At 67.8% G+C, this 56944-nt stretch carries 47 protein-coding genes (2 of these 47 only partly in view); 24 read left to right on the top strand and 23 right to left on the bottom strand.

The window, feature by feature from the left end:
* Window positions 1-1612, top strand: the 3' end of a protein-coding gene (locus ACJ4V0_RS13945) for a translocation/assembly module TamB domain-containing protein (protein WP_448300191.1). 2684 nt of this gene lie to the left of the window's left edge; 1612 of the gene's 4296 nt are visible here — the last part of the coding sequence; its start codon lies off the left edge, out of view; its stop codon occupies window positions 1610-1612.
* A gap of 81 nt (window positions 1613-1693) precedes the next feature.
* Here the strand turns inward: ACJ4V0_RS13945 and groL are convergent, their stop codons facing one another.
* Window positions 1694-3322: a chaperonin GroEL gene (gene groL / locus ACJ4V0_RS13940; protein WP_448300190.1), complete on the bottom strand. Its 1629-nt coding sequence runs from the start codon at window positions 3320-3322 to the stop codon at window positions 1694-1696.
* A 58-nt stretch (window positions 3323-3380) separates the two neighbouring features.
* Complete coding sequence (groES, locus tag ACJ4V0_RS13935) at window positions 3381-3695, bottom strand: co-chaperone GroES (protein ID WP_448300189.1); 315 nt, start codon at window positions 3693-3695, stop codon at window positions 3381-3383.
* Window positions 3696-3958: 263 nt separating this feature from the next.
* Between groES and ACJ4V0_RS13930 the strand changes: the two genes are divergently transcribed.
* The 4 genes from ACJ4V0_RS13930 (at window position 3959) to ACJ4V0_RS13915 (ending at window position 10077) form a co-directional block, all read left to right on the top strand.
* Complete coding sequence (locus ACJ4V0_RS13930) at window positions 3959-4228, top strand: usg protein (RefSeq protein ID WP_448300188.1); 270 nt, start codon at window positions 3959-3961, stop codon at window positions 4226-4228.
* Window positions 4229-4444: 216 nt separating this feature from the next.
* Window positions 4445-5266, top strand: a complete 822-nt coding sequence (locus ACJ4V0_RS13925; RefSeq protein ID WP_448300187.1) for an ImuA family protein — start codon at window positions 4445-4447, stop codon at window positions 5264-5266.
* Entirely contained in the window at window positions 5175-6716 is a 1542-nt protein-coding gene (locus tag ACJ4V0_RS13920; protein WP_448300242.1) for a Y-family DNA polymerase, read from the top strand. Before ACJ4V0_RS13925 ends, ACJ4V0_RS13920 begins: the two co-directional genes overlap by 92 nt.
* Window positions 6717-6723: 7 nt before the next feature.
* Window positions 6724-10077, top strand: coding sequence for an error-prone DNA polymerase (locus ACJ4V0_RS13915; RefSeq protein ID WP_448300186.1), 3354 nt, complete (start codon window positions 6724-6726; stop codon window positions 10075-10077).
* Here the strand turns inward: ACJ4V0_RS13915 and ACJ4V0_RS13910 are convergent.
* The 4 genes from ACJ4V0_RS13910 to ACJ4V0_RS13895 all read right to left on the bottom strand — a co-directional run bounded on the left by ACJ4V0_RS13910 (window position 10060) and on the right by ACJ4V0_RS13895 (window position 16391).
* Entirely contained in the window at window positions 10060-12411 is a 2352-nt protein-coding gene (locus ACJ4V0_RS13910) for an O-linked N-acetylglucosamine transferase family protein (RefSeq protein WP_448300185.1), read from the bottom strand. The genes ACJ4V0_RS13915 and ACJ4V0_RS13910 overlap by 18 nt on opposite strands.
* Window positions 12412-12566: 155 nt before the next feature.
* Window positions 12567-13670: a flagellin N-terminal helical domain-containing protein gene (locus tag ACJ4V0_RS13905; protein WP_448300184.1), complete on the bottom strand. Its 1104-nt coding sequence runs from the start codon at window positions 13668-13670 to the stop codon at window positions 12567-12569.
* A gap of 273 nt (window positions 13671-13943) precedes the next feature.
* Window positions 13944-15047 (bottom strand): flagellin N-terminal helical domain-containing protein, encoded by a 1104-nt coding sequence (locus ACJ4V0_RS13900; RefSeq protein WP_448300183.1) that lies wholly within the window; start codon window positions 15045-15047, stop codon window positions 13944-13946.
* Window positions 15048-15287: 240 nt separating this feature from the next.
* Window positions 15288-16391: a flagellin N-terminal helical domain-containing protein gene (locus ACJ4V0_RS13895; protein WP_448300182.1), complete on the bottom strand. Its 1104-nt coding sequence runs from the start codon at window positions 16389-16391 to the stop codon at window positions 15288-15290.
* A gap of 243 nt (window positions 16392-16634) precedes the next feature.
* Here ACJ4V0_RS13895 and ACJ4V0_RS13890 point away from each other — a divergent pair, with 243 nt between their 5' ends.
* The 5 genes from ACJ4V0_RS13890 (at window position 16635) to ACJ4V0_RS13870 (ending at window position 22144) form a co-directional block, all read left to right on the top strand.
* A complete protein-coding gene (locus ACJ4V0_RS13890; RefSeq protein ID WP_448300181.1) occupies window positions 16635-16997 on the top strand; it encodes a hypothetical protein in 363 nt (120 codons plus the stop codon).
* 91 nt (window positions 16998-17088) lie between these two features.
* The gene (gene rfbF, locus ACJ4V0_RS13885; protein WP_448300180.1) at window positions 17089-17895 is read left to right on the top strand and encodes a glucose-1-phosphate cytidylyltransferase; all 807 of its coding nucleotides are present in this window, start codon (window positions 17089-17091) and stop codon (window positions 17893-17895) included.
* 7 nt (window positions 17896-17902) lie between these two features.
* Window positions 17903-20104, top strand: a complete 2202-nt coding sequence (locus tag ACJ4V0_RS13880) for a DegT/DnrJ/EryC1/StrS family aminotransferase (RefSeq protein ID WP_448300179.1) — start codon at window positions 17903-17905, stop codon at window positions 20102-20104.
* 14 nt (window positions 20105-20118) lie between these two features.
* Entirely contained in the window at window positions 20119-21372 is a 1254-nt protein-coding gene (locus ACJ4V0_RS13875) for a glycosyltransferase family 2 protein (RefSeq protein WP_448300178.1), read from the top strand.
* A gap of 1 nt (window position 21373) precedes the next feature.
* The gene (locus tag ACJ4V0_RS13870; RefSeq protein WP_448300177.1) at window positions 21374-22144 is read left to right on the top strand and encodes a GNAT family N-acetyltransferase; all 771 of its coding nucleotides are present in this window, start codon (window positions 21374-21376) and stop codon (window positions 22142-22144) included.
* A 54-nt stretch (window positions 22145-22198) separates the two neighbouring features.
* On the opposite strand, the gene ACJ4V0_RS13865 is transcribed toward ACJ4V0_RS13870, so the two are convergent.
* The 6 genes from ACJ4V0_RS13865 to ACJ4V0_RS13840 form a co-directional block, all read right to left on the bottom strand.
* Complete coding sequence (locus ACJ4V0_RS13865) at window positions 22199-24508, bottom strand: OmpA family protein (protein ID WP_448300176.1); 2310 nt, start codon at window positions 24506-24508, stop codon at window positions 22199-22201.
* Between the two features lie 186 nt (window positions 24509-24694).
* Window positions 24695-25684 (bottom strand): branched-chain amino acid ABC transporter permease, encoded by a 990-nt coding sequence (locus ACJ4V0_RS13860; protein ID WP_448300175.1) that lies wholly within the window; start codon window positions 25682-25684, stop codon window positions 24695-24697.
* Window positions 25684-26571, bottom strand: coding sequence for a branched-chain amino acid ABC transporter permease (locus tag ACJ4V0_RS13855; RefSeq protein WP_448300174.1), 888 nt, complete (start codon window positions 26569-26571; stop codon window positions 25684-25686). Before ACJ4V0_RS13855 ends, ACJ4V0_RS13860 begins: the two co-directional genes overlap by 1 nt.
* A gap of 60 nt (window positions 26572-26631) precedes the next feature.
* Window positions 26632-27858: an ABC transporter substrate-binding protein gene (locus tag ACJ4V0_RS13850; protein WP_448300173.1), complete on the bottom strand. Its 1227-nt coding sequence runs from the start codon at window positions 27856-27858 to the stop codon at window positions 26632-26634.
* A 55-nt stretch (window positions 27859-27913) separates the two neighbouring features.
* Window positions 27914-28654: an ABC transporter ATP-binding protein gene (locus ACJ4V0_RS13845; protein ID WP_448300172.1), complete on the bottom strand. Its 741-nt coding sequence runs from the start codon at window positions 28652-28654 to the stop codon at window positions 27914-27916.
* Entirely contained in the window at window positions 28647-29411 is a 765-nt protein-coding gene (locus tag ACJ4V0_RS13840) for an ABC transporter ATP-binding protein (protein WP_448300171.1), read from the bottom strand. Before ACJ4V0_RS13840 ends, ACJ4V0_RS13845 begins: the two co-directional genes overlap by 8 nt.
* Window positions 29412-29652: 241 nt before the next feature.
* On the opposite strand from ACJ4V0_RS13840, the gene ACJ4V0_RS13835 reads away from it, so the two are divergent.
* Both ACJ4V0_RS13835 and ACJ4V0_RS13830 read left to right on the top strand, forming a co-directional pair.
* Window positions 29653-30078: a DUF1236 domain-containing protein gene (locus tag ACJ4V0_RS13835; protein ID WP_448300170.1), complete on the top strand. Its 426-nt coding sequence runs from the start codon at window positions 29653-29655 to the stop codon at window positions 30076-30078.
* A 151-nt stretch (window positions 30079-30229) separates the two neighbouring features.
* Window positions 30230-31174 (top strand): SMP-30/gluconolactonase/LRE family protein, encoded by a 945-nt coding sequence (locus tag ACJ4V0_RS13830; protein WP_448300169.1) that lies wholly within the window; start codon window positions 30230-30232, stop codon window positions 31172-31174.
* A gap of 87 nt (window positions 31175-31261) precedes the next feature.
* Here the strand turns inward: ACJ4V0_RS13830 and ACJ4V0_RS13825 are convergent, their stop codons facing one another.
* The 7 genes from ACJ4V0_RS13825 to pimC all read right to left on the bottom strand — a co-directional run bounded on the left by ACJ4V0_RS13825 (window position 31262) and on the right by pimC (window position 40336).
* A complete protein-coding gene (locus tag ACJ4V0_RS13825) occupies window positions 31262-32212 on the bottom strand; it encodes an ABC transporter permease (RefSeq protein WP_448300168.1) in 951 nt (316 codons plus the stop codon).
* Window positions 32178-33137, bottom strand: coding sequence for an ABC transporter permease (locus ACJ4V0_RS13820; RefSeq protein ID WP_448300167.1), 960 nt, complete (start codon window positions 33135-33137; stop codon window positions 32178-32180). Before ACJ4V0_RS13820 ends, ACJ4V0_RS13825 begins: the two co-directional genes overlap by 35 nt.
* Window positions 33138-33185: 48 nt before the next feature.
* Window positions 33186-34973: a peptide ABC transporter substrate-binding protein gene (locus ACJ4V0_RS13815; protein ID WP_448300166.1), complete on the bottom strand. Its 1788-nt coding sequence runs from the start codon at window positions 34971-34973 to the stop codon at window positions 33186-33188.
* A gap of 280 nt (window positions 34974-35253) precedes the next feature.
* Window positions 35254-37101 (bottom strand): ABC transporter ATP-binding protein, encoded by a 1848-nt coding sequence (locus tag ACJ4V0_RS13810; protein ID WP_448300165.1) that lies wholly within the window; start codon window positions 37099-37101, stop codon window positions 35254-35256.
* 244 nt (window positions 37102-37345) lie between these two features.
* Window positions 37346-37615 (bottom strand): hypothetical protein, encoded by a 270-nt coding sequence (locus tag ACJ4V0_RS13805; protein ID WP_448300164.1) that lies wholly within the window; start codon window positions 37613-37615, stop codon window positions 37346-37348.
* 135 nt (window positions 37616-37750) lie between these two features.
* The gene (locus ACJ4V0_RS13800) at window positions 37751-38902 is read right to left on the bottom strand and encodes an acyl-CoA dehydrogenase family protein (protein ID WP_448300163.1); all 1152 of its coding nucleotides are present in this window, start codon (window positions 38900-38902) and stop codon (window positions 37751-37753) included.
* A 237-nt stretch (window positions 38903-39139) separates the two neighbouring features.
* Window positions 39140-40336 carry a pimeloyl-CoA dehydrogenase large subunit gene (gene pimC, locus ACJ4V0_RS13795; RefSeq protein WP_448300162.1) on the bottom strand — a complete coding sequence of 399 codons (1197 nt, stop codon included), beginning with the start codon at window positions 40334-40336 and terminating at the stop codon, window positions 39140-39142.
* A gap of 257 nt (window positions 40337-40593) precedes the next feature.
* Here pimC and ACJ4V0_RS13790 point away from each other — a divergent pair, with 257 nt between their 5' ends.
* A complete protein-coding gene (locus ACJ4V0_RS13790; RefSeq protein ID WP_448300161.1) occupies window positions 40594-41346 on the top strand; it encodes an SDR family NAD(P)-dependent oxidoreductase in 753 nt (250 codons plus the stop codon).
* Window positions 41347-41397: 51 nt separating this feature from the next.
* Here the strand turns inward: ACJ4V0_RS13790 and ACJ4V0_RS13785 are convergent, their stop codons facing one another.
* The 3 genes from ACJ4V0_RS13785 to ACJ4V0_RS13775 form a co-directional block, all read right to left on the bottom strand.
* Window positions 41398-42843 carry an aldehyde dehydrogenase family protein gene (locus ACJ4V0_RS13785; RefSeq protein WP_448300160.1) on the bottom strand — a complete coding sequence of 482 codons (1446 nt, stop codon included), beginning with the start codon at window positions 42841-42843 and terminating at the stop codon, window positions 41398-41400.
* 149 nt (window positions 42844-42992) lie between these two features.
* Entirely contained in the window at window positions 42993-43580 is a 588-nt protein-coding gene (locus ACJ4V0_RS13780) for an NAD(P)H-dependent oxidoreductase (protein ID WP_448300159.1), read from the bottom strand.
* Between the two features lie 4 nt (window positions 43581-43584).
* Window positions 43585-43902, bottom strand: a complete 318-nt coding sequence (locus ACJ4V0_RS13775; RefSeq protein ID WP_448300158.1) for a hypothetical protein — start codon at window positions 43900-43902, stop codon at window positions 43585-43587.
* Between the two features lie 162 nt (window positions 43903-44064).
* Here ACJ4V0_RS13775 and ACJ4V0_RS13770 point away from each other — a divergent pair, with 162 nt between their 5' ends.
* From ACJ4V0_RS13770 to ACJ4V0_RS13720, 11 genes are all read left to right on the top strand, one after another.
* Complete coding sequence (locus tag ACJ4V0_RS13770; protein ID WP_448300157.1) at window positions 44065-44871, top strand: LOG family protein; 807 nt, start codon at window positions 44065-44067, stop codon at window positions 44869-44871.
* Window positions 44871-46460, top strand: coding sequence for an MBL fold metallo-hydrolase (locus tag ACJ4V0_RS13765; RefSeq protein ID WP_448300156.1), 1590 nt, complete (start codon window positions 44871-44873; stop codon window positions 46458-46460). Before ACJ4V0_RS13770 ends, ACJ4V0_RS13765 begins: the two co-directional genes overlap by 1 nt.
* Before the next feature lie 103 nt (window positions 46461-46563).
* The gene (locus ACJ4V0_RS13760) at window positions 46564-47757 is read left to right on the top strand and encodes a CaiB/BaiF CoA transferase family protein (RefSeq protein ID WP_448300155.1); all 1194 of its coding nucleotides are present in this window, start codon (window positions 46564-46566) and stop codon (window positions 47755-47757) included.
* 23 nt (window positions 47758-47780) lie between these two features.
* A complete protein-coding gene (locus tag ACJ4V0_RS13755) occupies window positions 47781-48584 on the top strand; it encodes an enoyl-CoA hydratase (protein WP_448300154.1) in 804 nt (267 codons plus the stop codon).
* Between the two features lie 16 nt (window positions 48585-48600).
* On the top strand, window positions 48601-49374 hold the full coding sequence (locus ACJ4V0_RS13750; protein WP_448300153.1) for a short-chain dehydrogenase/reductase: 774 nt from the start codon (window positions 48601-48603) through the stop codon (window positions 49372-49374).
* Between the two features lie 103 nt (window positions 49375-49477).
* Window positions 49478-51280, top strand: a complete 1803-nt coding sequence (locus ACJ4V0_RS13745) for a gamma-glutamyltransferase family protein (RefSeq protein ID WP_448300152.1) — start codon at window positions 49478-49480, stop codon at window positions 51278-51280.
* Between the two features lie 10 nt (window positions 51281-51290).
* Window positions 51291-52010 carry a DUF1028 domain-containing protein gene (locus ACJ4V0_RS13740; RefSeq protein ID WP_448300151.1) on the top strand — a complete coding sequence of 240 codons (720 nt, stop codon included), beginning with the start codon at window positions 51291-51293 and terminating at the stop codon, window positions 52008-52010.
* 60 nt (window positions 52011-52070) lie between these two features.
* Entirely contained in the window at window positions 52071-53606 is a 1536-nt protein-coding gene (locus ACJ4V0_RS13735; protein ID WP_448300150.1) for an ABC transporter substrate-binding protein, read from the top strand.
* A gap of 9 nt (window positions 53607-53615) precedes the next feature.
* Complete coding sequence (locus ACJ4V0_RS13730; protein ID WP_448300149.1) at window positions 53616-54557, top strand: ABC transporter permease; 942 nt, start codon at window positions 53616-53618, stop codon at window positions 54555-54557.
* A 3-nt stretch (window positions 54558-54560) separates the two neighbouring features.
* Window positions 54561-55442, top strand: a complete 882-nt coding sequence (locus ACJ4V0_RS13725) for an ABC transporter permease (RefSeq protein WP_448300148.1) — start codon at window positions 54561-54563, stop codon at window positions 55440-55442.
* Window positions 55443-55505: 63 nt separating this feature from the next.
* Window positions 55506-56096, top strand: coding sequence for a GNAT family N-acetyltransferase (locus ACJ4V0_RS13720; RefSeq protein WP_448300147.1), 591 nt, complete (start codon window positions 55506-55508; stop codon window positions 56094-56096).
* A gap of 21 nt (window positions 56097-56117) precedes the next feature.
* Here ACJ4V0_RS13720 and epmA read toward each other — a convergent pair whose 3' ends face one another.
* Window positions 56118-56944: the 3' portion of an EF-P lysine aminoacylase EpmA gene (gene epmA / locus ACJ4V0_RS13715; protein WP_448300146.1), read on the bottom strand. 232 nt of this gene lie beyond the right edge of the window; the window shows 827 of its 1059 coding nt (coding positions 233-1059); its start codon lies beyond the right edge, outside the window; its stop codon occupies window positions 56118-56120.

Raw genomic sequence — 56944 nt, 5'->3', positions numbered from 1 at the left:
CGCAGCGCGGCGCGTGCCGCTGGCGACCCTCGACATCCTGGCCCCCGGCACGGGCCTCAATGGCACGCTCGATGCGCGCGCCACGCTGCGCGGACCGGCCGCCACCCCGCGCGGCCCGTTCGAGGCGACGGTGCGCGGCTTCAGCGCGCCCGCCAGCCGCAGTGCCGGCGTTCCGGCGCTCGACATCACCGCGCGCGGTGAGGCGCGCGGCGAGCGGGCCACGCTCGATGCCCGCATCAACGGCGGCCGCACCATCGCGCTGACCGTGGACGGCTCGCTGCCCCTGACCCCGGCCGGCGCCCTGGATGTGAAGGTGCGCGGCACGCTGGATGCCGCCCTCGCCAATGCCCAGCTCGCCGGCTCCGGTCAGCGTGTCGCCGGCCGCCTCGCCATCGACGGGGCGCTGCGCGGCACACGGACGAGCCCCGACATCCAGGGCACGGCGACGCTGACCGGCGGCTCCTTCTCCGACCCGCTCAACGGCATCGCCTTCACCGCCATCGAGGGGCGGGTGACCGGGCGCGGCGCCGACATCGCCATCGAGCGCCTCACCGCACGGGCGAAGAATGGCGGCACGCTGTCGGTTTCCGGCCGCGTCAATGCCGATCCCCTGCGCGGCTTCCCGGCGGACCTGCGCATCGCCGCACGCAACGCCGAGGTCGTCTCCAGCGACGTCATGCAGATGACCACCAGCCTCGACCTCGCCGTCACCGGGCCGCTGGCCACGACGCCGCGCCTGTCCGGCCGCATGGACGTGACGACCATCGAGGTACGCGTGCCGGACCGCCTGCCCTCAACCGCCGAACCGCTGCGCGACGCCCGCCATGTCGGCGCTCCCGCGCAGACGCGCGTGCGCCTCGCCCAGATCGCCCGCCAGCGCGCCGCCGCGGCCAGCCGGCGCACGGCCCCCTTCAACGCGACGCTCGATGTCGTCGTCGACGCGCCGAGCCGCGTCTTCGTGCGCGGGCGCGGCATCGACGCCGAACTCGGCGGCCAGTTGCGGCTTACCGGCACCACCCGCGACATGCGCGCCAACGGCGCCTTCGAGATGCGGCGCGGCAGGCTCTCGCTGCTCACCCAGCGGCTCGACTTCACCCGGGGGCGCATGACGTTCGGCGGCGGCGATCTCGTCCCCGACCTCGATTTCGTCGCCGAGACACGCGCCACCGGCATCACCGCCTCGGTCGGCATCACCGGACGGGCGAGCGAACCGGAATTCGCACTGACCTCGACCCCCACCCTGCCGCAGGACGAGGTGCTCTCGCGCCTCCTGTTCCAGCGCGCCGCCGGGGGTCTCTCGCCCTTCCAGGCCCTGCAACTCGCCCAGGCCGTCGCCACCCTGTCGGGCAGCGGCGGGCCGGACGCCTTCGAGGCGACGAGAAGGGCGCTCGGCGTCGACAATCTCGACGTGACGACGGGCGCCACGGGTCCGGCCGTCGGCGTCTCGCGGGCCATCAATGATCGCGTGCGGATCGGGGTTCGCACGGGCGCCAAGCCGGAGAACAGCGCGGTCGGTGTCGACATCGACCTGACCCGCCGCATCCGCATCCAGACTGAGATCGGCGCCGACGGCCGCGCCGCCGCCGGCATCGGCGCCGAGATCGAGTACTGATGCGGAAAGGGCGTCGCGGTCTCCCGCGCCGCCCCCTTGTTTCCGGCTCGACTGTCTCAGACGTCGCGACGATGGCCTTCGTCAGAAGTCCATGCCGCCGCCCGGCATGGCCGGGGCCGCCGCTTCCTTCTTCGGCTTTTCGGCGACCATGGCCTCCGTGGTGATCAGCAGGCCGGCAACGGAAGCCGCATCCTGGATCGCCGTGCGCACGACCTTGGTCGGGTCGATGATGCCGAGCTTGAACATGTCGCCATAGGCGTCGCCCTGGGCATCGTAGCCATAGGCGTAGTCACCCTTGTCGGTGACCTTGCCGACAACGATCGAGCCCTCGACGCCGGCGTTCTCGGCGATCTGGCGGATCGGAGCCTCCAGCGCCTTGCGGACGATGTCCACGCCGGTGCGCTGGTCGTCATTGGCGCCCTTCAGCCCCTCCAGCACCTTGGCGGCCCGGAGAAGCGCGACGCCGCCGCCGGGCAGGATGCCTTCCAGCACCGCCGCGCGGGTGGCGTTGAGGGCGTCGTCAACGCGGTCCTTCTTCTCCTTCACCTCGACTTCCGTTGCGCCTCCGACGCGAATGACCGCCACGCCGCCGGCGAGCTTGGCGAGGCGCTCCTGCAGCTTCTCACGGTCGTAGTCGGAGGTGGTCTCCTCGATCTGCGCTCTGATCTGCGCCACGCGGGCCTCGATGTCCTTCTTCGAGCCGGCGCCGTCGACGATGGTGGTGGCCTCCTTCTCGATACGGATCTTCTTCGCCCGGCCGAGCATGTTGAGCGTGACGTTCTCCAGCTTGATGCCGAGGTCTTCCGAGATCGCCGTGCCGCCGGTGAGGATGGCGATGTCCTCGAGCATGGCCTTGCGCCGGTCGCCGAAGCCCGGCGCCTTCACAGCCGCGATCTTCAGGCCGCCGCGCAGCTTGTTGACGACCAGGGTGGCAAGCGCCTCGCCCTCGACATCCTCCGCGACAATCAGCAGCGGCTTGCCGGTCTGCACCACGGCTTCCAGCACCGGCAGCATGGCCTGCAGGCCGGTCAGCTTCTTCTCGTGGATGAGGACGTAGGGGTCCTCCAGCTCGGCCACCATCTTGTCGGCGTTGGTGATGAAGTAGGGCGACAGGTAGCCGCGGTCGAACTGCATGCCCTCGACCACGTCGAGCTCGGTCTCGAGGCTCTTGGCCTCCTCGACCGTGATGACGCCCTCGTTGCCGACCTTCTGCATCGCCTCGGCGATCATCCGGCCGATGGAGGCATCGCCATTGGCGGAAATCGTGCCGACCTGGGCGACCTCGTCGGACTTCGTGACCTTGCGGGAGTTCTTCTCAAGCTCCTTGGTGACCGTATCAACGGCCAGATCGATGCCGCGCTTCAGGTCCATCGGGTTCATGCCGGCGGCCACCGACTTGGCGCCCTCGCGGACGATGGCCTGGGCGAGCACGGTCGCTGTGGTCGTGCCGTCACCGGCGGCATCGTTCTGCTTGGACGCCACCTCGCGGACCATCTGGGCGCCCATGTTCTCGAACTTGTCGGAGAGCTCGATCTCCTTGGCGACGGTGACGCCGTCCTTGGTGATGCGCGGGGCACCGAAGCTCTTCTCGATCACGACGTTGCGGCCCTTCGGGCCCAGCGTCACCTTCACGGCATTGGCCAGTATGTCGACGCCGCGGATCATCTTCTCGCGCGCGTCCTGCGAAAACTTCACGTCTTTCGCAGCCATGGTTCCTCACTCCTTGGATTGAGATGTTGAGGGATGTTGGACGTCGGAAAGGCCCCGCTCAGGCGGCCTTCTTCAGGCTCGCCGAGGTCTCGACGATGCCCATGATGTCGCTCTCCTTCATGATCAGGTAGTCGACACCGTCGATCTTCACCTCGGTGCCCGACCACTTGCCGAAGAGCACGGTGTCGCCGGCCCTCACGTCCAGCGGGACGAGCTCGCCGCGCTCGTTGCGCCCGCCCGGACCGACGGCGATCACCTCGCCTTCCTGCGGCTTCTCCTTGGCGGTATCGGGGATGATGATGCCTCCCCGGGTCTTCTCCTCGGCGTCAATGCGCCTGACGACGACACGGTCATGCAGTGGCCGAAACTTCATGAGTTCCTCCAGATATGGATCATCGCGATTGATGTGGCCGGGACCCGCTGCGAGGGCCGTGGCGAGCGCATCGCCGGGCGCCTACGGCGTCCCGTCCGGGCGATGAGTTAGGAAGCCTTTTTTGGGCTCGCAAGACCCTGTCAGCACTTTTTTCTATCGAGTGCTAACAAGCTGATTTCAATAATGAAATGGAACTTTTGGCTTGCATCGACGCTGATGTTGCGCTGCGATTGCTTGTGTCATCCGGCAAAGGAGGTTCACGCATGGCATCGGCAGATTTCGCCCGCCAGATGGAGGGCTACGGGCTGACCACGGCAGGCATTCTCTACCGTCTGCCCGACCACCCCGCCATCCTCCAGGAATATGTCTGGCAGGCCTATGATCTCGCCCCCCGCTTTCCCGAGTTGAAGCGCTTCCTCGCCTTCTGGCAGGCAAAGCTGGAGGGCAAGCTTTACCGGGTCACGGTGGCGCACAAGGACCTGATCGGGCCGACCGAGATGCGGGCGGTGGGGGCCGAGTTCCGCCTGCACTGAAGCGCGAGAACATCTGCCGTCTGCGTCTTGCCTGCGTCGGCCGACGGAAGCCCGCGAATATGCGGGCGGCGCGCGATATCGCGCAGCCGACAGGATTCCGGGCCGGAATCCTGCCGTTTCCCTGGCCTCTGCCCATGGGTTCGCCGCACGGTTGAGTCGGGGCGCCTTGACTCGCGTGGCTGCTCATCCTTTGATAAGAACATAACAGGAACATACATGACCATGCGACGCGACACTCTCGCGGCGCTGAAGGGGACCCTTGCGCGTATGGAGCGGGGGGTCATGCCCTCGGCGCTGCCGCATTTTTCCCTCGGCCTGCCGGAGTTGGATGGCGCGCTCGGCGGCGGGCTCAGCCGCGCCAGCCTGCATGAGATCTTTGCCGCGAGCCCCGCCCATGGCCCTGCCGCCACCGGCTTCGCCCTGGCGCTCGCCATTTGCGCCACTCCGTCGGCGCCGGTGGTGTGGGTGCGCCAGCGGATGTTCGATCAGGAGTTCGGGCGGCCCTATGGCCATGGCATCGCCGCCCTCGGGCTCGATCCTGGCCGTCTGGTGCTGGTGCGGGCGCGCACTGCGGAGGACGTGCTGAAGGCAGCCCACGAGGCGGCCCAGTGCGCGACCGTCGGCACCGTCCTCGCCGAGATCTGGGGGGCGCCGAAGGTCCTCGACCTGACCGCAAGCCGGCGCCTGTCGCTCGCGGCGGCGGCCAGCGGCGTCACCGTGCTCGTGACACGGGCCGATGCGGTGCCGGCCGCCTCCGCCGCCACCTCGCGCTGGCAGGTCCGCGCCGCCCTTTCGCAGGACAAGCAAGCCGGCCTGCCCGGACTTCCCGCCTTTTCCGTCACCCTGCTGCGCCACAGGGCCGGCATTCCTCCCCGCGACTGGCCCATGGAGTGGGATCGTGAACACCGTCGCTTCCGCGAACGGACGGCGCTACCTGGCCGTCTGGATGCCCTTCCTGCCGACCGAGCGGTTGCGCCGGCTACAGAAGCCCTCCCATGGCCCGTCCAGCCGCCCCTGCCCTTCCGGCGTGCCGGATGACGTCCCGCTCGTGCTCACGGAGAAGGTGGCGGGCGCCCTGCGCATCGCAGCGGTCGACGCACGCGCCCGTAGCCTCGGCCTCCACCCCGGCCAGAAGCTCGCCGATGCCCGCGCCTGCGTACCGGACATCACGGCTCTGGAGCACGATGCCGCGGCAGACCGGCGGTTTCTCGAACGGCTGGCGGACGCGGCCGACCGCTACACGCCGCTCGTCGCCCTGGAGCCCCCCGAGGGGTTCATCCTCGACATTACCGGCTGCGCCCATCTCTTCGGCGGCGAGGCCCTGCTGCGCGAGGATCTCCTGCGCCGCCTCGCCAGCGCCGGCCTGACGGCGCGGGCGACCATCGCCGGAACGCCCGAGGCGGCCTCCGCCCTCGCCCGCCACGGCGCCCGCGCCATCGTCCCGCCGGGCGGCGAGGCGCAGGCCGTCGCGCCCCTGCCCGTCGCGGCGCTCGGCGGCGATCCGGCCATCGTGCTGGCGCTCACCCGCGCCGGGCTGAAAACCATCGGCGACCTTGCCGCCCGGCCGAGCGAGATTCTGGTGGCCCGCTTCGGCGCGGCCCTGGCGACGCGGCTGCGTCGTCTCACCGGCTGGGAGGACGCCCGCCTGACGCCCCGCCGGGCGGTGGCGGCCTGCATGGTCGAGCGCCGCTTTGCCGAACCGGTGGCGCGGCGTGAGGATCTCCTCGCCGCGCTCGGCCTCATCCTCGGCAAGGCGGTCGCGACGCTGGAGGAGCGCGGCGAGGGCGGGCGGCTGTTCGAGGCGAGTGTCTTCCGCACCGATGGCGTCGTCCGGCGCATTGCGGTGGAGACCGGCGAGCCGTCGCGCGACCATGCCGCCCTCATGCGGCTCTTCGCCGAAAAGATGCACCTCCTCGACGACCCCTCCGATCCCGGTTTCGGCTTCGATCTGATCCGCCTGTCGCTGCTGCGCACGGAAGTCCTCGCCCCTCGCCAGGCCCGCCTCGACGGGCGCGGCGAGGCCGACACGGGAACGGTGGCGCTCATCGACCATCTCGTTGCCCGCTTCGGCCGCGACAGCGTGCTGCGCATCATCGACCGGCGCTCCCACATCCCCGAACGCGCCGAGACGGTGCTGCCCGCCATCGCCGTCGGCACCGGGCCGGCCTGGCCAGCCGTGCGCGCCACGCGGCCGCTTTCCCGGCCGCTGCAGCTCTTCGACCCCCCACAGCCGATCGAGACCCTCGCCGAGGTGCCGGACGGGCCGCCGGCCACCTTCCACTGGCGTCGCACCACCCACCAGATCGCCCGCGCCGAAGGGCCCGAGCGCATTGCCGCCGAATGGTGGCGCGACGGGGAAGGTGCGCTCACCCGTGACTATTACTGTCTCGAGGATCGCGACGGCCGGCGGTTCTGGGTGTTCCGCCAGGGCCTCTACGGCACCGAGACGGCGGCTCCCCGCTGGTTCGTCCATGGCCTCTTTGCGTGAGGCGCCCATGGCCTATGCCGAGCTTGCCACCCACACCAATTTCTCCTTCCTGCGCGGCGCGTCCCATGCCCGCGACCTGGTGCTGACCGCGCTGCTGCTCGGCCACACCGGCATCGGCATCGCCGACCGCAACACGGTGGCTGGCGTGGTGCGCGCCTATGCCGTGCTCAAGGAGATCAGAACGGAGGGCCTCATACCGCCGGACAAGGTGCGCGAGGGATCATCGCCCGGCGAGTTCGTCTGGATCGAGAACCCGCAGGCCGAGGCCTTCGGCTTCACCCATGCACAGTTCAAGGCGGCCGCGGAGCGCTTCCAGCTGGCGGTCGGCACCCGCTTCGTCTTTTCCGACGGCGCTCCCGACATCGTCGCCTACCCGGCGAACCGGCGCGGCTGGGCGCGGCTCTGCCGCCTGCTCACCACCGGCAACCTGCGTGGCGGCAAGGGCGAATGCCTTCTCACCCTCGACGATCTCCTCGCCGATACGCGCGACCTCCTGCTGATCGCCATGCCGGACAGCAACATCGAGGCGCTGGCCTCCACGCTGGGCAGACTCGCGGAGGTGGCCGGCGGCTCGGTCTGGCTGGGCGCGACCATGGGCCGGCAGGGCGACGACCGGCGCCGGCTCGCCGCCCTGAAGCGCATCAGCGGGGCGACGGGCGTGCCGCTGATGGCCATCAACGACGTACTCTATCATGCACCCGGCCAGCGCGACCTGCAGGACGTGCTCACCTGCATCCGCGAAGGCGTCACCATCGACGACGCCGGCCTGCTGCTCGAGGCCAATGCCGAGCGGCACCTGAAACCGGCCGCCGAGATGGCGCGGCTCTTTGCGGATTGCCCGGAGGCGATCGCCGAGACGCAGCACCTCTTGGCCCGTGTCGACTTCACCCTCGGCGAACTCAGGTACGAATATCCCGACGAGCCGGTGCCTCCCGGCTGGACGGCCCAGGCCTGGCTTGAGCACATCACCTGGCAAAGGGCGGAGACGCGATATCCGCAGGGCATCCCCGACAAGGTGCGTGACCTGATCCGGCAGGAGTTCGCCCTCATCGCCGAACTCGGCTATGCCCGCTACTTCCTCACCATCGTCGACATCGTCCGCGTCGCGGAGAACAGGGGCATCCTCTGCCAGGGGCGCGGATCGGCAGCCAATTCCGCCGTCTGCTACGCGCTCGGCATCACCGCCGTGGACCCGGCCGAGCACGACGTCCTCTTCGCGCGCTTCATCTCCTCGGAGCGCCGCGAGCCTCCCGACATCGACGTCGATTTCGAGCATGAGCGGCGCGAGGAGATCATCCAGCACATCTACGGGCGCTATGGCCGCGAGCGCGCCGGCATCGCCGCCACCGTCATCAGCTACCGGCCGCGCAGCGCCATCCGCGAGGTCGGCAAGGCGCTTGGTCTCACCGAGGACGTCACCGGCCGCCTCGCCGGCATGGTCTGGGGCAGCTGGGGCACCGAGATCGGCGACAGCTACATCCGCTCCGCCGGCCTAGACCCGCAGAACCCCGCCATCCGCCGGGCGGTCGATCTCGCCACCCGCCTGCTCGGCTTTCCACGGCATCTCTCCCAGCATGTCGGCGGGTTCGTGCTTGCCCGCGGCCGGCTCGACGAAATGGTGCCCATCGGACATGCAGCCATGGAGGACCGCACCTTCATCGAATGGGACAAGGACGACATCGGCACGCTCGAACTGATGAAGGTCGACGTGCTGGCCCTCGGCATGCTCACCTGCATCCGCAAGGCCTTCGACCTCATCCGCGCGCACGAGGGCGAGGATCTCGACCTGGCCACGGTCCCGCAGGCGGATGCGCGCGTCTACGACATGCTCTGCCGGGGCGATTCCATCGGCGTCTTCCAGGTCGAGAGCCGGGCGCAGATCAACATGCTGCCGCGCCTGAAGCCGCGCGAATTCTACGATCTGGTCATCCAGGTCGCCATCGTCCGCCCCGGTCCCATCGAGGGCGACATGGTGCATCCCTATCTGCGCCGCCGCAGCGGCATCGAGCCGGTAAGCTATCCCTCGCCCGCACCCGGGCATGGGTCGCCCGACGAACTCTACCAGGTGCTGCGCAAGACCTATGGCGTACCGCTGTTCCAGGAGCAGGCCATGCGCCTCGCCATGGTGGCGGCGAAATTCACCGCCGACGAGGCCAACGGCCTGCGCCGCGCCATGGCGACCTTCCGCAATGTCGGCACCATGCATCGCTTCGAGACGCTGATGGTCAGCCGCATGGTGGCGCGCGGCTATGATCCGGCCTTCGCCCAGCGCTGCTTCGACCAGATCAAGGGCTTCGGCAGCTACGGCTTTCCCGAGAGCCACGCCGCCTCCTTCGCCAAGCTCGTCTACATCTCCTCCTGGATCAAATGCCACCATCCCGCGATCTTCGCCTGCGCCCTGCTCAACTCCCAGCCGATGGGATTCTACGCACCGGCCCAGATCGTCAGGGACGCGCGCGACCACGGCGTCGAGGTTCGCGCCGTCGATGTGAATGCGAGCGACTGGGACAACAGCCTCGAGCGCGAGGAGGGGGCCGCGCCGCTCGCCCTCCGCCTCGGCTTCCGCCAGTTGGACGGCTTCCACGAGGCCTGGGCGGAGCGCCTCGTCGCGGCCCGCGGGCGCCCCTTCACCGACATCGAAGATGTCGCACGGCGCTGCGCCCTGCCCGCCCGCGCGCTGCACATCCTCGCCGACGCGGACGCCTTCCGCTCCATCGGCCTCGACCGGCGCGAGGCGCTCTGGGCCGTTCGGCGGCTGCCCGACGACCGGCCACTGCCGCTCTTCGCCGCAGCCGACGCCCGCGAGCTTGGCGAAGAGGCCGAGGCCCGGCTTCCCGCCATGCCGCTCTCCGAGCACGTCGTCGCCGACTACCAGACGGTGCGCCTGTCGCTGAAGGCCCACCCGATGCAATTCCTGCGCGACCGCCTGAGGGCGGAGGGCATCGCCACCTGCGCCGAGATATCAGCCGGGCAGAACCACCAGCGCGGCCGCATCGCCGGCGTCGTGCTGGTGCGCCAGCGGCCGGGCAAGGGCACCGCCATCTTCATCACTCTGGAGGACGAGACCGGCATCACCAATGTCGTGCTCTGGGCCCGCCGCATGGAGCGCTTCCGCCGGGCGATCATGGGGGCGCGGCTGCTGGTCGTCGACGGCATCATCCAGAAGAGCCCCGAGGGCGTCGTCCACCTCATGGCCGAGACCATCATCGACCGCACGGCGGACCTGCAACTGCTGTCGGAGGATTCCATGCGGGCGACGCTGGCCCGCGCCGACGAGGTCGCCCGGCCGCAATATCCGCGGACAGGCGGCCGTCACCCGCGCGACGTCAGGATCCTGCCGAAGTCACGCGACTTCCACTGAGCGCGCCGGCTGCGCGTCGACCGAGGGCACGTCGAAGCCGTGCGGCGCCTCGCCGCGACGCCAGATGTCGACCATCGTCTCGTAGGCACGGCCGAGATGCTCGGCGAACCGGGCCGGATCGAACAGCGGAACGCTCTCGCGGTTGCGCAGCAGCGTCTCGCGCAGCCCGGCCGCCATTCCCGGATCGTTGCCGATGGCGATGGCTTTGGCCTTGTACTCGTCGAAGCTGGCGGCGATGAGCTGCTCCATGCCCGCCGCCCTGAGGATGCTGCCCGAGACCCGCGAGACGAAGCTGCGGCCGGACAGCGCCAGCAGCGGCGCACCCATCCAGAGCGCGTCGCTGGCCGTTGTGTGCGAGCCGACCGGATAGGTGTCGAGGGCGAGGTCGACAAGGTTGTAGCGCGCGAGGTGATAGGCATTGTCCATCACCGGGCCGAAGACGAGCCGCGACGGGTCGACCCCATGAGCCTCGGCCCGCGCCCTCAGGCGCTCGCCGATCGAGGGATCCTTCGACAGGAGCCAGAGCACCGAGCCCGGAACCGCCTTCAGGATGTCCATCCAGGCGGCGAACAGCGTGCCACCAACCTTGTAGACATGGTTGAAGGACGCGAAGACGAAACCCGTCTCCGGCAGCCCCACCATCTCGCGGGTCGGCGGCTCTACGACGTCGCGGTTGCGCCGGTTCGGCTGGTAGGAATCCGGCAGCCTCGCCACGGCCTCCGAGTAGCCGGCCTCGGCTCCCTCGGGGATGATGAAGGGGTCGGCGATGATGTAGTCGGCCTCCGCGAGGCCGTAGGTGCCGGGATAGCCCAGCCAGTTCACCTGGATGGGGGCCGCCCGGTACTTGAGAAGGCTGAGCCGGGAGCCGCCCGTATAGCCCTTGAGGTCGACGAGCACGTGGATGCCGTCGCTCCGGATGAGGCTGGCGGTTTCCGTCTCCGTGAGCATGGTCACATCGGCGAAGCGGTCGACGGCAGCCTTGAGGCGAACGCGCTCGGCGTCCTCGGCAAAGGCGTCGTAGGAATAGGCGACGACCTCGAAGCGGCTGCGATCGGTGCTCTCGAGCGCCTCGGTCAGCAGCTTCAGCGTCGCGTGGTTGTGGAAATCGTTGGAGTAGTAGCCGACACGCAGCCGCTCGCCCCGCTCCGGCGGCAAGGGCAGCGGCACGGCCAGCGGCTCGCTCGGCCCCGGCAGGGTGCGTCCGCGCCGCTCCGAGGCGATGCGCTGGATGGCCGGATCGTCGGTCATGGCGAGCACCATGAACGGCGAGAGGCCGGCCCTGGTGATGGTCTCCTCAAGCGGTTCGAGCGAGGCCAGAATCTCGTCGGCGAGATCCATCTCGACCACGTGCGACGCCGCATGGGCGATGGTGGACAGAAGCGCGCTGTGCTGCGGCAGGCGCTCGCGCACGATGCGGCCGAGATCGACGACCTGCTGATGGGCGCTGGCGTCGAACAGGAGGTCGATCAGCCGCGTCAACACATCCAGCCGCGCGCCGGTGGCGGCGGCGAGCGCCGCCTGCGCCTGGGCGGCGCCGAGTTTGTCCTCGGACGCCATCAGCGCCATGATCTTGAACATCGAGGCCCAGCGGTCATCGGGTACAAGGGCCAGCGCGACGTCGGCGCCTGCCACGGCCTCGCGGTTGCGCCCCGCCTGCACGTGCTGGCCGACCTCGTAGAGATGCAGGAGCGAACTCAGGTCCTCGAGCCGCATGCCGAGCGCGAAGGACGCCTCGTTCGCGACGCCGGAACTGGCGAAAACCGGACCCAACGGCAGCCAGACATGAGCCTCGGGGTCGCTGGCAAGGGCCTTCTGCGCCAGCAGCAGCGCGCCATCGAAGTCGCCCCGCGCCATGGCGATCATCATGCTGACCGCATCGATCTTCGGATGACTGGTCATGCGCGAGAGGTGGGCGACGATCGGCTCCGCGCTTTCGATATTGCCGGCGCGGACCATGCACCATGCGAAGCTCAGAAAGGCATCGGCGCGGCTGGAGTCGGCCCGGGCGAGCGACAGCCAGAGCTGGCTCGCCGCCATCAGGTCGCCGCGCGAGAGATGGGCGGCCGCCAGCGCGTTGATCGTCTCCGGATCGGAGCTGCCGGCGTGCCGTGCGATGACATCGGACGCCGCGTCCTGCACGCCCGAGGCGCGCATCGCGAGGTCGCGATGGGCCGCCACCTCCGGCTGGGCGAGCCCGAGCTGGCGACCGATGCGCAGGGCGATCGACGCTTCACCGCGCAGCAGGGCGGCCTCCGCCGACTGCGTCGCATAATCGACGGCGTGCTTGAGGGTGCGCTCGTCGAGCGGCCGGGTCCATTCCAGTGCGCGGGCCATGGCGGTCTCCGTCGACGCATGAGTGAGGCCGCGGGTCCGCGTCCTGTCCTGGCCGCACTGTTGGCAAAGATGGTTAAGGCCGCTCTAACGCGGCGCGTCCAAATGAAAAGGGCGGCCCGAGGGCCGCCCTTTCGTGTCGTCCGGTGACGGAGGGATCAGCGGAGGAACTGGAGGACCTGCTGGTCGCCCTGCGAGGCGAAGGACAGGGCCGAGGTTGCGAGCTGCGCGCGGGTGTTGAGCGCGAGCAGGTTGGCGCCTTCCTCGTTCTGGTCGGCGAGGGTGAGGTTGTCCGCACCACCGCGCAGCGTGTTGATCATCGACTTGGTGAAGTCCTGGCGGTTCTGCACCACCGAGAGGTTCGAACCGAAGGCCGAGGACTGCGACCGGAGCGAGCTCATCGCCGAGGACAGGTCGGTGAGGATCGCGTCGAGGCCGCTGTCCGTGTCGGCCACCGCGGCGGACTGGGCGTTGATCCCGAGGTTGGTCGAGTTGATGGACTCGCCACCCTTCGACTGGATCGTGATCGAGGACGAACCCGTCTCGTTGAAGGTGATCGACAGGGCGTCGCCGCGGAGCAGGTTGATGCCGTTGAAGGAGGCATCCTCCGCGGTGCGGTCGAGCTGCTGGCGCAGATCGTTGAACTGCGTGATCAGATCGGCGCGGACCGTGTTGCCGCCGATCGTGCCGCCGGTGCCGGTGGTGGCGTCGGCCGTGTCGGTGACCGTCAGGTCGGCCGTCGACAGGTTCTCGATGCGGAGCTTGCCGTTGTCGTTCGAGGCGCGAACCTTGGACGTCAGCGACGAGTTGCCGTTGATCGAGGCGACGACGTCGTCGACGGAGGCGTTGGCCGAAACCGCGACCGTGACGGCGGTGATGCCGACGGCGCCGCCGGTGAAGACGATGTCGCCGGTGCCGGCCGTGGCGGTGAAGGCATAGCTCTCGCCCTTCCAGGACTTGTCCTGACGGGCCTGGCGGATCGAGGACTGGAGCGACTCGACGGTGCGGGTGATCGACTTCAGGCCGTTGTCGGCCGCTTCCAGGGTCTTGATGCCGTTGGACATGGAGTCCAGCAGGGCGCCGAGGTCGTTGCCGCGCGAGTTGAGGGCGGCTGCGGTGAAGAAGTTCGTCGGGTTATCGAGGGCCGAGTTGACCTTCTTGCCGGAAGCGAGGCGGCCCTGAATGGTTTCACGCAGCGAGGAGATGTTCTGCAGCGCGAGAAGGTTCGAGCGGACGCCGCGCGAGATGGTGATGTCAGACATGGATACTGCCCTCTCCTAGGGACCCCTGCTTCTGAGGGGTGGTCGATACGCAACCTCCACATCCTGGGAGGGCCTTCAATTCTCGAAGGCGGGATCACGATGCACCGGACATCGTTAAAAAAGCGCATACGAGCAGAAGTTTTTTACCATGTCCGGACACCGGCCATTATCCTTGACCATCCCTTACGCGAGAAGGCTCCCTGCGAAGGCTGCCGGAAACGTAAAAAGGGCGGCCCGAGGGCCGCCCTTTCGTACCGTCCCGTGACGGAGGGATCAGCGGAGGAACTGGAGGACCTGCTGGTCGCCCTGCGAGGCGAAGGACAGGGCCGAGGTTGCGAGCTGCGCGCGGGTGTTGAGCGCGAGCAGGTTGGCGCCTTCCTCGTTCTGGTCGGCGAGGGTGAGGTTGTCCGCACCACCGCGCAGCGTGTTGATCATCGACTTGGTGAAGTCCTGGCGGTTCTGCACCACCGAGAGGTTCGAACCGAAGGCCGAGGACTGCGACCGCAGTGATCCGAGCGCCGTGGAGAGATCCGACAGGATCGAGTCCAGTCCTGTGTCGGAATCGGCCACAGATGTCACCTGCGTATCGATGCCGAGATTGGTCGCGTTGATCGACTCGCCACCCTTCGACTGGATCGTGATCGAGGACGAGCCCGTCTCGTTGAAGGTGATGGCGAGGGCATCGCCACGCAGCAGATTGATGCCGTTGAAGGAGGCGTCCTCCGCGGTGCGGTCGAGCTGCTGGCGCAGGTCGTTGAACTGCTTGATCAGGTCGGCGCGAACCGTGTTGCCGCCGATCGTGCCGCCGGTGCCGGTGGTGGCGTCGGCCGTGTCGGCGACGGTCAGGTCGGCCGTCGACAGGTTCTCGATGCGGAGCTTGCCGTTGTCGTTCGAGGCGCGAACCTTGGACGTCAGCGACGAGTTGCCGTTGATCGAGGCGACGACATCGTCGACGGAGGCGTTGGCCGAAACCGCAACCGTGACCGCGGTGATGCCGACGGCGCCGCCGGTGAAGACGATGTCGCCCGTGCCGGCCGTGGCGGTGAAGGCATAGCTCTCGCCCTGCCACGACTTGTCCTGACGGGCCTGGCGGATCGTCGACTGCAGCGACTCGACCGTCTTGGTGATCGACTTCAGACCGTTGTCGGCGGCTTCCAGGGTCTTGATGCCGTTGGACATAGAGTCCAGCAGGGAGCCGAGGTCGTTGCCGCGCGAGTTGAGCGAAGCGGCGGTGAAGAAGTTGGTCGGGTTGTCGAGGGCCGAATTGACCTTCTTGCCCGAGGCGAGGCGGCCCTGGATGGTCTCACGGCCGGCGGCGATGTTCTGCAGGGCCAGAAGGTTCGAGCGGACGCCGCGCGAAATGGTGATGTCAGACATGATACGCAAGTCCCTTTTCTAGGGCCCCTCAGCAGCACCGAGAGGGTGGGGTACACCCCCCGGTTCGGGAGGGCCTTCTTTCCTTGAAGGCGGTATCACATTGATGCGTTAGTCTTAATGTTCCGACAGTTTTCAAGGTTTATGGGAGATTAATGCTCACAAATTCCGCAACGGCACCGCATCAATGCAAAAAGGGCGGCCCGAAGGCCGCCCTTTCGTCTCTTCCGGTGAGGGATGAGATCAGCGGAGGAACTGGAGGACCTGCTGGTCGCCCTGCGAGGCGAAGGACAGGGCCGAGGTTGCGAGCTGCGCGCGGGTGTTGAGCGCGAGCAGGTTGGCGCCTTCCTCGTTCTGGTCGGCGAGGGTGAGGTTGTCCGCACCGCCGCGCAGCGTGTTCATCATCGACTTGGTGAAGTCCTGGCGGTTCTGAACCATGGAGAGGTTGGAACCGAAGGCCGAGGACTGCGACCGCAGCGAACCCAGCGCCGTGGACAGATCCGTCAGCACCGCGTCGAGACCGGCGTCCGAGTCGGCCACCGACGTCGCCTGGGCGTTGATCCCGAGGTTGGTCGAGTTGATCGCATCGCCGTTCTTGGACTGGATGTTCAGCGAAGACGAACCGGTCTCGTTGAAGGTGATCGACAGGGCGTCGCCGCGCAGCAGGTTGATGCCGTTGAAGGAGGCGTCTTCCGCGGTGCGGTCGAGCTGCTGGCGCAGGTCGTTGAACTGCGTGATGAGGTCGGCGCGAACCGTGTTGCCGCCGATCGTGCCGCCGGTGCCGGTGGTGGCGACCGCGGTGTCGGTGACCGTCAGGTCCGAAGTGGACAGGTTCTCGATGCGCAGCTTGCCGTTGTCGTTCGAGGCGCGAACCTTGGACGTCAGCGACGAGTTGCCGTTGATCGAGGCGACGACGTCGTCGACCGAGGCGTTGGCCGAAACGGCGACCGTGACGGCGGTGGTGCCGACGGCGCCGCCGGTGAAGACGATGTCGCCCGTGCCGGAGGTGGCCGTGAAGGCATAGCTCTCACCCTGCCATGACTTGTCCTGACGGGCCTGGCGGATCGCCGACTGCAGCGATTCGACCGTCTTGGTGATCGACTTCAGGCCGTTGTCGGCCGCTTCCAAGGTCTTGATGCCGTTCGACATCGAGTCGAGCAGGGCGCCGAGGTCGTTGGAACGCGAGTTGAGCGAAGCGGCGGTGAAGAAGTTGGTCGGGTTGTCGAGGGCCGAGTTGACCTTCTTGCCCGAGGCGAGGCGGCCCTGGATCGTCTCACGCTGCGACGCGATGTTCTGCAGGGAGAGAAGGTTGGAGCGAACGCCGCGCGAGATGGTGATGTCAGACATTGTAGTACCCTTTCCTAGGGACCCCTGCTTCTGAGGGGCAGACGATGACGCCTCCGCATTCTGGGAGGGCCTTCAGTTCTCGAAGGCACACCGACTGTGGCTTTCGGCGATTAAAAAAGGCTTTTTTCTTTGGTGAGCTTTAAAGACTTCAAAGTGATGGTAAACACAACACGAATTCTACTTTATTTAGGAATTGTTAACCTTGACAAATTACTTAAGGGTCACGGGCGAGGGAGGTGATTCATGGCGGGACAGGACAACGGGACACTGCCTCTTCCCTCCGGCGTGACGACGTCCGAGGTCCGGGAACTCGGCCTTCTCCTCCGCGTCGAGGAGATCGACACCATCGGCAAGAGCATCGCCTTTCTGGTGCAGGAAATCCTACTGAAGGGCTTCGATGCCGTCGATCACGCCGATCTCGCCGCCCGTGTCGCTCTCATCCTCGAGGCCATGCCGAGCGCCCGTCCCCTCGTCATCGGCATGCAGTTCGCGCTGTTCGACGGCGACTACGCCGTCGCCCTCGACCACGCCCGCATGATCGTCGAGCGCGAAGCCGCGCTCATGGAGCTCGCCCTGGCGCGCCGCGACACGGTCTCCCAGACCTGACGGCAACGGCGTCCGGACCGCTCCGATCCTTTACCATCCGTTTACCATAACCGCCCATGCTCCAATCCCGGTGCGGGCCAGGGGCGACAAGATGCGGGTGGTCATTCTCGCGGGTGGACGCGGAACCAGGATCTCCGAAGAAACCGACGTGAAGCCGAAGCCGATGGTCGACGTCGGCGGGCGGCCGATCCTGTGGCACATCATGCGCCACTACGCGGCGCAGGGCTTCGACGACTTCATCATCGCCGGCGGCTACAAAGCCGACGTCATCAAGCGCTTCTTCCTCGACGAGGTCCGCATGGCCGGCGACCTCATGGTCGATACCCGCCGCGGCAGGGTGCTGCGGTCGGGGCCCGCCTTCGACAACTGGCGGGTGCGGATCGTCAACACCGGCCTCGACACCAATACGGGCGGACGCATCCTGCGGCTCAAACCCCATCTCGACGGCGCGCCGTTCCTCGTCACCTACGGAGACGGCGTCTCCGACGTCTCCATCGATGCAGTGATCGCCCAGCATCGCGCCCAGGGGCACCTTGCGACCATCACCGCCGTCCACCCCCCTGCCCGCTTCGGCGGCATCCGTTTTGACGGCGAGGACGTCGCCGGCTTCGTCGAGAAGCCGCAGACCGGCGAGGGCTGGATCAACGGCGGCTTCGCGGTCTTCGAGCCGGGCGTCTTCGACTATCTGGCGCTCGACGGCGACGACGGCTCGCTTGAGGTGGCGCTCTACGAGCGGCTCGCCCGCGAGGGCAAGCTCGGCGCCTACCGGCACGACGGCTTCTGGCAGTGCGTCGACACGCTGCGCGAGCTGCGCCTGCTGCAGGGCCTGTGGGACAGCGGCAAGGCGCCGTGGAAGACGTGGACCGACGAGCCTGTCCGCTCGGCGGCGGCGGCATGAGGCTGAGATGAAGGTTCTGATCACCGGCCATGCCGGCTATGTCGGCTCGGTTGCCACGGCAGTCCTCGCCGAGGCCGGGCACGAGGTCACCGGCCTCGACACCGGCTACTTCGCACCCTGCCACACGGAGGGCATGGAACCGGCCGATCCGCCGCGCGTCATAGCCAAGGACGTTCGCCATGTGACGGCGCAGGACCTCGCCGGCTTCGACGCCATCCTCCATCTCGCCGCGCTGTCCAACGACCCCATGGGCGACCTCGCCCCGGAACTCACCGCCGCCATCAACCGCGACGCGACGGTTGCGCTGGCGACGATGGCCAAGGCCGCAGGCGTCTCCCGCTTCATCTTCGCCTCGTCCTGCTCGATCTACGGTGCCGGCAATCCCGACCTGCTGCTCGACGAGACAGCGCCGGTCAATCCGTTGACGGCTTACGCGTCGAGCAAGGTGGACTCCGAAACGGGCCTGCTCGCACTCGCCGACGCGAGCTTCGCCCCGACCTTCATGCGCAACGCCACCTGCTACGGCCTGTCGCCCCGGGTGCGCACCGATCTCGTCCTGAACAATCTCGTCTGTTCGGCGCTGTCCACCGGCGAGGTGAAGCTGCTGTCGAGCGGTCTCGCCTGGCGGCCGCTCCTTCACGTCCGCGACCTCGCCCGCGCTGCCGCCGCGATTCTCGCGGCTGATCCGGCCGCGGTCAGGGGCGAGGCTTTCAACATCGGCCAGAACGGCGAGAACCACTTCGTCCGCGACATCGCCGCCATCGTCGCCGAGGCCGTTCCGGGTTCGAAGGTCACCTTCGCCGAGGGCAACACCATCGACCCGCGCTCGTACCGGGTCGACTTCTCGAAATTCGCCCGCGCCTTTCCGGACTTCCGCTTCCTCCACACGGCGACCTCGGGGGCGAGGGAATTGGTTGCCGCCATGGCCGGCCGGACCTCCGCCGCCGACCTCACGGGGCAGCGCTATGTCCGCCTCGCCCGCCTGAAGCACCTGATGGAGAAGGGCGCGCTGGCCGCAGACCTCACCTGGAAGGGCCTGCCCGACACCGCGCCGCTCACCGCCGCGCGCGAGCGCGTCCCGGTCGCCGGCCCCTCCATCACCCAGCGCGAGATCGACCTCGTCGCGGATGCGGCAAGGAACGGCTGGTTCGCCAATCATGCCGCCTACAACCTGCGCTTCGAGGCCATGGTCACCGAGCAGACCGGCCGCAAGCACGCCATCTCGCTGGCCCATTGCACTTCGGCCATCCACCTCGCCCTCGCCGGCCTGAACATCGGTCCCGGCGACGAGGTCATCGTCCCCGAATGCACCTGGGTCGCCACCGCCTCCCCCATCGTGCAGGTCGGCGCCACCCCGGTCTTCTGCGACATCGACCCCGTGACCTGGTGCATGTCGCCGGCGAGCTTCGCCGCCGCCACCACGCCGCGCACGAAGGCCGCCATCGTGGTCGACCTCTACGGCGGCATGGCGGACTGGGCGCGCCTCGAGGCGATCGCCCGCGACGCCGGCATCATCCTGATCGAGGACGCGGCGGAGGCCATCGGCTCGCGCTATCGCGGCAAGCCGGCCGGCTCCTTCGGCCGCGCCTCCGTCTTCTCCTTCCACGGTTCCAAGACGGTGACCACCGGCGAGGGCGGCATGCTGGTCACCGACGACGATGCGCTCGCCGAGCGCGTCAACATCCTGCGCGACCAGGGCCGCCATCCGACCTCGCGCGCGCTGATCACCGAGGAGGTCGGCTTCAAGTACCGCATGTCGTCGATGCAGGCCGCGATGGGCATCGCCCAGATGGAGCGCCTCGACGAGCTCATCGTGCTGAAACGCGACATCTTCGCCTTCTATGCGGAGGAACTCTCCGGGGTCCCCGGCCTGACGCTCAACGCCGAGCCGCCGCAGGTGTTCAACTCCTACTGGATGGTCACGGCGGTGCTCGACCCCGCCCTCGGCCTCCTCAAGCAGCAGGTGGCGGCCGAAATGGGCGCCGACGGCATCGACACCCGGCCCTTCTTCTATCCCCTCAGCTGGCAGCCTGCCTTCCGCAGCCAGCCCTCGGCCGCGGGAGCGCCAGCGCGCAATCCCAACGCCTATGCGATCTCGCCGACGGGCATCAACCTGCCGAGCGGCTACAACGTCACCCGCGACGTCGCCGCGCGGGTGTCGCGCTCGCTGAAATCCATTCTCGCGCGGCACGCCCGCCGCGCCGCCTGACGATCGGACCCGCCATGCCCGCCAGCGCCGCCGCCCTGACGCCGCCCGCCGTCGCTCCGGCGACGCGCCCGCTCGTCACCATCGCGCTGCCGACCTACAACCGCGCCCAGTATCTCGACCGCTTCTTCAGCCACCACATCGACGCCTTCACCGCGCGCGGCATCGACTTCGAGATCCTCGTCTCGGACAACTGCTCGACCGACGACACCGCCGAGATCGTGGCCCGTTGGGCGAAGGACGAGCCGCGCATCCGCTCGGTCCGCCAGACCGAGAACATCGGCGCCTACGGGAACTTCCTCTACAGCTGGCGTCAGGCGCGCGGCGAGTTCGCGATCTGGGTGGGCGACGACGACCTGCTCGTGCCCGATGTCGTCATCGACTATCTCGGCCGCCTCTCTGCCGATCCAGACCTCGTGATGATTCAGGCGCCGTGGATGCTCATCGACGAGACCCGCGACAACGCGGAGATCGGCACCTTCTACCGCATCGACGGCGAGCGGACATTCCGGCAGGGCGAGCACGCCCGCTGCCTCGACTATCTCCTCGATCACCACATCTTCCCGGAATGGTTCATCATCCGCACCGATGTCGTACATGACGTAATCGAGCCGGTGACCGGCTTCGTCTTCCACTACTTCGCCCATCTCGCCCGCGCGCTGACCGTCGGCTCGGTCCTGTTCGCGCCGCGCCCCTTCGCCCGCGTCACCGCCATCTCCAAGGGCGGCGTCAACCACTCCGGCAACAGCGAGACCATGGACGGATGGGACCGCTTCCGCGGAGGGATCGAGTTCTTCGCCTCGTTCATCGAGCCAGCGCCGCTCGCCGACCCGGTGCAGTCGGCCACCCTGCTGCGGCGTTTCCAGGACTTCACGCTGAAGCGGATGCAGGTCGCCATCAACCTGCATGTCCAGGCCGGCAACTGGAGCCATGCCTATCATCTCGACCGCCGCGTCCGGGCCTATGGGCAGCCCGGCTGCCATCCCGACATGCGACCGGTGGTGTCGGGTCTCTGCGCCATCGAGACGCTCGTTGCCGAGGCGCGGGCGCAGGCGCGCCCTCTCCTTGTCCTCGACGACCTCATCGCCGACGACACGCTGGAAAGCCTCAACCCCGCGATCCGCGCGGCCATTATCCGCCGCCGCGATCCGCGCGCCGCATCCGACACGCCGAAGGCCTTCGCCCTCGTCCAGCCGCCGCCGGCCGATATCGTCGGGCCGAATGACCTGGTGCTGGACCTGCACGCCGCCTTCCGGCGCACGCCGCCCTGACATGACCATCGCACTGGTTGGCGAAGGCGGTGCGCAGATGGTCTTGCGCGACACGCCATGGGATGCCCGCGCCCTTGGCCGCCCGACCCTCGACATCGTCTCCCTGGCGCTGGCGACCGAACAGGGAATCGGCACCGACGATGACCTCTTCCAAGCATTCGATGACATCTGCCGGGAGCATCGGGCCGGTCTCATCACCGTGCGTCTCTCGGCCGAGCGCCGCGTCGCCGTATCCCGGCTGCAGACGGCCGGCTTCCGCTATGTCGAGACGGTGCTGCGCCTGCGCTATGCCAATCTCGCCCGCTTCGCGCTGCCCGCAACCGGACGCGCGATGGCGCTGCGCGAGGCGCGTCCCGAAGATGCCCCGGCGCTGATCGAGCAGGCCGCCGGCACGTTCCGCTATGGTCGCTTCGCCGAAGACCCCGCCATCGACCCTGAGGTCAACCGCCGCCGCCAGATCGACTGGATGGAGGGCCTGCTCGCCGGCAAGGCCCGGGTGCTGGTCTCCGATGTTGGAGAGAAGCCGGGCGCGTTCCTGGCCTTCAGGGTCGAGGACGGCACGGCCGAGTTCGTCCTCGGCGGCACGCGGCCGGAGCAGGCCGTCCTCGCCCATCCTTTCTGGAGCGCTGTCCTCGGCCGGCTGAGGCAGGACGGCGTCCGGCGCGTCGAGACCGTGATCTCAGCGGCCAATCTGGGCGTGCTGAACCTCTATGCCCGCCTCGGCTTCCAGGCGCACGAGACCCTGATCGGCCTGCATCTTCACCGCCCATGACGCGAAACGGGCGCCCGAAGGCGCCCGTCCCGTTCATTCAGGTCGCGTCGCCGCTTACTGTTGCGGTGCCTGCGTGTTCTGCTGGTTGAGCAGTTCCGTCACCCGGCGCAGCGTCACGCGCCGGTTCTCGCGCGAGGCAGCTTCCGTCTGAACCTTCGGATACTGCTCGCCATAGCCCTGCGTCGTCAGGTTTTCCGGCGGGATGTTGTAGGACTGCGTCAGCACCGCGGCGACCGCCTGGGCGCGACGATCCGACAGCGACAGGTTGTCCACGTCGTTGCCGACGAGGTCCGTATGGCCTTCGATCAGGAACACCTCGTTCGGATTGGCCGTGATGGCCCTTCCGAGCGCCGCGGCAATCTTGTCGAGGCGGCTCACCTGATCAGGCTTCACCTCCCAGGAACCGAGATCGAAATTGATCGTGTCGACGTCGACGCTGCGCGTATAGGCGCGCACCGTGGGGCTGTGACGCACTTCGTCCAGCGTATAGCGCCGCGGCGGCCGCTGCACGGGAGGCGCTGTCAGCGTCTCGTAAATCAGGTCCTCGTCCGCGACACCGGCATCGACGATGTAGCGTTCGCGCGCCATGGAATATTGCGGCGGCGGAAGCACGATGATCTGATCCTCGAACGTCCGTGCGCGGGGCCTGAAGGAATTGTCGATGAGAATGACCTCGCGACCGTCGGGATAGCGGCGGATGCGGCGGACGAGCTGGCCGTTGTCGTCGGTCACCGTGATGACGCGTATGCCGCCCGGCCGGTCGTAGAACGAAACCATCTCGTTGCCGCGCCGCTCGGTGCGGAAATCACCGCCGAGATCGCGGAAGCGCGCGGTCTCGTCGTGGCGGATGAACACCCCTTCTCCATCTCGGACAATGGTCCGCCCGGGCTCATGGATGACCGTCACACCATCCTGCGTGAATTCGCGGCGGCGTTCGCGAACCTGATCGACCCGCTCGGCACGGGCGCCCTGGCTCAGCATGAAGCCGCCGATCAGGCCGGCGCCGACGCCGATGGCTGCTGCACCGGCGGGGCCGATGCGCGAGCCGCGCCGCTGCTCCGGAGGTCCGCTCGGAGGCTGGCCGCCGGCAAAGCCGCCGGGAGCAGCCCCGGGAGGAGCCGTGCCGGGCATGCCCGGTCCGCGCTGTCCGACGGCGGGAGGCTGCACCGCCCCCGGAACCGTGCCGGGAGGCTGGGCGACGCCGGGAGGCGTGCCGGGCGCGCCGGGGCCACGCTGGCCGATGGCCGGCGGCGGCGTGCCGGGAGGCTGGGCGACGCCGGGAGTGCCGGGCGCGCCGGGGCCACGCTGGCCGATGGCCGGCGGCGGCGTGCCGGGAGGCTGCGCGACGCCGGGAGTGCCGGGCGCGCCGGGGCCACGCTGGCCGATGGCCGGCGGCGGCGTGCCGGGAGGCTGCGCCACACCGGGAGCGCCGGGCATTCCGGGACCGCGCTGGCCGATGGCCGGCGGCGGCGTGCCGGGAGGCTGCGCCACGCCGGGAGTTCCGGGGGCACCGGGAACGCGCTGGCCAATGGCCGGCGGCGGCGTACCGGGAGGCTGCGCCACGCCGGGAGTGCCGGGCGTTCCGGGCGTTCCGGGACCGCGCTGGCCAATACCACCGCGCGGGGGCGTGCCGGGCGCTGTCGTGCCGGGTTGTGCCGTGGGCGTGCCGGGGACCGGCTGCCCTGCGACGGGCGGGCGCTGGCCGGCGGGAGGCTGCGCCGTCTGTCCGGGCGGCGTGCCGCCGAAAGGCGGGCGACCGTCAGCCGGACGAATGGCGCCGGGCGTGCCGGGACGGGTCTGCTGCGGCGCGGCGACGGCCGGCGGAGTTGCCTGCGGCGGGACACCGCGTGCCGGCTGACCCTGAACCGGCGGGGGCGCGGTGCGCCCTCCCACGGCCGGAGGCGGGGCCTGACGCACTGCCGGAGGCGGAGTGGGCTGGCGAACGGCTGGGGGCGGAGCAGCCTGCCGGACGGCCGGCGGAGGATCGACCTGACGGACCGTCGGCGGAGCAGCCTGACGCACCGCAGGCGGGGGGGCGGCCTGACGGACCGCCGGGGGCGGAGCGACCTGCCGAATGGCGGGAGGAGGAGCCGCCTGGCGCTGCACGGGCGGGGCCACGCTCGGCTGCTGAACGACCGGCGCACGCGGCTGGACGGGCGCGACCGGCGGGCGAACCTGGGCGGGAGGACGCGCCTGCTGCGGCGGCGGGGCGCCCGGACGTGCCCCCGGCCGGCGGGGATCGGGTTGCTCGGCCTGCGCCAGCAGCACCGGCGCATCCATGCGCAACACCTGCGCGAAGGCCGGCGCCGCCAACAGGCCCGGCAGGATCGTGCCGGCGAGCAGCGCACGTTTCATGGCAGTCATGGTCCAACTCCCAGAGGGTTCATCGCGCCGGCACGGAGGCCAACGCTTTCGTAGGCCATGCCACCCCGAAAAGGCGGCGCAATCGCGACCATCAGGCGGCAGGTCGAGGTATTTGCCTTAACGTTGTTCATCTTCAAACGTTCCATGCGGAACGCAGAGAGTGGACGTGCCGGAGACCGCGGCGGGTCAGAGCGGCTTCTTCAGCCACTTCCCGATGACGCCGACGATTCCCTCGCGGAACACCAGCACGCAGATGACGAAGATGATCCCCTGCAGGATGGTGACCCAGTCGCCGAGGCCGGCAAGGAAGTTCTGCATGGAGATGATGACGGCAGCGCCGACGATGGGGCCGAAAACGGTGCCCATGCCGCCGACGAGGGTCATCAGCACCACCTCGCCCGACATGCTCCAGTGCACGTCTGTCAGCGAGGCGAGCTGAACGGCGATCGCCTTGGTGGCGCCGGCCAGCCCGGCGAGCGAGGCCGAGAGGACGAAGACCGCGAGCTTGTACTGGTTGACCCGATAGCCGAGCGAGACGGCGCGCGCCTCGTTGTCGCGGATCGCCTTCAGCACCTGCCCGAAGGGCGAATGGATGATGCGGTAGATGAGCAGGACGCCGGCCAGGAAGATGCCGGCGACGAGATAGTAGGTCGTCGTGTCGTTGCCGAGCGGCAGCACGCCGAAGAGATGGTTCCGCGGAACGGCCTGGATGCCGTCCTCGCCGCCCGTGAACTTCGGTGTCTGCAGCGAGAAGAAATAGACCATCTGCGCCAGCGCGAGCGTGATCATGGCGAAGTAGATGCCCTGCCGGCGGATGGCCAGCGAGCCGAAGACAAGTCCCAGACCCGCCCCGGAGGCCGTGCCGAGGAGGATGGAGAGCTCGGGCGTCAGCCCCCAGTGCTTGGCCGTATAGGCCGAGACATAAGCGGCGAAGCCGAAATAGGCGGCATGGCCGAAGGACAGCAGGCCGCCATAACCGAGCATGAGGTTGAAGGCGCAGGCGAACAGCGCGAAGCACAGCACCTTCATCAGGAAGAACGGATAGCCGATCACCGGAATGAACGGCAGCACGACCAGCAGCGCCGCCAATGCGATGAACAGCGAGCGGTGCAGGGCGACATGGTCCGACGCGGCGGCCGGATCGGACACGGGAGCGGCGATGGTGACCTCGGCCATCAGGCGGTCCTCCCGAAGAGGCCGGCGGGCTTCACGAGCAACACGATGGCCATGATGATGAAGATGACGGTGGCCGAGGCCTCAGGATAGAAGACCTTGGTCAGGCCCTCGACGATGCCGAGGCCGAAGCCGGTGACGATGGCGCCGAGGATCGAACCCATGCCGCCGATGACCACCACGGCGAAGACGACGATGATAAGGTCGGCGCCCATGTTGGGGTTGACCGAGTAGATCGGGGCGGCGAGCACGCCAGCGAAGGCCGCAAGCCCTACGCCGAAGCCGTAGGTCAGCGTGATCAGCAGCGGCACGTTGATGCCGAAGGCCTGCGTGAGCGTCGGGTTCTCGGTGGCGGCCCTGAGATAGGCGCCGAGCCGCGTCTTCTCGATGACGAACCAGGTGGCGAGGCAGACGATCAGCGAGGCGACGACCACCCAGCCGCGATAATTCGGCAGGAACATGAAGCCGAGGTTCTGGCCGCCGCGCAGTTCGGCGGGGATCTGGTAGGGCAGGCCGGAAGAGCCGAAATAGTTGCGGAACAGGCCCTGGATGATGAGGGCGAGACCGAAGGTGAGCAGAAGCCCGTAGAGATGGTCGAGGTGATACAGGCGCTTGAGGAAGAGGCGTTCGACGATGACGCCGGAGACGCCGGCGATGAGGGGGGCCAGGAGCAGCGAGGGCCAGTAGCCGATGCCGGCCCAGTTGAGCAGCACCCAGGCGATGAAGGCGCCCATCATGTACTGCGCGCCGTGGGTGAAGTTGATGATGTTGAGCAGGCCGAAGATGACGGCGAGGCCGAGACTGAGGATCGCGTAGAACGAGCCGTTGATCAGCCCCAGAAGGAGCTGTCCGAAAAGGGCCTGGGGCGGAATGCCTAGAAGCTCGAACATGGACTGCGGATCCCGGAGAAGGCGGGGCGCCGCCGTGCGGCGCCCCGGATGCTGGTCGGATCAGGAACGAACGAGCGGGCAGGCGTTGGCGCTGAGCGGCCGGAACGCCTCCTCGGCCGGCAGCGTGGCCAGCAGCTTGTAGTAGTCCCACGGGCCCTTGGACTCGGAGGGCTTCTTCACCTCGAACAGATAGGCCGGGTGCAGCTTCCGGCCGTCGGCGCGGATCGTGCCCTTGCCGAACAGCGGGTCGTCGGTCTCGTTGGCCTTCATCCAGGCCATGACCTGCGCCGGGTCCTTGGTCTTCGTCGCGGCGATGGCCTTCAGGTAGTGCAGCGTCGCGCCATAGACGCCGGCCTGCACCATGGTCGGCATGTTGCCGCCACGCTGCGGCGCGAAGCGGCGCGACCAGGCGCGGGTGCTGTCGTTGAGATCCCAGTAGAAGGTCTCGGTCAGTACCAGGCCCTGCGCCGTCTGCAGGCCGAGGGCGTGGACGTCCATGACGAAGACGAGAAGGCCGGCGAGCTTCTGGCCGCCCGCGGTGATGCCGAACTCGGCGGCCTGCTTGATCGAGTTGACCGTGTCGCCGCCGGCATTGGCAAGGCCGATGACCTTGGCGCGCGAGGCCTGGGCCTGCAGCAGGAACGAGGAGAAGTCCGTGCCGGGGAAGGGCGTGCGGACGGCCCCGAGCACGCGGCCGCCGTTGCGCTGGACGACGGCCATGGTATCGCGCTCCAGCGCATGGCCGAAGGCATAGTCGGCGGTCAGGAAGAACCAGGTGTCGCCACCGGCCTTCACCATGGCGCCGCCGGTGCCCTGCGACAGCATGTAGGTGTCGTAGGTCCAGTGTACCGTGTTCGGCGAGCACTGGGCGCCCGTGAGGTCGGAGGTTGCAGCGCCGGAGTTCAGGTGGATCTTGTTCTTCTCGCGAGTGATCTGGTTGACGGCCAGCGCCACGGAGGAGGTCGGAACGTCGGCGATCGCGTCGACGGCGTCGTTGTCGTACCACTGGCGGGCGATGTTGGCGCCAACGTCAGGCTTGTTCTGGTGGTCGGCGGCGACGATCTGGACGTTGAGGCCCTTGGCGGCGGCGCCGAAGTCTTCCACGGCCATACGCGCGGCGATGGCCGAGCCCTCGCCGGTCAGGTCGGCGTAGAGGCCGGACCGGTCGTTCAGCACGCCGATCTTGACGTTGATGGGCTGCTGGGCCTGCGCCATCGAGCGGGCGGTGAAGGCGGTGGCGGCGGCGCCTGCCATCACGGAGCGGCGGTTCATTCGGAACATGGTCATACTGGCTTCCTCCTATGGGGTCCGGAAAAGTCGGATTTTCTTGTTGTTGCGCAGCTTACACGCCCAGATGGGCGTGCAGCTTGTCGATATTCCGCTCGAGATCGGCGTTGGGGATCATGTCCACCACGCGCCCCTGCTCGACGAGATAATGGCGGTCGGCCACCGTCTGGGCGAAGCGGAAGTTCTGTTCGACGAGGATGATCGTGAAACCCTCGCGTTTCAAGCGCGCGATGGTCCGCCCGATCTGCTCGATGATGACGGGAGCGAGCCCTTCGGTGGGCTCGTCCAGCAGCAGAAACTTGGCGCCCGTGCGCAGGATGCGGGCGATGGCGAGCATCTGCTGCTCGCCGCCGGAGAGCTTGGTGCCCTGGCTGGTGAGACGCTCCTTGATGTTGGGGAAGAGCTCGAAGATCTGATCGACGCTCATGCCGCCGGGGCGCACCTGCGGCGGCAGCATCAGGTTCTCCTCGACCGAAAGGGAGGAGAAGATGCCGCGCTCCTCGGGCACATAGCCGATGCCGAGTTTCGCGATGGCGCGCGAGGACATGTCGACGGTCTCCGCGCCCTCGTAGCGGATGGATCCCGAGCGCTTGCTCATGATGCCGATGATGGACTTCAGCGTGGTCGTCTTGCCGGCGCCGTTGCGGCCGAGCAGCGTCACCACCTCGCCCTCGCCGACGTCGAGATTGACGCCGTGCAGGACATGCGACTCGCCGTACCAGGCGTGCAGGTCACGCACTTCCAGCATCGGTTTCACCGTCGCGTCGCGGGTCAGGTCCATTGCCGCCTCAGCCATGACCGGCTCCGATATAGGCTTCGATCACGCGGGGATCCTTCGACACCGTGGCGTAGTTGCCCTCGGCCAGGACCTTGCCGCGCGCCAGCACCGTGATGAAGTCGGAAAGCGAGGCGACGACCGACAGGTTGTGCTCCACCATCAGGATGGTGCGGTTGGCCGAGACGCGGCGGATCAGTTCGGCGATGCGGTCGACATCCTCGTGGCCCATGCCGGCCATCGGCTCGTCGAGCAGCATCATTTCCGGGTCGAGCGCCAGCGTGGTGGCGATCTCCAGCGCCCGCTTGCGGCCATAGGACAGTTCGACCGCCTGGACGCGGGAGAACTCGGCGAGACCGACGGCCTCGACCAGGCTCTGTGCCTCGGCGTCGAGCGATTTCAGGACGGTTTCCGAGTTCCAGAAGTCGAAGCTGTCACCCCGCTTGCGCTGCAGGGCGATCCGCACATTCTCCAGCACCGAGAGATGCGGAAAGACCGCCGAGATCTGGAACGAGCGGACGAGCCCCAGCCGGGCGATGTCGGCCGGCTTCGTCCGCGTGATGTCCTGCCCCTTGTAGGTGATCGTCCCGCGGGTCGGGATGAGGAACTTCGTCAGCAGGTTGAAGCAGGTCGTCTTGCCGGCGCCGTTAGGGCCGATCAGGGCGTGGATGGTCCCCCGCCGAACGGCAAGGTCCACGTCGCTCACCGCCGTGAAGCCCTTGAAGTCCTTCGTCAGACCCTGCGTCTGCAGAATGATCTCTTCGTTCGTTCCCACCATGCACTCTGTTCTTTTGCCCGTGCGTTGGCCGGCATTGCTGCATGGCACGGAAGCGATAGTCAATCCAAAACCTGACTGCGACGTCATGTCTAACGACGGAGGGTCTTCGGCGCCTTGGACAGGATTGTCGACCACGAGGGCCGTCTTTGAATGACATGAACCGTGATCAGGAGATGTGAACCAACCGGTCGTCGCGACGTTGTGTCGATATGCCAATCCGGCACCTTCTTTGGAGGATACCATGAAGAACACTTTCCTGATCGGCGCCGCCTTTATCGGCTCGCTCGCCCTCGCCCTTCCCGCCCATGCCCAGACGCGCGAACCCGGCCTGCCGCCTGGGGTTGGCGCGGGTGCGGCGACCGGCGCCGTCGGCGGCGCCATCGTCGGCGGCCCTGTCGGTGCGGTTGTTGGCGGCGCGGCCGGCGCGGTTGTCGGCGGCATCGCCGAGTCCACCCGTCCGCGCTTCCGCGAGTACGTCGTCGAGCGCCGCCACACGTCCTACGACTACGACGGCGAGGTCGTCGTCGGCCGCCAGCTGCCCGAGCGGGTCACCTACTACCAGGTGCCGCGCGAGTATGGTGCGACGGAATACCGCTACACCGTGGTGAACGGCCGCACCGTGCTGGTCCAGCCGGGCACGCGCCGCATCGTCCAGGTCATCGACTGACCTCGGATGCGCCGCTGATCTTGGAAAGGGCGCCCCCCGGGGCGCCCTTTCTGCTGTCCGGAGGAGGTCAGTCCCTCGCCCGACGCGGTTGCACTGCCGGGCGCCCCGCTCGACACTCGGCGGCGGGAGACAACGCCAGAAGGACGCCGTCATGTGGGAGCCGAGCCCGATCTATCCTGACCCGTCGATCGAGATCCTCGATCCGCGGTTCCTGAAGTACCGCCTGTTCAACGCCGCCGTGGAGCGGCTCGCCACCGGCCTGCGCTGGGGCGAGGGCCCCGTCTGGATCGGCGACCAGCGCTGCCTGCTGGTGAGCGACATCCCCAACGACCGCATCCTGCGCTGGGACGAGGAAACGGGAGCCGTGACGGCCTTCCGGTCGCCCAGCAACAAGTCCAATGGCAACACACGCGACCGTCAGGGCCGGCTGGTGACCTGCGAGCACGGGGGGCGGCGGGTCATCCGCACCGAATATGACGGCTCCACCACCGTCATCGCCAGCCACTATCAGGGCAAGCGCCTGAACTCGCCGAACGACGTGGTTGTGAAGTCGGACGGCTCCATCTGGTTCACCGATCCCGCCTTCGGCCTGCTCAGCCATTACGAAGGCACGGTGGCGGAACCCGAGCTGCCGCAGAACGTCTATCGGGTCGATCCGGAGACGGGCGAGGTTGTGGCCGTCGCCGAAGCCGTTGCGGGACCCAACGGCCTCTGTTTCTCGCCCGACGAGACGGTCTTCTACCTTGTCGAATCCCGCGCGGCGCCCCACCGCCTCATCTCGGCCTATGACGTCGCGCCCGACGGCCGGAGCATCGCCAACCGGCGCATCTTCACCGATGCCGGCCCCGGCGGCACGCCCGACGGCATCCGCTGCGACGTCGACGGCAATCTGTGGTGCGGCTGGGGCATGGGCTCGGCCGAGCTCGACGGTGTGATGGTCTTTGCGCCCGACGGCACGGCCATCGGTCGCATCCGCCTGCCCGAACGCTGCGCCAATGTCTGTTTCGGCGGCCGCAACCGCAACCGCCTGTTCATGGCGACCGGACGCGGCCTCTATGCGCTCTACGTCAATACGCAGGGCGCCCCTGGCGGCTGAGAACCGGATTCATCCCCCAGAACGCGGCACCGCCGCGCTTCTGGCGAAACGCGGCGGTGACGTGATGATGGAACGCCTGCGGCGCGCCTAGAGTACGCGCCGCGGATCGAAGGTGTCGCGCAGGCCGTCGCCGATGAAGTTGATGGCGAGAACCGTCACGAAGATCGCAGCGCCGGGGAAGAGCGCCCAGTGCGGCGCATAATCGAGGAAGTCCTTTGCGTCGAACAGCAGCCGCCCCCAGGTGGGGATGTCCGGCGGGAAGCCGAGGCCGAGGAAGGACAGCGTCGATTCCGCGATGATCGCCGCCGCCACATCGATGGTCGCGGCGACGATGACCGGCCCCATGGCGTTCGGCAGGATGTGGCGGACCACCTGGCGCGTCTTGGAGGCACCGAGGGCGTGCGCCGCCTCGACGAACTCCTTCTCGCGCAGCGACAGGAACTGCGCCCGCACGAGCCGCGCCACCGGCATCCACCTCAGTCCGCCGATGACGACGACAATCAGGATGAACACGCCCATCTCGACGCCGAAGACATCCTTCAGCGCGTCGCGGAACAGGTAGATGATGAGCAGCAGAAGCGGCAGCTGCGGCAGCGACAGGAAGAGATCCGTCACCCACATCAGCGCCGTGTCGACGCTGCCGCGGGAAATGCCCGCGATCGCCCCGATGATGACGCCGACGATGATCGCGACGAGCATGGCGGCAAGACCCACCGCGAGCGAGATGCGCCCGCCATAGATCATGCGCGCCAGAAGATCCTGCCCGAGGTCGTCGGTGCCAAAGGGATGAGCCCGCGAGGGCCCCTGCAGGCGGGCAGTGAAATCGATGTCGTTGATCGACACCGGCCAAAGCCAGGGGCCGACGATCACGGCAGCGATGATGGTCAGCAGCGCCACGCTGCTGGCCACCGCCAGCTTGTGCCGGCGGAACTTGCGCCAGGCGTCGACCCACGGCGAGACATGCTCGGCGGTGACGACGGCTCCGATCTCGGCCACCGCCGGATCAGCGGAAGGCGATGCGGGGGTCGAGCCAGCCATAGAGGACATCTGCAATCAGGTTGAAGGTCACGACGAGACAGGCGAAGACGAAGGTCACCGCCATGATGACAGGGGTATCGTTGGCGAGGATGGCGCTGATCAGCAGCGAGCCGATTCCGGGGATGCGGAAGATCTGCTCGGTGACGATGGCGCCGCCGAAGACGGTCGGCATCTGCAGCGCGACGAGCGTGACCACGGGGATCAGCGCGTTGCGCACCACGTGCTTGACGATGACGGTCTTCTCGCCGAGCCCCTTGGCGCGGGCCGTGGTGACGAAGTCGAGACGGATCACGTCGAGCACGGCCGAACGCACATAGCGGGTGTAGGACGCCGCCTGGAACAGGCCGAGCACCATGACCGGCATGATCGCCTGGCGGATCTGCTCCCAGTACCAGCGCCAGCCCGTCGCCGCGATATCGGTGCGGTAGACGAAAGGCAACCAGTCCAGCCAGATCGAGAAGACCAGGATGAACAGGAGACCCGTGAAGAACGTCGGCAGCGAGAAGCCGATGAAGGCGAAGGTGTTGGCGATCTGGTCGAAGATCGAATAGGGCCGGGTCGCCGCATAGATGCCGACCGGCAGGGCGACAGCCAGCGCGAGGATCTGCGAGGAGCCGATGACGAAGATCGTCGCCGGCAGCCGCTGCATGATCAGGGTGTCGACATTGACGCGGCTGGCGAAGGAGAAGCCCCAGTCGCCCTGCATCATGGCCGAAAGCCAGCGGACGTAGCGGATATAGACCGGATCATCGATGCCGAACTTCTCCCGAAGTGCGAGACGCACCTCGGGAGGGATGTTCGGATTGGTGGCCATCTCCTCGAAGGGATCGCCGGGGGCCAGCGCCAGCACCGTGAAGAGCACGACGCTGATGCCAAGCAGGCTCGGAAGGGCGATCAGCAATCGCCGGACGAGATAAGTACCCATGGAGTCTGTGCCTGGTTCCTCTTGAGCGGGACCTGACGCCGGATGGCGTCAGGGCCGGAACCATGCGTTCAGCATCCACAGATCCAGATCCCAGCCGCTGGGCTGGACGACCAGGTTGTTGCTGGAGGCCGCCATGCGGGTGCGGGCCAGAACCGGAACGATGATGTTCTCGCCGCAGAAGATGTCGTTCATCCGGATGAACAACGCCGTCCGCTTGGCAGGATCGAGCGAGTTCTGCGCTTCCTTGAAGGCGTCATCAGCCTCCTTGCTGGAGAAGCGCGAGATGTTGCGACCCTGCCACTTGTTCTCCTTGTTGGCGATCTCCCACGAGACCAGCTGCATCATGAACCGCTCGGGGTCCGGCTGCAGCATGGTGGTCGTGTACATCTGCATGTCGCAATAGAACTTCGAATAGGTATCCGGGTTCGCGACATCCGAGGAGAAGTAGACGGAGGCGGTCACCGACTTCAGTTCGATGTCGATGCCGGCGCGCTGGGCGGCCTGCTTGATGATCGCCTGGGTCTTCTGACGCGGCGCGTTGATGGACGTCTGGTAGACGAACTTCAGCTTCTTGCCGTCCTTGGCGCGGATGCCGTCGGCGCCGCGGACCCAGCCCGCATCGTCCAGGATCTTGTTCGCCTTCTCGATGCTGAATTCGTACTTCATGTTCGGCGAGACGTAACGGGGCGGAGCATTGACGAAATTGCCCGTCGCCTTGCCGCCGCGGCCGTAAATGAACTTCTGCACTGATTCACGGTCGATCAGCAGGTTGATCGCCTTGCGGACCGCCGGATCCGTCAGCGTCGGGTGCTTGGTCTTCACGCTCGAGCGCTCGCCGTCGACCTCGGTCCACGGATCGGTCGTGTTCAGCATGATGAACTCGATATTGCCGCTCGAGACGGGGACCGCCTTGCCGCGACCGCCGCGCTCCATGCGCAGGAGAATCTCATCCTCCACCTGCATGTTCCAAGCATAGTCATACTCGCCGGTCTGGATGACCGCACGCGCCGCCGACACCGCGTCGCCGCCACCTTTTACCTCGACACTGTCGAAGAAGGGCTGGCTGGCGATATGGTACTCGGGATTGCGCTCGCCGCGCAGAATGTCGCCCGGCTTGAAATCGATGAACTTGTAGGCGCTGGTGCCGACCGGCTTAAGGTTCGCCGGCGCGTCGCGGGAGGCGGCGCCCTTGTACTGCTCGAAGATGTGCTTCGGCAGGATCATGCCGGCGGCGCCGACGAAGGCGTCGGCCCAGAACGGGGTCGGCTTCTGGAAGGTGATCTTGATCGTCAGGTCGTTGACCTTTTCGACCTTGATATCCTTGTAGGTGCCGATGGTCGTGGCGGCGGTCGCCGAGTCGGCGGCATATTCCGCGGTGAACAGGCAGTCGTCGGCCGTGAACGGCTTGCCGTCGTGCCATTTCACGCCGGGCTTGAGCTTCCACGTGACGGAGAGGCCATCGGCCGAGACGCTGCCGTTCTCGCGGCTCGGAATCTCGGCGGCAAGGAACGGAATGAGTTCGCCTTCGGTGTTCCAGCCGGCAAGCGGCTCATAGAAGACGCGGGAGCCTTCCTGGTCCTTGGTGCCGATGGCGAAATGCGGGTTGAGCAGGGTCGGGGCCTGCCAGAGGAGGATCTTCAGCGGGCCACCGCCGCCGGCCTTGGTCGGCTTGTAGGGGGTGGTCGTCTGGGCCTGGGCCACGCCGTGGAAGTCCAGGATGTGCCAAGCGGTCGGGGCCGCGACGCCGACAGCCAGCATGCGCTGGATGAAGTCTCGGCGGGAGAGCCTGCCCTTCTTCACTTCGGCAACAAGGCCGTGGATTTCTGTCTCTTTCATCGCAAACACTCCTCGCAAACGAGCTGGGCGAGCCACTCTGGTCGGGCCGGGTTCTTGGGTCCCGGCTCACGAAGCGGGGATCGGAGCGTTTTCGGATCAGGAAGTCAACGCGGATTTGCGTGATCTCCACGGTCTCGCCGCCTTCTGACCGTCATGCGGGCACGATGCCGGCGACGGTGCAGCCAAGTGCCGCAGGTTCAGGCAATTCGCAGACGCCTGTCCTACCCCTGCCGTTGGGGAAGAAAATTCGCCCCCGATTCCCGCCGACAGAAGACGTTGTCTACTCGGCAGCCTGCCGCGGCTCGACGAGGAAGCCTCCCGACTGGCGCGCCCAGAGCCCGGCATAGAGCCCCCCGCGGGCGAGGAGCGCGTCGTGGGTTCCCTCCTCCACGATGCGGCCCTGATCGATCACCACCAGCCGGTCCATGATCTTCAGGGTCGACAGGCGGTGGGCGATGGCGATGACGGTCTTGCCGCCCATCAGCTCGCCGAGGCTCTCCTGGATCGCCGCCTCCACCTCGCTGTCGAGGGCGGCCGTCGCCTCGTCGAGGATGAGGATCGGCGCGTCCTTGAGGATGACGCGCGCGATGGCGATGCGCTGGCGCTGGCCGCCGGAGAGCTTGACGCCGCGCTCGCCGACATGGGCGTCGTAACCCGTCCGGCCGTTGATGTCCCTGAGAGCCGGGATGAAGGCGTCGGCATGGGCCCGCGCCGCTGCGGTCTCCATCATCGTCTCGCTGGCCCCGGCCTTTCCGTACATGATGTTGTCGCGGATGGATCGGTGCAGCAGCGAAGTGTCCTGCGTCACCACCGAGATCGCTTGCCTGAGACTCTCCTGCGTGACGGTCTGCACGTCCTGCCCGTCGACCCGGATCGCGCCCTGCTCCACGTCGTGGAAGCGCAGCAGCAGGTTAACCAGGGTCGACTTGCCGGCGCCCGATCGGCCGACCAGGCCGACCTTCTCGCCCGGCTTCACGGTAAGCGACAGGTCGCGGATCACCGGCAGGTCGGCCCGGCCATAGCCGAAGGTGACATGGTCGAAGACGATCTCGCCTCCGGCGACGGCGAGCGGGCGGGCGCCCGGCTCGTCCTGCATGGCGAGCGGGCGGGCGATCGACCCCATGCTCTCCTGCACGACACCGACATTTTCGAAGATTCCCTGGATCTCCATGGCGACCCAGCCGGACATGGCGATGATCTGCACCGTCAGCGGCAGCACCATGGCCACGGTGCCGATCTCGATGCTGCCGGCCTGCCAGAGGAGGACGGCAAGCGTCCCGGCGGCCGCCAGAAGGGTCGCGTTCAGCAGGTTGAGCAACATGAAGAACAGCGTGTTGATCCGGTGCTGGGCGATGAAGGCGCCGTTGAGGTCCAGCATGCTGTCGCGGATGTAGCGGTCCTCGTCGGCGGTGCGGGCGAAGAGCTTGACGGTCAGAATGTTGGTGTAGCTGTCGACGACCTTGCCCGTGACCGCCGAACGCTTGGCGGAGGCCGCACGCGAGCGCTCCTTCATGCCCGGAATGCAGGTTACCAGCAGGACGACGTAGAGACAGAACCAGGCGAGGATCGGCAGGGCCAGCCGCCAGTCCTGCATCATCATCAGGGCGATTGAGGCGACGCCGTAGAACAGGATGTGCAGGACGGAGCGCATCAGCGCGAGCGTCGTCTCGCGCACGGCGCCACCCGCCTGCATGACATGGTTGGCGATGCGCCCGGCGAAATCGTTCTGGAAGAAGCCGAGCGACTGGCGGATGACGTGGTGGTGGCTCTGCCAGCGCGTCAGGGTGTTGAGCGGCGCGGAGATACCGTGGTTGGAGATGGTCCTCTGCAGGAACAGCACGAAGGGCCGCGCCACAAGCACGACGAAGAGCATGGCCGCGAAGGTCGGCCACGCCGTGGCGAACAGCGCCTCGCGCGGCGTTTCGGTCATGACCGCGACCAGCCGCCCGATGAAATAGGGCACGGCCGTTTCCAGCACGGCCGCAACCATGCCGACCACGAAGAGCGCGGCGAAGAGCCATTTCGCCTGCGAAATGAAATACCAGTAGAACGCCAGAAGCCCAGGCGGCGGCCCGCCATCGGGAGGCGTGGCGACAGGGTCGATGCGGGTTTCGAGGTAACGCAGCATGGAAATGGGATGTCCGGACGAAAAGCGCGCCGGCCCCGACGGCGGTGGCGCCACGGGGACAACGCATGGAAACGGGAAAGGATGATCAGATGGCATTGTGACGCGGTCGCGGTCCGGCGTCGACCCCTCTGCGGCGGCGGCCTGCCGGCTGCTGACAGGCGGCGGATCACGGGGACCTGAAACGCAAGAACCCCGGCCTGGCAGCCGGGGTTCTGCTGGAGCTGCGAAGGATCAGGGGGACCGATCAGTCGCAGATGCGCACGGTCTGGCGACGCAGGCCGTAGGGGGTGTCGACCCAGCGGCGGGTCAGGTAGCAGTCAGAGGCATAGCCGTAGCCAGCGTGGGCGCGGGAAGAGGCGATCGCGCCGCCGACGATCAGGCCGGTGGCGAGGGCGCCGACGCCCCAGCCGATGTGGCGGCGATGCCACGGGCCGGCTTCGGCCTGGGAAGAGATGCCGACCGACAGGGTGGCGACGGCGAGGGCGGCGATGGCGAGGGTCTTGATGCGGTTCATGGCGAGGTTCCTTGGGGTCAGGTGGGGCTCGTTTGCCCCGGTCCTCCATGGGTTGCGACGCCAGTGAAAAAGGTTCGGGCCCGACGCGATTATTTTTCGCGCGGGCCCGAGGCCATCTTGGAAGAAAGGAGAGCGTCAGGCGGCGGAAACGACCTGCCCGTAGTCGGCGACCTGGGCGAGGTGGTGGTCGGCATCGCCGAACAGCGTGTCGAGCATGGTCAGTCGCTTGAAATAGTGGCCGGCCTTGTACTCCATCGTCATGCCGATGCCGCCATGCAGCTGGATGCCCTGCTGACCGATGAACTTCGCCGAGCGGCCGATCTGCACCTTGGCGGCGGAGGCGAGAGCCCGCCGCTCCGTCGCATCCTCGGTGGCGGCGGTCATCGCGGCGAACATCGCCATGGACCGCGCCTGTTCGAGCGCCACGAACATCTCGGCGGCACGGTGCTGCAGCGCCTGGAACGCGCCGATGTTGATGCCGAACTGCTTGCGCTGCTTGAGGTAGTCGACGGTGAGGTCGGTCAACTCGCTCATTGCGCCGACGGCCTCGGCGCAGATGGCGGCGATGGCCTCGTCGGCGACGGCCTCGAGGACGGCGAGGCCGCCCTCGGGATCGCCGAGCACGCCGGCCGGCTCGACACGAACGCCCGACAGCGTGATCTCGGCAGCATGTGTGCCGTCCTGTGTTGGCGAGGAGCGGCGGCCGACGCCAGACGCATCTCCCGCCACCATGAAGAGGCCGATGCCGCCGGGGTCGCGGCGAGAGCCGGCGGTGCGGGCCGAGACGATCAGCCGGTCGGCCGTGCCGCCGTTCACCACCACCGCCTTGTCGCCGTCGAGAATGTAGGAGGCGCCATCCTTCTTCGCGGAGGTCGTGACGTCGAAGAGGTCGTAGCGCGAGTGACGCTCCGTGGTGGCGAGCGCGAAGGTGCGCGATCCGTCGGCGATGGCCGCGATGTGCTCGGCCTTCTGCTCGGCCGATCCGGCGCGCTTCAGGACACCGCCGCCGAGGATGACGGTGGCCAGATAGGGCTCGAGGACGAGGTATTTTCCGAAGCTCTCGGCCAGCAGCATGGTCTCGACGGGTCCGCCGCCGAAGCCGCCATCCTCTTCTGAAAACGGCAGGCCGAGGATGCCGAGTTCGGCGAACCTGGCCCAGACGTCGGGGCTCCAGCCACCCGGCAGGGCGGCGATCTTCTGGCGCGCTTCGAAGTCATAGGTGTCGGACAGGAAGCCCTCCACCGAGTCCTTGAGGAGCTGCTGTTCTTCGGTCAGGTCGAAATCCATGGCAAAGCCTGCTGATCGCTTTTGGGGAGGGTGCGGGGTTGCGTGGCCCTGAGGGAGTGCGTCCTTCGAGGCTCGCTTCGCTCGCACCTCAGGATGAGGAGGGTTGTATCCGGCATCGGCGATTGGCCGACGCCCGCTTCGCTTGCCCCCCTCGATGCATGTCTCCGCTCGTCCTCATCCTGAGGTGCGAGCGAAGCGAGCCTTGAAGGACGCACTCCACTGGTGCAGGGCGGGGCGTCATAGCCCCAGCACCGCCTTTGCGATGATGTTCTTCTGGATCTCGTTGGAGCCGCCGTAGATCGAGACCTTGCGCACGTTGAAATAGGTCGGCGCGATGGTCTGCGCCCATTCGGGACCGATCGGCGGTTCGTTGGAGCCGGGCTCTTCCGGCGTGAACGGCGCCGAGTGCGGGCCGATCACCTCCATCAGCAGTTCGGTCGTCGCCTGCTGCAGTTCCGAGCCCTTGATCTTGAGGACGGAGGAGGCCGGATCGGGCTTGCCCTTCTCGCGCTTCTTCTCACCCGCGATGACCCGCAGCTGGGTGATCTCCAGCGCCTTCAACTCGATCTCAACCTCGGCGATCTTCTCGCGGAAACGCGGGTCCTCGATCAGCGGGCGCCCCGACCGCTGTTCGATCGCCGCCATCTCCTTGATCTTGCGGATGCGCTGCTTGGAGATGCCGACGCGGGCGATGCCGGTGCGCTCGTTGCCGAGCAGGAACTTGGCGTAGTCCCAGCCCTTGTTCTCCTGGCCGACGAGGTTCTCCAGCGGCACCTTCACGTCGTCGAAGAAGACCTCGTTGACCTCGTGGCCGCCGTCGATCGTCTGGATCGGCTTCACCGTGATGCCCGGGGTCTTCATGTCGACGAGGATGAAGGAGATGCCCTCCTGCTTCTTCACGGTGGCGTCGGTGCGGGCGAGCACGAAGATCCAGTCGGCATACTGCCCGAGCGTCGTCCAGGTCTTCTGGCCGTTGATGATCCAGTGGCCATCGACCTTCTCGGCCTTGGTCTTGAGGCCCGCGAGATCGGAGCCAGCGCCGGGCTCGGAGAAGCCCTGGCACCACCAGTCGTCGAGACTGGCGATGCGCGGCAGGAAGCGCTTCTTCTGCTCCTCGGAGCCGAAGGTGTAGATGACCGGGCCGACCATGGAGGTGCCGAAGGCGAGCGGCGGCGGCGACGGCGCCATCATCATCTCCTCGAGGAAGATGTACTGCTTCACCGCGTCCCAGCCCGTGCCGCCATAGGCGACCGGCCAGTGGGCGACGCCCCAGCCCTTCTCGTTGAGCGTCTTCTGCCAGAAGACGATGTCGTCGCGGCTCGCATGGTGCCCGGCGGCCAGTTTCTCGCGCAGCGCTTTCGGCAGCTTGGCGTCGATGAAGGCGCGCACTTCCTTGCGGAAAGCGATCTCCTCGTCGGTGAACCTCAGTTCCATGCGGAGCCTCCTCAAAATGCCGTGCCGCAAGCCGCGGGGTGGTCGCTTCCTCGTCGCCCGGAAAACATACCGATGCGAATGTTTCTTGATCGCATTGAAGCCTCGCCCGCGGGCGAAGGCAACAGGAACCTCACGGACGGGCATCCCTCGAACGGCAGGATCACGCCGGGCCTCGCATGGCAGGTGCCGCCCTGCCGCCGAGCGCGGCGGACCGGGCCATGGCACAGTCGGGCAGAACACGAACGGGAGGGCCTGGCATGGCATTCGACTTCAAAGGCAAGCGCGTGGTGGTCTGCGGCGGCAGCCGTGGCATCGGGCGGTCCATCGCGCTGGGATTTGCCGCGGCGGGCGCAGGCGTCTCCATCTGCGCGCGCGGCGAGGACGGGCTGAAGGCGACAGCCGCCGAGATCGCGGCGCATGGCGTGACGACGCACTTCGCGCCCTGCGACCTCGCAAATGCGGACGCCATTGCCGGCTACATCCCGGCTGCCGCCAAGGCGCTCGGCGGCATCGACGTGCTGGTGAACAACGCCTCCGGCTTCGGCATGGGCGACACCGAGGACGGCTGGGCCAAGGGCCTCAACGTCGACATCATGGCGACGGTGCGCGCCAGTCATGCGGCGCTGACCTTCCTCGAAGGGGCCAAGGGCGCCTCCATCGTCAACATCGCGTCGATCTCGGGCTACCGCCCGTCGATCCGCACGGCGGCCTATGCGGCGGTGAAGGCGGCGGTCATCCAGTACACCACCAGCCAGGCCGCGGCGCTCGCGCCGAAGGGCATCCGCGTCAATTGCGTTGCCCCCGGCTCGATCGAGTTTCCGGGAGGCACCTGGGAGGCGCGCCGCACCGCCGACCCGGCGCTCTACAACAAGGTGCTGGGTGCAATCCCCTTCAACCGGCTTGGCACGCCGGAGGAGATCGCCAACGTCGTCCTGTTCCTCGCCTCGCCCTATGCGAGTTGGGTGACGGCGCAGACGGTGGTCGTGGACGGGGGGCAGTTGTTGGGGTGACATGAAAAAAGGCGGGCCCTGGCCCGCCTTTCCGCTTCAAAATTTGCGGCCTTACGCCAGCGTGTAGGCGGTCTTCACAGTCGTATAGAACTCGCGGGCATAGGCGCCCTGCTCGCGCGGTCCGTAGCTCGAGCCCTTCCGGCCGCCGAACGGTACATGATAGTCGACGCCCGCCGTCGGCAGGTTGACCATGACCATGCCGGCCTCGGAGTTGCGCTTGAAGTGCGAGGCGTATTTCAGCGAGGTCGTGCAGATGCCGGACGACAGACCGAACTCGGTATCGTTGGCGATCGCCAGCGCCTCGTCATAGTTCTTCGCCCGCACGACCGATGCCACCGGCCCGAAGATCTCCTCGCGGGCGATGCGCATGGTGTTCGTCACCTCGGTGAACAGCGCCGGCTGCAGGTAGAAGCCCGGGTTGTCGCGGTTGAGGCGCTCGCCGCCCCAGTGGAGCTTGGCGCCCTCCTCGCGGCCTATGGCGATGTACTTCTCGTCCTGCTCGAGCTGGCTCTGGTCGACCACCGGGCCGATATGCGTGCCGGCCTTCAGCGCATCATCGACGACGAGGCCCTTCAGCCGCTCGGTCAGCGCATCGACGAAACGGTCGTGGATGCCCTCCGTGACGATGAGCCGCGAGGAGGCGGTGCAGCGCTGGCCGGTGGAGAAGAAGGCACCGTTGGCGGCGCATTCGACGGCCACGGCGAGATCGGCGTCGTCGAGCACCACGAGCGGGTTCTTGCCGCCCATCTCCAATTGCACCTTCTTCATCGGCGTCGAGGCGACGCAGGCGGAGGCGACACGCCGGCCGGTCGCCACCGAGCCGGTGAAGGAAATCGCGGCGACATCGGGATGCTCCAGCATGGCCTGGCCGACCACCGAGCCGCGGCCCATGACGATGTTGAGGACACCTTTCGGCAGGCCGGCCCGGTTGAGGATATCGACCAGCGCCCAGGCCGAGCCGGGCACGAGATCGGCCGGCTTGATGACCACGGTGTTGCCGTAGGCAAGCGCTGGAGCCAGCTTCCAGGCGGGAATCGCGATCGGGAAATTCCACGGCGTGATCATGCCGACGACGCCGACCGCCTCGCGGGTGATCTCGATGCCGACGCCCGGGCGGATCGAATTGACCAGTTCGCCGTTGAGGCGCAGCGCCTCAGCGGCGAAGAAGGAGAGGATCTGGCCGGCGCGGGTGGCCTCGCCGATGCCCTCCGGCAGGGTCTTGCCCTCCTCGCGGGAGAGCAGCGCGCCGAGTTCCTCCTTGCGCGCCATCACCTCGTTGGAGGCCTTCATCAGCACGTCGTAGCGGAGCTGCGGGTTGGAGCGGCTCCAGGCCGGAAAGGCCTCCTTGGCCGCGGCGACGGCCGCCATCAAGTCCTCGACCGTCCCTTGCGCATATTCGCCCACCACCTCGTTGGTGTTCGACGGATTGAGGTTCGGCGCGGCCCTGGCCGGGGAAACAAACTCGCCGGCAATGAAATTGCGGAACACGGTGGTCATGGGCCTTGCCTCCTCGCACGAACGTTGCGGGACCGGTTCGGGCGCGCTGCCGTCCGGTCCGTCTCGGGGCCGGCACAGAACCACAATCGGGCACTCGCGACCAGTCCGGGTGCCATGCGCCCCGGGCGGCCCGGCCCCGCAGGCTGCGCTCAGCGCACGGCAGCCCCGTCGGCGGCGAGCCGCGCCGCGAGGGCGGCGACCTTCTCCGGCGTCAGCCCGCCGACGCCACCGACGATCGTGTCGCGCACAGGCTTCACTCCGATGAAGCTGAGAATGTTCCGCTTCAGCGCCCTGAGGCTGTGGGCGAAGAAGAACCAGCGATAGGCGATGGCCGGCATGCCCATGGTGACGACGATATGGGCCGTTCGACCCGCCATGAGCTTTTCCGGAAAGCCCTTGTCGCGATAGCGGAAGGCGAACCCCGGGCGGCAGGCCTGCTCGAGGAAGGCCTTGAGCAGGGCCGGCATGGAGCCGAGCCAGAGCGGGTAGATGATGACCCAGTGCTCCGCCCAGGCCAGCGTCTCCTGGGCCTGCACGATGGCGGGATCGGCGACCCCGCCCTCGAAATCGGCCTGGGTGCGGAGGAAACCGATCGGCAGCGCGGTGACCTCGATGGTCCTCACCTCGTGCCCGGCATTCCCCGCACCTTCCGCATAGGCGGCCGCGAGGTGCCGGCACAGGCGTTCCGGCGCCGGATCGGGATGGCCCTGAATGATGGCGATGCGCCGGGGAGCCATGGCTTCAGGCCCTGGCGACGGGCGTGGCGATTTCAAAGGCGGCGCGAGCGATGTCCTGCAGATGCATGGCCTCGTCGGCATAGATGCCCATGGTCTCCACCGCGAAGCGGAACTCCGCATCGACGAATTCGAGCGGCGATCGGACCTTGGACCAGGCGCGGATCCGCTCGCCGTTGGCCCTCAGCCGCTCGGCAGCGAAATCACGCAGTTCCGCGCCGACGGCGGCGACCACGGCCGGCATGGCGGCGAGAGTGGCAACCGCATCCGGAGCGGGCGCGGCCGCGGCCGGGCGCGCTGCACTGTCGGGTGTCCTGGAAAGCATGGTCTCCTCCAAGCTGGGCAAACGGACATCACACATGCACCACGCCGCCGACGGGGTCCCTGCGCTGGATCAAGAAGGCCTTTGGCCGGATCGACCGCAGGCGAGGCAGCGCCTAGACTTGTCCAACGACATGCCGGAGACACCGGCCGCATCGGAACCATCATGCCCCCTTCGATCCCCCTCCTGCCGCCCAATGCCGAGCAGATGGCCTCGCCGTCCTTTCGAATGCCGGCTCTCGATCAGGACTTCCTGCTGGCCGACGAGCAGCGCGGGCTGCGTTTCATGCTCGAATATGCGAAGGCCGAGCAGATCCTCCGCCACTGGGGCGTGAAGTCCACCATCGTGGTGTTCGGCAGCGCCCGCGTCCACGAAAACGGCAACCCCCGCCATGCCGCCTGGTATGCGGCGGCGCGGGCCTTCGGACGCATCGCGTCGCGGCACGGCGGCGCCATGAACGTCGGGGCGAAGGAGCGCGAGAACGTCATCGCCACCGGCGGCGGGCCGGGGCTGATGGAAGCCGCCAACCGCGGCGCGGCCGAGATCGGCGCCCCGTCCATCGGCTTCAACATCCGTCTGCCGCACGAGCAGGAGCCGAACGCCTATTCGACCCCCGACCTCACCTTCCAGTTCCACTATTTCGCCATGCGCAAGATGCATCTCGCCATGCGCGCCAATGCCCTGGTGGTGTTCCCCGGCGGCTTCGGTACCTTCGACGAATTGTTCGAGATCCTCGCCCTCGTCCAGACCGGCAAGATGCGGCGGGTGCCCGTGGTGCTCTTCGACGAGGCCTACTGGCGCGCCGTGGTCAACTTCGAGGCGCTCGCCGACGCCGGCATGATCGCGATGGACGACCTCTCCCTCCTGCAGTTCGCCGATACGCCAGAGGGCATCTGGGAGCTCATCGCCAATGCCGAGGGGATCGCCCCCTACGATCCCCGGACCACGCCTGACCAGAAGGAAACCGGCTGATGCCCGTCCGCATCCACGTCCTCGGCGCAGCCCATGTCGTCACCGGGTCCTGCTACTTCTTCGAGGCCAACGGCCGGCGCATCCTCGTCGACTGCGGCATGTTCCAGGGAACCAAGACGCTGAAGGCCCTCAACTACGGCGATTTCCCCTTCGAGCCGGACCGGCTCGACGCCGTGCTCCTGACCCACGCCCATATCGACCATTCCGGCCTCATCCCGAAGCTCGTCAAGGCGGGCTATCGCGGACCGATCCACGCCACCCGCCCGACCATCGACCTGTGCTCGATCATGCTGCCGGATTCCGGCCACATCCAGGAGATGGAAGTCGAGCAGCTCAACCGGCGCAATGCGCGCGGCGGCGGCCCGAGCGTGGAGCCGATCTACACGGCCGAGGATGCCGTGGCGACGATGGCGCAGTTCCGTCCCGTCGAATATGGCCGCTGGCTCGACCTCGGCGGCGGCGTGCGCGCCCGCTGGTGGAATGCCGGCCACATCCTCGGCTCGGGCTCCATCGAGATGGAGTTCGCCGATGGTGAGAAGCCGCTGCGCGTCCTGATGTCCGGCGATCTCGGACCCGATGCCAAGCTCTTCCATCCCGACCCGGATGGCCCGGTCGACCTCGATCTGGTCATCTGCGAGGCGACCTATGGCGACCGCGATCGTCCCGAGACGACCGTCGCCGACCGCCGCAACCAGCTCGCCGCCGAGGTCAGGTCCGCCCACGGCCGCGGTGGCCCGCTGCTCATTCCCTGCTTCGCGGTGGAACGGACGCAGGAGATCCTCTCGGACCTCATCGACCTGATGGATCACGGCGCCATTCCGCGGGCGCCCATCTTTCTCGATTCCCCGCTGGCGATCCGCGCCACCGACATCTTCCGCACCCACGCCGGATCGCTCGAGGCGGGCGGGGCGCTCGCCCGCATCGACACCTCGCCCGACGTGCGGTTCACCGAGAGCGTCGACCAGAGCAAGGCCCTGGCGCGCCTGCGCGGCTTCCACATCGTCATCGCCGCCAGCGGCATGGCGGAGGCCGGCCGCATTCGCCATCACCTCAAGAACCACCTGTGGCGCTCGTCCACCACCGTTCTCTTCGTCGGCTACCAGGCGCAGGGAACGCTCGGCCGCATCCTGCTCGACGGCGCCTCCTCGGTGACCATCCAGGGCGATGCCGTCAGGGTGAAGGCCGACATCCGCATCATCGACAGCTATTCCGGTCATGCCGACCGGAGCGAAGTGCTCACCTGGCTGAAGGAGCGCGGGCCGATCCGCGGTGCGGTGGCCCTCGTCCATGCCGAAGAGCGGGCGCTGGAGGCCTTCGCGCCGATCGTCGGCGCCGAGGTCGTCAGCCCCGAGCGTGTGCTGAGCCCTCGCCTCGACGACATTATCGAACTCAGCCGCGGCACGGCGCGTCTCGTGCTGCCCGCCCATCCGCGCCGCCTTGACCCGGAAAAGGTAACGGCGCCCGACTGGCACAACGCGTCCGCCGCCTTCCTGCTCGACCTCAGGGATGCCCTCGACCAGGCCGCCGACGACCGCGCCCGCGGCGTGATCCTGCGGCGGCTGAAGAAGGCTCTCGCGGAAGGGGCCTGAGCCGCCGTCCCCGGATGAGCCCCTGTCATGTCCGCTGTCCCCTTCCGCCGGGCCGCCAAACAATCCTAGTGTCTGCGGCCCCGGGATCAGCTTCGGACAGGACATGCCCAGACCGCGCCCCTCCACTGCGCTCGACCACATCCGCGTTCTCGACCTGACCCGCGTCAGGGCCGGCCCGACCTGCTGCCGCGTCCTCGCCGATTTCGGCGCCGACGTGATCAAGATCGAGGCGCCGCCCGGCGTCGATCCGAACGAAACCATGTCGGGCGACCGCCACGGCTTCGACATGCAGAACCTGCATCGCAACAAGCGGTCGCTGGCCCTGAACCTGAAGACCGCAGAGGGGCGCGCCGTCTTCCTGAAGCTGGTAGAGACCGCCGACGTGGTGGTCGAGAACTACCGGCCCGACGTCAAGGACCGGCTCGGCATCGGCTACGAGGCGCTGAAGGCGGTGAACCCGCGCATCATCCTCGCCTCGGTCTCCGGCTTCGGCCAGACCGGCCCCTACCGCACCCGCGCCGGCTTCGACCAGATCGCCCAGGGCATGGGGGGCCTCATGGCGATCACCGGTCATGCCGGCCAGGGACCGATGCGGGCCGGCATCGCGGTCGCCGATTCCGCCGCCGGCATCTATGCGGCGACCGGCATCATGGTCGCCCTGGCCGAGCGCGAGAAGTCGGGCGAGGGCCAGTGGGTGCAAACCTCGCTCCTGCAGGCGATGATCGCCATGTGCGACTTCCAGGCCGCCGTCTACACGGTCGACGGCAAGGTGCCGCCGCAGAACGGCAACGACCACCCGCATTCGACGCCGATGGGCGTGCTGCCGACCGCTGACGGCTACGTCAATGTCGGCGTCGGCGGCGAGGGCCAGTGGAAGAGCTTCTGCAAGGCCGTCGGACGAGACGATCTCGCCGACCATCCCGACTATGCGACCGCGAGGCAGCGCTTCCGCCACCGCCCTGCCCTGATGGGCCTGCTCGGCGATCTGTTCCGCACGCAATCGACCGGGTACTGGCTCGATCGGCTGGAGAGCGGGGGTGTGCCGGCCGGCCCCATCTACACCATGGACGAGGTCTTCGCCGATCCGCAGGTCGAGCATCTCGGCATGGCCGTGCCGATCCACCACCACGCCCGCGGCGACATCCGCCTCATCTCCCAGCCGCTCGTCATGTCGCGCACGCCGCCCACGGTCCAGACGCCGGTGCCCGAGCCCGGCGAGCATACCGACGAGGTTCTGGCCGAGGCAGGCTTCTCGCCCGCCGACATCGCGCGCCTGCGCGCCTCCAAGATCGTCTGACGTTTCGTTTGAAAGGACATCCCTTGACCCAAGGCTCCGAGCACAAGCCCTCCGTGCGCTATGCAGCGGCGAACGGCATCGCCACGCTGACCATCGACCAGCCCGCCAAGATGAACGCCATGACGTTCGACATGTGGTCGAGCGTGCCGGGACTGGTGAAGCGCGCCGAAGAGGATCGCTCCGTCCGGGTCATCGTCGTCACCGGTGCGGGCGAGAAGGCCTTCTGCGCCGGCGCCGACATCTCCCAGTTCGGCGAGAAGCGCACCGGCGAGGAGGCCGTGCGCGCCTATGACCGGGCCGTCGCCGACGGCATGGCCGCCATCCACAATGCCGCAAAGCCCACCATCGCCGTCATCCGCGGCATCTGCTTCGGCGGTGGCTGCGCCCTGGCGCTGACCTGCGACCTGCGCTTCGCCACCTCCGATTCCCGTTTCCGCGTCCCGGCCGCCCGCCTCGGCCTTGGCTATGGCTTTTCCAGCATCAAGATGATGATCAAGAAGCTCGGCATGGCGGCGGTCGCCGACATTCTCATCTCCGCCCGCATCCTCGACGCCGCTGACGGCGAGCGCGCCAACGTCATCCATCGCGCCTGGCCGCGCGAGAGCTTCGAGACGGAAGTGCAGGCCTATCTCGACACGGTGGCCGCCAACGCGCCCTTGACCCTTGCCGCGATCAAGCGCTCGCTGGTCGAACTGTCGAAGCCGGAAGCCGAGCAGGATGCCGAGGCTGTCGATGCCCTGGTCGCGCGCTGCTTCAACTCCGCGGACTACAAGGAGGGCCAGAAGGCGTTCCTCGAAAAGCGACTGCCCGACTTCAGGGGCGAATGACCGGGAGGACGGAGCCATGGATCTCGGATTGGCCGGCAAGAAGGTCGTCGTCACCGGCGCTTCCAAGGGCATCGGCCTCGCCTGCGCCGAAGTCTTCGCGGCCGAGGGCGCCCATGTCGTCATGGTGGCCCGCGATGCGCGCCGCCTCTCGGCAGTCTCGGCGGAACTGAAGGGCCGGCATCAGGGGCCGGTGGAGTTCACCACCGCCGACCTGTCGCGCCCGGCCGATCGCGAGGCGCTGTGGGCCAACCACCGGGACGCCGACATTCTCATCAACAATGCCGGCGCGATCCCTGCCGGCGGCCTGCTCGACCTGTCGCTGGAACGCTGGGAGGAGGCCTGGGCGCTCAAGGTGATGGGCTACATCCACCTGACGAAGCTGGCGCTCGGTGTCATGAAGGACCGCGGCGGCGGGGTGATCGTCAACGTCATCGGCATGGGCGGCCGCCTGCCGCGCTACGATTACGTCTGCGGCGGCGCCGGCAATGCCGCGCTCATCGCCTTCACCGGCGCCGTCGGCGGCAAGTCGCAGGAATGGGGCGTCCGCATCTTCGGCATCAATCCGGCTGCAACGCGTACGGACCGCATCATCTCGCTGTCCAAACAAAAGGCAGTTGCCGCCTTTGGCGACGAGAGCCGCTGGGAGGAGCTGCTCACGGGCCTGCCGCTCAGCCGGCTCATCGAGCCCAGGGAAATCGCCAATGCGGCGGCATTCCTCGCATCGCCGGCCTGCGGCTACGTCTCGGGCGCGACACTCGACGTGGATGGCGGGATGGCGTTCAGGGGTTGAGACAAGGTGCCACTGGCGGCTTGGCTCATGTCTTGCTTATGATACAAGCCCTTTGCAAGGCCGGCCCGTCCGCGTCGACCGAATGGCATGGAAGGACGATCCTGTGAGCAGCCCGCGCTTCACCACCCGGCCCGAGATCGACGGCACCTTCGGCGTCGTAGCCACCACGCACTGGATCGCCTCGGCCGTTGCCATGGGCATCCTCGAGCGCGGCGGCAACGCCTTCGACGCCGGCTGCGCCGCAGCCTTCACACTGCAGATCGTCGAGCCGCATCTGAACGGCCCGGGCGGAGACGTCCCCGTCATCCTCTATGACACGAGGAAGGAAGCCGTCGAGGTGATCTGCGGCCAGGGGCCTGCGCCCGCCGGCGCCACAATCGCGCACTACCGCTCGCTCGGCCTTGATCTCGTGCCCGGCACCGGCCTTCTCGCCACCTGCATCCCCGGCGCCTTCGACACCTGGATGCTGATGTTGCGCGACTACGGCACCATGCGCCCGCGCGACGTGCTGGAAGCGGCCATCTCCTACGCCCGCAACGGCTATCCGCTGGTCGAACGCATCACGGCGACCATCCGGACGGTGGAAGGCCTGTTCCGCGAGCACTGGCCGACCTCGGCAGCCGTCTATCTGCCGGGTGGCGAGGTGCCGAAGCCGGGAGACCTCTTCACCAACGTCAAGCTCGCCGAAACCTACGAGCGGGTCCTGCGCGAAAGCGAAGGCGGCACCCGCGAGGACGAGATCGCCCGCGCCCGCTTCGTCTGGAGCCAGGGATTCGTCGCCGAGGCCATCGACAGGTTCTGCCGCACCGAGGCGGTCTATGACGTCACCGGCCAGCACAATCGCGGCGTCCTCACCGGCCAGGACATGGCAACCTGGAAGGCCAGCGTCGAGGCGCCCATCCACTACGACTACGGCCGCTACCGCGTCTTCAAGCCCTCGACCTGGAGCCAGGGCCTCGCCTGCCTGCAGCAGCTCTCCCTGCTCAACGGCATGGGCCTCGACGGCATCGACGTGGCCGGCCCCGACTTCGTCCACCTCGTCACCGAGGCCGCCAAGCTGGCCTTCGCCGACCGCGAGGCCTTTTACGGCGATCCGGACTTCGTCGACGTGCCGATCGCGACCCTCCTGTCGGACGCCTACAATGCCGAGCGCCGCAAGCTGATCGGCGACACGGCCTCGCTGGAGCTGCGCCCCGGCACCATCGCCGGCGCGGGCGGCAAGGTCGATGCGCGCGTTGCCACCGGCAAGCGCGTGGCGGTCGGCGCCACGGGCGCAGGCGAACCAACCGTCGGCGACATCGAGACTGACACTGACGGCGTGACCCGCGGCGACACGGTGCATTTCGACATCATCGACCGCTGGGGCAACATGGTCTCATCGACCCCCTCCGGTGGCTGGCTGCAGTCCTCCCCCATCATTCCCGATCTCGGTTTCTGCCTGGGATCGCGGGCGCAGATGTTCTGGCTCGACGAGACCCATCCGGCGGCGCTCGTGCCCGGCAAGCGGCCGCGCTCGACGCTGACCCCGACCATCGCCTATCGCGACGGCGCACCCTACCTCGCGTGGGGCTCGCCCGGCGGCGACCAGCAGGACCAGTGGATCCCGCAGATGTTCCTGCGCCACGTCCATGCCGGCATGAACCTGCAGGAGGCGATCGACGCGCCCGCCTGGCATACCGAGCACTTCCCCGGCTCCTTCTGGCCGCGCACCTCGCGGCCCGGCGTCATCGTCGTCGAGAGCCGGTTCCCGGAGGCGACCATCGCCGAACTCCGCCGCCGCGGCCACGAGGTCGAGGTCGGCGGCGCATGGTCGGAGGGTCGCCTCACGGGCGCGCGCAAGGAGGGCCATCGCCTGAAGGCCGCCGCCAACCCGCGCGGCATGCAGGGCTACGCGGTCGGGCGATGAGGATGGTGTCATGACCTGGTCGATCATTGCGAGCGACGAGACGACAGGGGCCATCGGCATCGCCGTGGCAACCCGCTTCTTTGCCGTCGGCGCGCTTTTGCCGCACATCGATCCGGCCGCCGGAGCGGTGGCGACGCAGGCGCTGATCAATCCGACTTATGGCCCGCGCGGCCTGAGGCTGCTGCGCGAGGGAGTTCCGGCCGATGAGGTCGTCCGGCTCCTGACGGCCTCGGACGCCGGAGAGAGCCAGAGACAGTTGCATGTCATGGACAAGGCGGGACGGTTCGCCGCCCACACGGGGTCCGGATGCGTCGACTGGTGCGGCCATGCCATCCACGATGGCTTCTCGGTCGCCGGCAACATGCTGGCCGGTCCCGGAGTGATCGCCGAAACTGCGCGCGCCTTTCGGGACGGGGCCGCCCTGCCCTTCGCGCGGCGGCTCATCGCGGCGCTCAAGGCGGGCGAGGCGGCAGGGGGCGACAAGCGCGGCAAGCAGTCGGCCGCGCTCCTCATCCACGAGGGCGAGGAATACCCGAGCCTGTCGCTGCGTGTCGACGACCATGCCGATCCGCTCGCCGAACTGGAGCGGCTGGAGAAGGTCTCGCGCGAGCGCTTCGTCCATTTCGCCCGCTTCTTCGCCACCAAGGATGATCCGAGCGGCACCTATGACCGCGACGTCATCAACGCCGCCATCGATGCAGCCCTCGCCCGAGGGGCGGACCAGGACTGACCCTTTCATGAACCCGCAGAAGAGTGCGTTACGCGCCGAACCGACAGAGGACAGAACCCCATGACAACGACCTTGCGACGGACTTTCACCTGGACGGCCAGTGCCTTCCTCCTTGCCGCCTCGCTCACCGGCGCGGCGGCCCAGCAGCCGGTGCTGCGCATCGGCCTTGCCGAGGACCCGGACGTTCTCGATCCCACCCGCGGCCGCACCTATGTCGGCCGCATCGTCTTCGCCTCGATCTGCGACAAGCTCTTCGACATCGATGACAAGCTCGCCATCGTCCCGCAGCTCGCGCTGTCCCATGAGACCTCCGCCGACGGCAAAACGGTCACCATCAAGCTCAGGCCCGGCGTCAAATTCCACGACGGCGAAACCATGGACGCCGAGGCCGTCAAGTTCTCGCTCGAGCGCCACATGACCATGCAGGGCTCGTTCCGCCGGCCCGAACTCTCCGCCATCGACAAGGTCGAGGTGGTCGACCCGCTGACCGTCCGCCTGCTCCTGAAGCAGCCCTTCTCGCCGCTTCTTTCGCAGCTCACCGACCGCGCCGGCATGATGGTCAGCCCCAAGGCCGCCCGTGAACTCGGTGAGCGCTTCGGCTCGACGCCGGTCTGCGCCGGTCCCTACAGGTTCGTCGAGCGCGTCCAGCAGGACCGCATCGTGGTCGAGCGTTTCGCCGACTACTGGGACAAGGACAAGGTTACGATCCAGCGAATCGAGTATCGCCCGATCGCCGATGCCACCGTGCGCCTCGCCAACCTGCGCTCCGGCCAGCTCGACCTGATCGAGCGGGCGCTCGCCACCGACGTGCCACAGATCCGCGCCAATGCGCAGCTCCGCCTCGCGGTTGGCGTCGATCTCGGCTACCAGGGCGTGACGCTGAACCTTGCCAAGTCGGATGCCGGCAAGCAGGCCTTTGGGCGCGATCCGCGCATCATGCAGGCCTTCTCGCTCGCCATCGACCGGCAGGCGCTGAACCAGGTCGTGTTCAACGGCGCGGCCATGCCAGGCAACCAGTGGATCAACCCGCAGAACCCCTACTACCAGTCCCGCTTCCCCGTGCCGCAGCGCGACGTCGCCAAGGCGCGCCAGCTGATGCAGGCGGCCGGCGTCACCGGGCCCCTCGCCGTCGACTTCATGGTGCCGAACAACCCGGAAGTGCGGCAGATCGCCGAGGTGCTGCAGGCCATGACGGCGGAGGCCGGCTTCGACCTGAAGATCCGCGTCACGGAGTTCGCCACCTCCCTCCAGGAGGCCGAGCAGGGCCGCTACCAGGCCTACATGCTCAACTGGTCGGGCCGCACCGACCCTGACGGCAACCTGTTCTCCTTCCACGGTTGCCGCCAGCCGCTGAACTATTCGGGCTATTGCAACCCGGCCGCCGAGGCTCTGCTCGCCGAAGCGCGCACCAAGACGGACGCGGCCGAGCGCAAGGCGATCTACGAGAAGCTGACGGAGCTGCTGCTCACCGAGGGCGGCATCGTCTATCTCTACCATCGCCCGGTGGTCATCGTGCATTCCGCCCGTCTGGAAGGCTTTCGTGCCTTCCCCGACGGCCTGGTGCGCGTCGTCGGCCTGAAGTTCCGCGCAAACTGACGGCCGGCCATGTTCACACTGATCACCAGGCGGCTCCTTCAGCTCATCCCGACGATCTTCTTCGTGTCGGTGCTGATCTTCCTCCTGCAGCAATTGCTGCCGGGGGACCCCGCGCTCGTCATGGCGGGCGAGGAGAAGGACCCGGAGGTGATCGAGCAGATCCGGAAGCGCTACCGCCTCGACCAGCCGCTGCCGATCCAGTACCTCGCCTGGATCGGCGGCGTCTTCCGCGGCGATCTCGGAGAGAGCATGCGCCTCTCCGAGCCTGTCGCCACCCTCGTCGCGCAGAAGCTGCCGGTCACCGTGCAGCTCGCGGTCATGGCGATGATCTTCACCCTCGGCATCGGTATTCCCGCCGGCATCATCTCGGCGGTGAAGAAGGACAGCGTCTGGGACTACGTCGTCAACGTCGTGGCTCTCTGGGGCATCTCGACGCCGAATTTCTGGCTTGGGATCATGATGATCTTTCTGTTCTCTGTGCAGCTCGGCTGGCTGCCGGCCTCGGGCTATGTCTCGCCCTTCGAGGATTTCTGGGCCTCCATGGCCGCGACCATCATGCCGGCCTTCGTGCTCGGCAATTCCTTCGCCGGCGTCATCATGCGACACACCCGCGCAGCCATGCTGCAGGTGATGGAGAGCGACTATGTGCGCACCGCCCGCGCCAAGGGGCTCGACGAACGGACGGTCATCCTCAAGCACGGCCTGCGCAATGCGCTGACCCCGGTCATCACGCTCGGCGCGCTCGAATTCGGCACGCTGCTGTCGGGCGCCGTGCTGACGGAGCAGATCTTCTCCATTCCGGGCTTCGGCAAGCTCATCGTCGATGCCGTCTTCAACCGCGACTATGCGGTGGTGCAGGGCGTCGTGCTGGTGACGGCCACGACCTACATCGTGCTGAACCTGTTGGCCGATATCGGCTACATCCTCGCCAACCCGCGCCTGAGGACCTGAGCCATGGCCCTCGCCTCCACCCTCCCTGCCGTTGGCGATGAAACCTACGAGAGCCCGGGCGCGCGCGCGTGGCGGCGGCTGAAGAAGCGCCGCACCGCCATGGTGGCGCTGGTCCTCCTCGCCCTGCTGGCGATCCTCGCCATCTTCGCGCCGCTCATCGCGACCCACGACCCGACGCAGCAGAGCTGGCGCGCCGTCAGGCAGGCGCCATCCTTCGCCCACTGGCTAGGCTCCGACGAGGTCGGCCGCGATATCTTCTCACGCGTCGTCTACGGCACCCGCGCCTCGCTCTCGGCCGGCGTGATCTCCGTCGCCATCGCCATTGTTGCCGGCGTCCCGCTCGGGCTTCTGGCCGGCTATGTCGGCGGCTGGACCGACGCGCTGATCTCGCGCGTCACCGACGCCATGCTCGCCTGCCCCTTCCTCATCCTCGCGATTGCACTCGCCGCCTTCCTCGGCCCCTCGCTGCAGAACGCCATGATCGCCATCGGCATCACCGCGACGCCCGTCTTCGTGCGCCTGACCCGCGGCCAGGTGCTGTCGATCAAGATGGAGGACTATGTCGAGGCGGCCCGCGCGGTCGGCAACACCAAGGTGCGCATCGCCTGGAAGCATATCCTGCCCAATGTCATGCCGCAGCTCCTCGTGCAGGGCACGCTGACGATCGCCACCGCCATCATCGCGGAGGCCTCGCTCTCCTTCCTCGGCCTCGGCCAGCAGCCGCCTGCTCCCTCCTGGGGATCGATGCTCAACGTCGCGCAGCGCTTCCTGTCGAACGCGCCGTGGATGGCGATCTTCCCGGGCCTTGCCATCTTCATCACCGTGCTGAGCTTCAACCTGCTCGGCGACGGCCTGCGCGACGCGCTGGACCCGAAGGCGAAATAGCCTTCGACTGGTGTTGCGGTGCGTGCGCTGGCACAACTGCCACCGCACCACAGCAGGCAGGCCATGACCGAACTCAATCTCGACGGATATACCAATGTTCCCGCCGGCAAGATCGCCGCTGTCGTGACCTATCTGGAGATGGGCGAACGGCCGGTCGCGGCCATCGCCGACCCGCTCGTGCTGCAGCACGTCCCGGCGCCCGACCTTACCTGGTACCGCGCCTTCTACGCCGCGATCGGCCTCGACTGGCTGTGGACCTCGCGCCTGCTGATGAGCGACGGGGCACTCGCGGCCATCCTTCACCGGCCCGGCAACGAACTCTTCGTCGCCGACGGCGCGGATGGCGAGACCGGGATCGTCGAACTCGATCGCCGCGATCCCTCGAATGTCGAGATCTCCTTCTTCGGCCTGAAGCCCGGCGCGACCGGACAGGGACTTGGCCCGCGCATGATGGCCGCAGCCCTCGACAAGGCCTGGCAGCCCGAAACGCGGCGCGTCTGGCTGCACACCTGCACGCTCGATCATCCGGGCGCGCTGAACTTCTACCGCCGCTGTGGTTTCGTTCCCTTCAGGCGGGCCATCGAGGTGATCGACGACCCGCGCTGCACCGGCCGCATTTCGCGCGACGCTGCCCCGCGCATCCCGATCCTCTGAAGTCGCGGAAAGCGCCGGCCCTCAGCGACCCGGCAGGTCCGGCACCGGCGTCCAGATGACGTCCTCGATGTGCCGTGCCCCGCTGGCGAGCATGACGAGCCGCTCGAAGCCGAGCGCGATGCCGGAGGTCGGCGGCATGTGGGCAAGAGCCGCCAGCAGGTCTTCGTCGATCGGGTAGGCCTCGCCATAAACGCGGGACTTCTCCGCCATCTCGGCCTCGAACCGGCGGCGCTGCTCGTTCGGATCGGTCAGTTCGCCGAAGGCGTTCGCCAGTTCGACGCCGCAGGCATAGAGCTCGAAGCGCTCGGCAACGCGGGGGTCCGATGCCTTGGGCCGGGCCAGCGCCGCCTCGCTCACCGGATACTCGCAGAGGATCGTCGCCTGGCCGAAGCCGAGACGCGGCTCGACCCGTTCCACGAGCACCTTCGAGAAAATGTCGGCCCAGCCGTCATCGTCCGAAACGCGGATGCCGGCGGTCCGGGCGGCGGCCGCGAGAGCGTCGCGGTCGGTCTTTCCCGAAGCGGCGATGGTGGCGAGGAGGTCAATGCCGGCATGGCGCTCGAAGGCCTCCGCAAGCGTAAGCCGTTCCGGCTCGAGAGCGGGATCACAGCTTGCCTCACGCCAGACGAGGGCATCGCGCTCCGTCACCGCGCAGGCGAGGCGCAGCAGGTCGGCGCAATCGGCCATCAGGCGCTCATAGGTCTCGCCGACGCGGTACCACTCGACCATCGTGAATTCCGGATGGTGCAGCGGCCCCCGCTCGCGATTGCGGAAGACGCGGGCGAAATCGACGATGCGCGTCTCGCCGGCGGCGATCAGCTTCTTGGCAGCGAATTCCGGAGAGGTGT

The sequence above is a fragment of the Phreatobacter aquiterrae genome, from assembly GCF_053471285.1.
The sequence above is the reverse complement of the archived record's forward strand: the minus strand, read 5'-3'. Positions and strand labels throughout refer to the sequence as shown.

Bases quoted from the DNA above. Each gene is read 5' to 3' on its own strand.
- ACJ4V0_RS13815 (WP_448300166.1), bottom strand. From the start codon at position 34,973: ATGAAAGAGACAGAAATCCACGGCCTTGTTGCCGAAGTGAAGAAGGGC.
- ACJ4V0_RS13870 (WP_448300177.1), top strand. From the start codon at position 21,374: ATGACCATCGCACTGGTTGGCGAAGGCGGTGCGCAGATGGTCTTGCGC.
- ACJ4V0_RS13805 (WP_448300164.1), bottom strand. From the start codon at position 37,615: ATGAACCGCATCAAGACCCTCGCCATCGCCGCCCTCGCCGTCGCCACC.
- ACJ4V0_RS13720 (WP_448300147.1), top strand. From the start codon at position 55,506: ATGACCGAACTCAATCTCGACGGATATACCAATGTTCCCGCCGGCAAG.
- ACJ4V0_RS13780 (WP_448300159.1), bottom strand. From the start codon at position 43,580: ATGGCTCCCCGGCGCATCGCCATCATTCAGGGCCATCCCGATCCGGCG.
- ACJ4V0_RS13760 (WP_448300155.1), top strand. From the start codon at position 46,564: ATGCCCAGACCGCGCCCCTCCACTGCGCTCGACCACATCCGCGTTCTC.
- ACJ4V0_RS13850 (WP_448300173.1), bottom strand. From the start codon at position 27,858: ATGACCATGTTCCGAATGAACCGCCGCTCCGTGATGGCAGGCGCCGCC.
- ACJ4V0_RS13840 (WP_448300171.1), bottom strand. From the start codon at position 29,411: ATGGTGGGAACGAACGAAGAGATCATTCTGCAGACGCAGGGTCTGACG.
- ACJ4V0_RS13895 (WP_448300182.1), bottom strand. From the start codon at position 16,391: ATGTCTGACATCACCATCTCGCGCGGCGTTCGCTCCAACCTTCTCTCC.
- ACJ4V0_RS13865 (WP_448300176.1), bottom strand. From the start codon at position 24,508: ATGACTGCCATGAAACGTGCGCTGCTCGCCGGCACGATCCTGCCGGGC.
- ACJ4V0_RS13725 (WP_448300148.1), top strand. From the start codon at position 54,561: ATGGCCCTCGCCTCCACCCTCCCTGCCGTTGGCGATGAAACCTACGAG.
- ACJ4V0_RS13930 (WP_448300188.1), top strand. From the start codon at position 3,959: ATGGCATCGGCAGATTTCGCCCGCCAGATGGAGGGCTACGGGCTGACC.
- ACJ4V0_RS13770 (WP_448300157.1), top strand. From the start codon at position 44,065: ATGCCCCCTTCGATCCCCCTCCTGCCGCCCAATGCCGAGCAGATGGCC.
- ACJ4V0_RS13735 (WP_448300150.1), top strand. From the start codon at position 52,071: ATGACAACGACCTTGCGACGGACTTTCACCTGGACGGCCAGTGCCTTC.
- ACJ4V0_RS13920 (WP_448300242.1), top strand. From the start codon at position 5,175: ATGCCCTTCCTGCCGACCGAGCGGTTGCGCCGGCTACAGAAGCCCTCC.
- ACJ4V0_RS13790 (WP_448300161.1), top strand. From the start codon at position 40,594: ATGGCATTCGACTTCAAAGGCAAGCGCGTGGTGGTCTGCGGCGGCAGC.
- ACJ4V0_RS13765 (WP_448300156.1), top strand. From the start codon at position 44,871: ATGCCCGTCCGCATCCACGTCCTCGGCGCAGCCCATGTCGTCACCGGG.
- ACJ4V0_RS13820 (WP_448300167.1), bottom strand. From the start codon at position 33,137: ATGGGTACTTATCTCGTCCGGCGATTGCTGATCGCCCTTCCGAGCCTG.
- ACJ4V0_RS13830 (WP_448300169.1), top strand. From the start codon at position 30,230: ATGTGGGAGCCGAGCCCGATCTATCCTGACCCGTCGATCGAGATCCTC.
- ACJ4V0_RS13800 (WP_448300163.1), bottom strand. From the start codon at position 38,902: ATGGATTTCGACCTGACCGAAGAACAGCAGCTCCTCAAGGACTCGGTG.
- ACJ4V0_RS13810 (WP_448300165.1), bottom strand. From the start codon at position 37,101: ATGCTGCGTTACCTCGAAACCCGCATCGACCCTGTCGCCACGCCTCCC.
- ACJ4V0_RS13785 (WP_448300160.1), bottom strand. From the start codon at position 42,843: ATGACCACCGTGTTCCGCAATTTCATTGCCGGCGAGTTTGTTTCCCCG.
- ACJ4V0_RS13740 (WP_448300151.1), top strand. From the start codon at position 51,291: ATGACCTGGTCGATCATTGCGAGCGACGAGACGACAGGGGCCATCGGC.
- ACJ4V0_RS13925 (WP_448300187.1), top strand. From the start codon at position 4,445: ATGACCATGCGACGCGACACTCTCGCGGCGCTGAAGGGGACCCTTGCG.
- rfbF (WP_448300180.1), top strand. From the start codon at position 17,089: ATGCGGGTGGTCATTCTCGCGGGTGGACGCGGAACCAGGATCTCCGAA.
- ACJ4V0_RS13835 (WP_448300170.1), top strand. From the start codon at position 29,653: ATGAAGAACACTTTCCTGATCGGCGCCGCCTTTATCGGCTCGCTCGCC.
- ACJ4V0_RS13905 (WP_448300184.1), bottom strand. From the start codon at position 13,670: ATGTCTGACATCACCATCTCGCGCGGCGTCCGCTCGAACCTTCTCGCG.
- ACJ4V0_RS13730 (WP_448300149.1), top strand. From the start codon at position 53,616: ATGTTCACACTGATCACCAGGCGGCTCCTTCAGCTCATCCCGACGATC.
- groES (WP_448300189.1), bottom strand. From the start codon at position 3,695: ATGAAGTTTCGGCCACTGCATGACCGTGTCGTCGTCAGGCGCATTGAC.
- ACJ4V0_RS13860 (WP_448300175.1), bottom strand. From the start codon at position 25,684: ATGGCCGAGGTCACCATCGCCGCTCCCGTGTCCGATCCGGCCGCCGCG.
- ACJ4V0_RS13825 (WP_448300168.1), bottom strand. From the start codon at position 32,212: ATGGCTGGCTCGACCCCCGCATCGCCTTCCGCTGATCCGGCGGTGGCC.
- ACJ4V0_RS13915 (WP_448300186.1), top strand. From the start codon at position 6,724: ATGGCCTATGCCGAGCTTGCCACCCACACCAATTTCTCCTTCCTGCGC.
- ACJ4V0_RS13775 (WP_448300158.1), bottom strand. From the start codon at position 43,902: ATGCTTTCCAGGACACCCGACAGTGCAGCGCGCCCGGCCGCGGCCGCG.
- ACJ4V0_RS13880 (WP_448300179.1), top strand. From the start codon at position 17,903: ATGAAGGTTCTGATCACCGGCCATGCCGGCTATGTCGGCTCGGTTGCC.
- ACJ4V0_RS13890 (WP_448300181.1), top strand. From the start codon at position 16,635: ATGGCGGGACAGGACAACGGGACACTGCCTCTTCCCTCCGGCGTGACG.
- ACJ4V0_RS13875 (WP_448300178.1), top strand. From the start codon at position 20,119: ATGCCCGCCAGCGCCGCCGCCCTGACGCCGCCCGCCGTCGCTCCGGCG.
- ACJ4V0_RS13855 (WP_448300174.1), bottom strand. From the start codon at position 26,571: ATGTTCGAGCTTCTAGGCATTCCGCCCCAGGCCCTTTTCGGACAGCTC.
- ACJ4V0_RS13910 (WP_448300185.1), bottom strand. From the start codon at position 12,411: ATGGCCCGCGCACTGGAATGGACCCGGCCGCTCGACGAGCGCACCCTC.
- ACJ4V0_RS13845 (WP_448300172.1), bottom strand. From the start codon at position 28,654: ATGGCTGAGGCGGCAATGGACCTGACCCGCGACGCGACGGTGAAACCG.
- pimC (WP_448300162.1), bottom strand. From the start codon at position 40,336: ATGGAACTGAGGTTCACCGACGAGGAGATCGCTTTCCGCAAGGAAGTG.
- ACJ4V0_RS13900 (WP_448300183.1), bottom strand. From the start codon at position 15,047: ATGTCTGACATCACCATTTCGCGCGGCGTCCGCTCGAACCTTCTGGCC.
- ACJ4V0_RS13750 (WP_448300153.1), top strand. From the start codon at position 48,601: ATGGATCTCGGATTGGCCGGCAAGAAGGTCGTCGTCACCGGCGCTTCC.
- groL (WP_448300190.1), bottom strand. From the start codon at position 3,322: ATGGCTGCGAAAGACGTGAAGTTTTCGCAGGACGCGCGCGAGAAGATG.